Raw genomic sequence first — 54,487 nt, 5'->3', positions numbered from 1 at the left:
GATATGCCCGAAACCGCCTTGGGCAACTGTCCGAGCGGCCGGCCCTCGATGGCCGCGATCATCGCCTCCGTGGTCCACAATTCGCTCATGCCCCGAGCTCCGCCAATGCCTTGCGGACCTCGGCATGATCGGAGAACGGATGGGTCACGTCGCCGACCGTCTGCCCCTCCTCGTGCCCCTTGCCGGCAACCACCAGCGTGTCGCCGGCGCGCAGCAGCGAGACCGCGGTGCGGATCGCCTCGCGCCGGTCGCCGATCTCGACCGCGCCCGGCGCGTCGGCGAGGATTTCGGCACGGATTTCCGCCGGCACCTCGCTACGCGGATTGTCGTCGGTAACGATCGCCACGTCGGCCAGCCGTGTCGCGATCGCGCCCATGATCGGCCGCTTGCCGCGATCGCGGTCGCCGCCGCAGCCGAACACGACCACCACCCGGCCGGTGGTAAACGGCCGCACCGCGGAAAGCGCGTTTTCGAGCGCATCGGGCTTGTGGGCGTAGTCGACATAGACCGGGGCTCCGGCGCTGGTCTGGCCGATCAGTTCGAGCCGACCGGACGCACCGCGCAAATGTTCCAGCGCCCGCAATGCCGCCTCGGTCTCGGTACCCGTCGCGACCGCCAGCCCGGCCGCCACCAGCGCGTTGGCGATCTGAAAATCGCCGGCCAGCGGCAGCACGATCTCGTGGATCCGGCCCCCCGCCTCGATTTCGGCGCGCTGGCGCTGGCGCTCGTGCTCGACGCGCTTCAGGCTGATGAATTTGCCGCGGCGGCCAACGGTCAACACCTCGCAGCCGGCGCGTTCGGCCGCCTCGATAGTGGCCGCCGACCAGGGATCGTCGGCGAACACGACTGCCGGCGCGCCCTTTGGCAACAGCGTGTCGAACAGCCGCATCTTGGCGCGGTGATAGTCTTCGAGGGTTGGATGGTAGTCGAGATGGTCGCGCCCCAGATTGGTGAACGCACCGGCGGCGAGCAGCACACCGTCGAGGCGGCGCTGGTCAAGCCCGTGGCTGGAAGCCTCCATCGAAGCATGGGTGACGCCGGCATCGGCCAGTTCGCGCAACAATTTGTGCAGCGCCACCGGGTCCGGCGTGGTCAGCGATCCGTATTCCTCGCGGCCGGGCGCGCTCAGCCCGGTGGTGCCGATGCTGGCCGCCTTCTGGCCGGTGCGCTCCCAGATCTGGCGCACGAACGAGGCAACCGAGGTCTTGCCGGCCGTGCCGGTCACCGCGACCATGGTTGTGGGCTGCCCGGCGTAAAAGCGCGCCGCCGCCAGCGCCAGCGTGCGGCGCGGATCGGGGACACGAAGAAGCGGGATCGCGAGGTTCGGCGCGGTCGCGTCCAGCCCGGCCAGAACGGCGAGCGCGCCCGCCTGCTCGGCCTGGCGCGCATAGGCCATGCCGTCTGTCTTGACGCCTTTCAGTGCCGCGAACAGGAAGCCCGGCCCGACAGCTCGCGAATCCGAGCTAAGCCCGGCGAGTGCGGCCTCGCCAGACGGCACCATATTGTCGGGAAAGAGATCGGCAAGGTCGCTGAGCTTCATGTAAATCCGTCTGGATGCCGCCGGGTCTGAGCGGCGCAGAATCATTGGTGCGATACCAGCGTCGCTGCGTCTTCTTGGCCGAAATCCGGCTTCACGCCAAGCAAGGGCGCCGCGCGGCGTATGATATTGGCCACAACCGGGGCCGCATTGAGGCCGGCGGTCGCGCCAATTCCGGCCCGCTCGGGCTTGGGTTCGTCGACGATCGACAGCACGATATATTGCGGGTCCTCCATCGGCAGCGCGGCCAGGAAGGCATTGAAGCGCTTGTTGCTGGAATAGCGGCCGTTGACCACTTTTTCGGCCGTGCCGGTCTTGCCGCCGACGCGGTAGCCGGGCACTTCGGCGCGCCGGCCCGAGCCCTTTTCCGCGTTGAGCCGGTAGAGATAGCGCATCGCGGCGCTGGTTTCAGGAGCAACCACCTGCTCGGCGATCGCGTTCGCCTCCGCTTCGGTGCGCGGCAGGAAGGTCGCCGGGATCAGCTTGCCGCCATTCATCAGCGCTGCCGCGCCGACGGCGGTCTGCAACGGCGTCGTCGACATGCCGTGCCCGAATGAGATCGTGATCGAATTGATCCTTTTCCACGTGGCCGGTTCGGTCGGCGTCGCGATCTCGGGCAATTCGGTTTGCATACGGTCGAGCAGGCCGATTCGTTTCAGGAACGCCCTGTGACCCTCGATGCCGACGGCTTCGGCCATGCGCCCCGAGGCGATGTTGGAGGAATAGATGAACACTTCCGGCACGGTCAGCACGCGTCCCTTGCCGTGGAAGTCGCGGATGGTGAAGCCGCCGATCTTCAGCGGACGCGTGGCGTCGAAGCGGCTCTCCAACGTCGCCTTGCCGGAATCCAGCACCATCGCCGTGGTGAAGCTCTTGATCGTCGAGCCCATCTCGAACAGGCCGGCGGTCATCCGGTTCAGCCGGTCCTTCTGGTGCGCGGTGACCGGGTTGTTGGGATCGAAATCCGGCAGCGAAGCCATCGCCACCACTTCCCCGGTCTTTGCGTTGAGCACGACCGCGCCCGCGGCGATCGCCTGGTAGCGTTCCATCGCACCTGCAAGTTCGTCACGCACGATATGCTGCACGCGCAGATCGATCGACAGTTGCACCGGCGCCAGGGCGGCGTCGCTGACCATCCCGGCGGCGCGCAGATCCGCAAAACCCTGGTCGTCGACATATTTCTCGATGCCGGCGATACCCTGGTTGTCGACATTGACCAGGCCGAGAATATGCGAGGCGGTCGGCCCGCCCGGATAGAACCGGCGCTTTTCCGGCCTGAAGCCGATGCCGGGGATGCCGAGCTGCAAAATCTCGTTCTGCTGCTTGGGCGTGATCTCGCGTTTGAGCCAGGCAAAGCCGGCACCGCTCTTGAGCCTGGAATAGGTGCGCTCATAGTCGAGCGACGGCAGCACCGTGGCCAGACGTTCCACCGCCTCGTCCGCATCGACGATGCGGCGCGGCTCGGCATAAAGCGAAGCGGACTTGATGTCGGTCGCCAGCACCTCGCCGTTGCGGTCGACGATGTCGGGACGCGCGGCCAGCAGACGGTCGGCGCCCGGCACATAGGTCAGTTCCACGTCCTGTAGGCCGAGATAGACCAGCCGGCCGGCGATCACGCCGTAAAGGGCGAAGAACACGCCCATCGCCATCACGACGCGCGAACGCGAGCGCCCGCCGGTGGATTTGCGCGCGCCCTCCACGACGATCGAGCCGCCCGAGGCGGCGGCGCCGCGTTTGCCGAAGCGCGCCATAAATTTGCCGAGACCGAGCGCGACCTTCATGGCTTGGTGCTCCCGGTCACGATGCCGTCCGCGCCGGTGCCGGCCGTCGTTGACGGTTCGGGTTCCAATTCGACCGGCCGTTCGGGGAGCTCCGCCGGACCGGCGATCTGGTAGGGCTCGATCGGCTCGAGCGCGAGCTCGTCGCGATAGGTCTCCGCCAGCCTTTGCAGCCGCGACGGCTGCGTGAGCAGGCTCCAGTCGGCCTTCAAGAGATCGATGGTCTCCTGCTCCAGGCGAAGCTGGGCCTCGATCTTGCGCAGGGCGTCCAACTGGTTTTCGGCCTCGTGCTTGGTTTTGTAGGTGAAGGCGGCCGCCGAGATCATGACCGCGATCAAAACCATGTCGGTCGTGCGAAACACGCGCTAGCTCCTTTCCGCGCCGTGGCCAGGCGCAGGCAGTTTCGGCAAGCCGAACAGGGTGAAATCCTCCGCGCCCGCAGGCGCATCGAGCCGGGTGGCGGCGCGCAGCTTGGCCGAGCGCGCGCGCGGATTGGCGGCGGCCTCCTCGCCCGAGGGTGCGACCATGCGGTCCGGCTTGCCGAACGTGGCCGTTCTGGCGACCGGTTCGGGCAAGTGGCGCGAACCGCCGCCACCGCCGGAACGGTCGGCCATGAAACGTTTCACGATGCGGTCTTCCAGCGAATGGAAGGTCACGACCGCGAGCCGCCCGCCCGGACGCAAGGCCCGCTCGGCCGCAAACAAGGCCTTGGCCAGTTCGCCGAGTTCGTCGTTGACGAAGATGCGCAGGCCCTGGAAGCAGCGCGTCGCGGGGTGGATTTTGTCCTTGGCGTGGCGGCCGACCAGCAACTCGATCGCGTCGGCGAGATCGAGCGTGCGCGCGAAGGGTTTTTGGATACGCCGCCGCTCGATCATGCGCGCGATCCGCCCGGCATGGCGTTCTTCGCCGAGGATGCCGAATATCCGCGCCAGGTCGCCGGGCTTGAATGTGTTGACGATGTCGGCGGCGGACGGGCCGGTCTGTTCCATGCGCATGTCGAGCGGGCCGTCGCGGCGGAAGGAAAAACCGCGCCCGGCCTCGTCGAGCTGCATGGAGGAGACCCCGATATCGAGCACGACGCCGTCGACCGGCTCGCCGGCAAGCATGTCGAGTTCGGAAAACCGACCCTGCACGAGCCGCAGGCGCCCGCCGGACGCCGCAACGGTGGCCTGGCCGTCGCGGATCGCGTCGGGATCGCGGTCGACGCCGATCACGCTGGCGCCGGCCTCGATCAGGGCCCGCGTGTAACCGCCAGCGCCGAACGTGCCGTCAACGACAAGCGCGTCGCGTTGCGGACGCAGGGCCGCGACCACCGCGTCGAGCAGGACCGGAACGTGACGGGCCGGTCCGCCACCGGCGTCCTCACGGCCGCCGGGGCCCGCCATCATTCCCGGTCCTCGCTCGACCGCCCCCGAACGGCGGACTGACGAAGCTTGACGAGCCGCGCGCGCACCTCCGCGCCGTAGGCCTTCAGGCGTTCCGGCTGCCAGATCTGGAAAAAATGCCCCCGCCCGACAAAGGCGACATCCGTGTCGATGCCGGTATGTTCGCGCATGAACTCGCTCACCATGATGCGCCCCTCGCGGTCGATCTTCAAAAAGGCCCCGTCGCCGTGACAGAAGAAGGACATGTCGTCCGCCGTCCGCAGGAACGGGTCCTCCTGCTCGATCCGCGCCTCGTAGCGGTCCAGCAGATCGAGCCCGCCCACGTCCAAGGCCGGAATGTCGAGCGCGCGCAGCGCATAGAGCTCCGCAAACCCCTTCTTTTGCAGCACGGCGCGAAAATGCGCCGGCACCGACACCCTGCCCTTGGCGTCGATACGGTTGACTGCACTGGAAAGGAAACGATCCATCACGCGACACGGACGCCGTCGACGCCGCCAGTTCCTTCATTGTTGTTTCCGCGCCCAAACACGGTCCCCGGCGCCCCCCGTCCGATCGACATCCAACGGCAAACGCCCCTGCACCCACCGCCGCGACGGCCGGATGAGAAGACGCTTTACTCGCCACTGGAACGAAATTCGGAATGTGCTTTTGGGATATCATGGGCCAATATGGGCGTCAATGGGATTATGCCGACTTCCCTTCTCGTAGAAGCGATCTGGCGTACGCAATTCGCGGCACTGGACGATTTATGCTCCATTAAGCCTAACGAAGGGTTAGGGACCGGGACCGGCCCGCCATGCGGCCGGCTCTCTCCGCCCTTTGCCCACTCAAGAAGGACAAGACACCATGACCGACAGCGCCAGCGACCGCGCCGCCCGCCTGGCGCACCTGCGCCGCGAAGGCCTGGAAAAAGGCGACCCCGTACCGCTGCCGCTCACGCTGGCGGCGATGTTCCACCTGCCCGGCGATCCGGCAGGTGTCAGCCAGTATGGCCGCTTCGCCAACCCGACCTGGGACGGCGTCGAAAAGCTGCTGGGTCATCTGGAGGACGCGACGGCGGTCGCCTTCCCGTCCGGCATGGCGGCGATCTCGGCGGTGTTGTTTTCGCTGCTCAGGACCGGCGAGCGCGTGCTTTTGCCCTCGGACGGCTATTACACGGTCCGCGTTCTGGCCGAGCGCTTTCTGGTTCCCATGGGGATCGGCTTCGACACCCGCCCGACGGCCGGCTTCCTTGAGGACGGGTTCGACGGCTACCGGCTGGTCTTTCTCGAAACGCCGGCCAATCCGGGCCTAGACCTGTGCGACATCGCCGCCGTCGCCAAGAAGGCGCGTGCGGCCGGCGCGCTCGTCATCGCCGACAACACCACCATGACCCCATACGGCCAGCGTCCGCTCGATCTTGGCGTCGACGCCGTCGTTGCCGCCGACACCAAGGCGCCGAACGGCCATTCCGACACGCTGTTCGGCCATGTCACAAGCCGCAACGAGACGATCGTCGCGGCGGTGCGCGACTGGCGCAAGCTCGCCGGCGGCATACCGGGCCCGTTCGAGGCCTGGTTGGTGCATCGCGGACTGGAGACGCTGGAGGTGCGCTTCGAACGCATGTGCAACTCGGCCGAGTTGATCGCAACGCGGCTGCGGGACCACCCTCGCGTGCGCGCGCTGCGTTATCCCGGCCTGAAGGACGATCCCGGCCATGCGCTCGCCGTCCGCCAGATGCAGCGCTTCGGTTTCCTGATCGGCCTCACCCTTGGCTCGGCGGACGAGGCCGAGGCCTTCATCGACCGTTGCGCGCTCATCCAGCCGGCCACCTCGTTCGGCGGGGTCCACACCTCCGCCGAACGGCGCGCGCGCTGGGGCGACGCCGTCGATGCGGGCTTTGTGAGGCTGTCCATTGGCTGCGAACCGACAGAGGAATTGTGGAACGCAATCGCCTCGGCCCTCGAAGGCTGAAGCAAAGGCGGTTGGCCGCCGCGCGTGATTCGCTGCGCGAGGTCGCTGAACGCGCTCGCAACGACATGAATCACGTTGCGATCGTTTCCGGGCAATCGCCCGGAAACATGAAAAAATGCCAGCCGGCCTGTAAGCCGGGTTCTGTATGGCCCCGACACCCGAGGGCGCCGGAACGTGGCGGCCATTCATCTGGGACGGACGTTGCCGCCCGCCTCTTGCAACCAACCCGGACGGCTGGGCCGGAAACTGCCCGGGAGTTGCCTCCCGCACCGTCCCTATTCGGTTTTGCTCCCGGTGGGGCTTGCCGTGCCACTGCTGTTGCCAGCAGCGCGGTGGGCTCTTACCCCACCCTTTCACCCTTGCCCCGCCAGCAAACCGGTCCGCTCGGCTCGAGCGCGGCGACCGGTTTGCAGGCGGGGCGGTTTGCTTTCTGTGGCGCTTTCCCTGGGGTCGCCCCCGCCGGCCATTAGCCGGCACCGTGTTTCCATGGAGCCCGGACTTTCCTCGCACGCCGCCTTTCGGCGATTGCGCGCGCGGCCGCCCGGCCGACTGGCAGAGCGCATAAAGGCATCGGTGAACGAAAACGCAAGCCCCGCGCCGTATTTCTCAGGGAACGATCGACCTACCCACGCAGAATTGCCCTGGCCGGCAAATCAGCCACCCAGATGCCGCTTGACCTTGCTGCAATAGGCCGCCGAAATCCGGTTCATGCGCTTGGCGCCGTGGCCGGCATTGTATTTCAGGATCGTGCCGCAGGTGGAGCCGCCGCCGAGCTTGTGGGCCTTGGCGAGATATTTCATGCCGTATTTGATGTTGGTTTCGGGATTGAACAGGCCCTTGGTCGAGCCGCGATAACCCATCATCCGCGCCGTCGCCGGCTTGATTTGCATCAGCCCGACCTCACCGGCCTTGCCGCGCGCGTTCGGCCGGAAATTGCTTTCCACCCGCACCACGGCCCGCGCCAGGCCGAGCGGCACGCCATAGCTGGAGGCATAGCGGGCGATAATGGTGTGGTAACCGCCCTTTTTCGCCTTGCCGGCCTTGCCAATCCTGGCGACGCCGACGGTCTTGGCGGTTTTTTGCCGCGCCTCCACCTTGTCGCTGCTGCGCGCGACGTTTTTCGCATCGCCGCGCCCGATCGCGCCGGTCGCCATCCTGTCGACCGCCCGGCCTGCCGCGCGCTCCGCCTCGGCCTTGGCATAGCTGGTCGCATAGCGGATATCGCCATCGCGCGCTGCGGCGGCCGGTTTCGTCGACGCGTCGACGGACTTGGCCTTGCCGGCCTTGCCGGCTTTGGCGTCGGTTGCGGCAAAGACCTTTTCGAGGTCGGCGGGACGGCGGCTCGTCGGCTGCTCCTGGGCATGGGCGACAGACATCGTCAGTCCGGCGACGAGCATCGCCGAAATCAGGCTCAGTTTCTTCATCTTGTCTCGGGTCTCTGGCTTGGCGTCCGCGATCGGGGACGGCGGTTTTCCGATACGCTCCCGGTTCCACACACAAAGGAACCGGAACGAGTGCGAAGCCGCCAAGTGCCGCCGGATTGGGCGGCAAAAATGGCCGTCAAGCTCAACTTTTTTCTCGTTATGTTACAAGAAGATAGCCGAAGCGGTCAGCTTACGCTGCGTCAGGCTGGAGCGAATCCAGAAGCCGGTTCAGCGTAGCAACGGTTGCCGGGTCGGCGCGTCCGTCGACCCGGTCCGGCCGGAAATGCCTCTGGAAAGCCGCAACGACGATCCCGGTCCACTCGTCGAAAAGATCATCGATTTCAATCGAATAGCCGTATAGTGCGAGGTTACGCCGAACTTGCGCAACGGCCGCCCCCCGGTCTCCGGGAACCAGAACCGGGCCGGGAAGATCCGGCACGGGATCGACCAGATGGCCGATTCCGGCCGCGTGCAAACTCGCCCAGGGGAATTTTTCACCGGGATCGATCTTTCGTCCCGGCGCCACGTCCGAATGCGCCAAAACCCGCTCAGCCGCGACCGCATGCCGCACTGCAACATCGCGGCACAGCGCAGCGACCGCCTCGATCTGGGCGTCCGGGAAGGCCGGGTATCCGAGAAAATGGCCCGGATTGACGATCTCGATCCCGACCGAGCGCGAATTGATGTCGGTTTCACCCCGCCAGAAACTCTTGCCGGCGTGCCAGGCGCGCGCGCCTTCCGGCACCATCTGCACCACCTCGCCGTCCTCATGGACGATATAATGCGAAGAGACCCCGCTTTGCGGGTCGCACAGCCAGTCCTCGGCCCCCTGCCCGCTTTCCATCCCGGTATAGTGCAGCACGATCATGTCGGGCCCGGCTACGCCCCGGCGCTCGCCATGATTGGGCGACGGCCTGACCCGCGCGCCGCCATGATCGGCGCGAAACGGGCTCATGCAGAAACGCGACCGCGCTCGATCGCCTCGTAGGCAATGTTGATGGCGGCGGCCCGATCGTTGGCGATCGCCAGAAACTCCTCCGGCACGCCGCGCGCGATCAGCCGGTCGGGATGGTTTTCGGCCACCAACTCGCGATAGCGCCGGCGCACGGTTTCGAACGGGGTGTCGCGCGTCACTCCGAGAACGGCGTAGGGATCGTCGGCCGGCCGCACCGCGTGGCGGGCCAGAATGCCGTCGAAGCGGCGTTCGTCGATCGCGAAGATTTCAGCCACGCGGTGCAGAAACGCCACCTCGCGCTCGTGCAGGTAACCATCCGCCTTGGCGATGTGGAACAACCCGTCGAGAATGTCCTCGAGCATGCGGCAATTGCGTTCGCCCGATCCGCACAGTCCCGCCATGCGTTCGGCATAGGCCTCGAACCCGGCCGTATCGGCGGTGGCGAGATCGTAAAGGCGCGCAACATTGCGTTCCTGCTCGCGCGGCACGGAAAATATCTCGTGAAAGGCGCGTATCTCGTCCTGGGTGACAATGCCGTCGGCTTTCGCCATCTTGGCCGAAAGCGCGATCATGGCGATCGAAAACGCCACCTTGCGGCGCAGTTCGGGATCGCCTTCGAAGGCGGTGCGCACGGCTTCCACGACGTCGGCCACGCCGGAGATCGCGCCCGACGTCACCCGGCTGATGAACTCGCCAAATCGGCCCCAGATCGACATGGGCTCTGTCTAAAATGAATCGGCGGCGAATGCGAGTGCTGTTCGACCACGGCGATGATCGGCCGCAGTATCGATAGGCTCCGACGGCACGCCCTTGTGCAAATTCCTTCCACCGTGCGCCGCTGCGAGGCTGAAAACGGAAAAAGCCGGCCCGGGGCCGGCTTCTTCGACAATTTGCCAAACCTGGGCCTATTCGGCCGGGCGGACTTCGCCGTCGTCGGCCGGCTGCTCTTCGGACGGCGCCGGCGCGGCGTTCGGGTCCGCCGGCTCCATCGGCCGGGTCTCCTGTGCCTCGGGCTCCACGCTCTGGGTGGTCGTGGTATCGGTATTGTCGCTGCAGGCCGCGAGGCCCAGAAGAGCGATGGCCGACGCGGAGGCGACGATCAGTTTTCTCATGACATTCTCCTTCTGAAAATTGGCCGCATCTGGCAGTTGCCGGAACAATGCCGCCCGAAGGGAATCGTTTCGTCACATCAGCTTACGAGAAGACATAATCCGTAAGCAGCCACGCTACCTACATCGTCACCGCGCTGCGGGCGGCCTGATCGTACTGTCCCGACAGTGCCCGCATCAGCGCCGCGATCCGGCTGACCTCGTCCTGGTCCGCGTGCAGCGCCCTCACGCCGGACACCAGCAGCGCCTCGCGCACCTCGCGATAGCGCCGGCAGGCCGCGGCGCCGGTTTCGGTGATTCTCACCGTCTTTTCCTTCGCCCGGCGGCCGGTTTCGATCAGGCCCAGGCTCTCCAGCTTCTTCAGCGCGTAGGATACGACATGGGTGTCTTCGATGTTGAACATCATGCACAACTCGGCCAGCGTCTTGTCGCGGCCGCGATGATGGACCGCGTGCAGGATATGCACATCGATCGGCGCCAGCCCGGTCACCCCGGCCGCGGCCATGCAACGCACCATCCAGCGCTGGAACGCATTGGTGAGCACGGTCAACGCGAACTCCATTTCCGACAGCGCCGGCATGGCGCCGTCGGCCAGGTGCGAGGCCAGCACGACCGGGCCGATTGTTGGCTTGCTTTCGCTCATGACGCACCTTTGATTTCAATTTATCGATAAAATGTTGACGAAAATCGTACAATTTGCTGTATAGCAACCTGACACCGCACTGTCCATCAAAGCGTGGAGACTTAGATGAGCGCGACCTGGGATTTTTGGATCGATCGCGGCGGCACGTTCACCGACATTATCGGCCGCGATCCCGAGGGACGCCTGCACGCACGCAAACTGCTTTCGGAAAATCCGGAGGCCTATCGCGATGCCGCCGTCCAGGGCATCCGCGACCTGCTCGGCGTCGCGCCGGGTGAACCGGTGTCGTCGGAGCGCATCGGCGAGGTCAAGATGGGCACCACGGTCGCCACCAACGCGCTTCTGGAGCGCAAGGGCGACCGCGTGCTTTTGTTGATCACCAAGGGTTTCCGCGACGCGCTTCGGATCGCCTATCAGGCCAGGCCCGACATCTTCGCCAAGGAAATTCTCCTGCCCGAGCAGCTCTACGAGCGCGTCATCGAGGTCAAGGAGCGGGTGCGCGCCGACGGGCTGGTGGAAACCGTGCCTGATTTCGACGCCGTCGAGGACGAGATCGCCCGGGCCCGTCGCGACGGCATCGACGCGGTCGCCATCGTCTTCATGCATTCGTGGAACGCGCCCGGCCACGAGATCATGGCGGCGAGCCTGTGCCACCGCATCGGCTTTTCGCAGATATCCGTCAGCCACCAGATCTCGCCGCTGATCAAGCTGGTCGGCCGCGGCGACACCACGGTCGTGGATGCCTATCTGTCGCCGATCCTGACGCGCTACGTCCGCCAGGTCGCCGATCAGCTCAATATCGAGGCCGGAGGCAACGAGGCGGCGGCGCCCAGGCTGATGTTCATGATGTCGTCGGGCGGCCTGACCGCCGCCGACAGGTTCCAGGGCAAGGACGCGATCCTGTCCGGCCCCGCCGGCGGTGTGGTCGGCATGGTGGAAACCGCGCGCAGCGCCGGTTTCGAAAAAGCCATCGGCTTCGACATGGGCGGCACCTCGACCGACGTCACCCATTACGACGGCGAATACGAGCGCGTCTTCGATTCCGAGGTCGCCGGCGTGCGCATCCGCGCGCCGATGATGCGCATCCATACCGTTGCCGCCGGCGGTGGCTCGGTGCTGCATTTCCAGGACGGGCGTTTCCAGGTTGGGCCGGATTCGGCCGGCGCCAACCCGGGACCTGCCTGCTACCGGCGCGGCGGCCCGCTCGCCGTCACCGACGCCAATGTCATGCTCGGCAAGCTGCAGCCCGGTTTCTTCCCGGCGATCCTTGGACCCGGCCAGGACCAGGCGCTCGACGCCGCGGTGGTGCGCGAGAGCTTCCAGGCCATGGCCGCCGAGATCGGCGACGGCCGCTCGCCCGAGGCGGTCGCCGAAGGCTTCATCACGATTGCGGTCGAAAACATGGCCAATGCGATCAAGAAGATTTCGGTCCAGCGTGGCCACGACGTCACCGGTTACCTGCTCAATTCCTTCGGCGGCGCCGGCGGCCAGCACGCCTGCCTGGTCGCCGACGCACTCGGCATGGAATCGGTCCTGATCCACCCGTTCTCGGGCTTGTTGTCGGCCTATGGCATCGGGCTGGCCGCCGTTTTCGCCTCGCGCCAGCAGGCCCTGTTGAAGCCGCTCGCCGAGACATCGCTGGAAGATATCCGCTTCACGGTGCGCACCTTGAAGAACGCGGTCTTTTCCGAGCTGATCGACCAGGGCATCGCCGAGGACGAAATCGCCTGGCGCCCGGTTCTCCAGGTGCGCTACGACGGCACCGACACCGCCCTCCCCGTCGATTTCGAGAACTTCTCCGTCGCCGACGCCGTCGCCGGCTTCGAGGCCGCGCACAAGGCCCAGTTCGGCTTCGTATACGACAACAAGCCGATGATCGTGGAGGCGATCAGCGTCGAGGGCATCGATATGCGCGACCAGGGCACACGGGAAACCGAAGCCCGGCTCTGCGAGGCCGAAGCGAAGGCGGGCGAGACGACGCGGATTTTCTGCGAAGGCGAATGGCGCGACGCCCGCGTCGTGCGTCGCGGCGATCTGGCAGCCGGGCACAAGGTCGCCGGTCCGGCGCTGATCATCGAGGACCACCAGACCATCGTCGTGGAACCTGGCTGGCGCGCCGAGATCACCGCCCGCAACCATGTGCTTCTGACCCGTATCGAGCGCAAGGCGCGTCAGGCAGCGATCGGCACCGAGGCCGACCCGGTCATGCTGGAAGTGTTCAACAATCTGTTCATGTCGATCGCCGAGCAGATGGGCGTGACGCTGCAGAACACCGCCTACTCGGTCAATATCAAGGAGCGGCTCGATTTCTCCTGCGCGGTGTTCGACCGCGACGGTGCGCTTGTGGCCAACGCCCCGCACATGCCGGTGCATCTCGGCTCGATGGACCGCTCGGTCGAAACCATTATCCGCCTGAACCGGGGCGATATCGCGCCGGGCGACGTCTTTGCCCTGAACGCGCCCTATAATGGCGGCACCCATCTGCCCGACATCACCGTGGTCACGCCGGTCTTCGACGAGGCGGGCGAAGAAATCCTGTTCTGGGCCGCCTCGCGCGGCCATCACGCCGATGTCGGCGGCACCGCGCCCGGCTCGATGACCCCGCTCGCCACCACCGTCGACGAGGAAGGCGTGCTGTTCGACAATTTCCGTCTGGTGGAACGCGGGCGCTTCCGCGAGAAGGAACTGCACGAGCTTTTGACCGACCACGCCTGGCCGGCGCGCAACCCGCACCAGAACATCGCCGATCTCAAGGCCCAGATCGCCGCCAACGAAAAGGGCGTCGCCGAACTCGGCAAAATGGTCGCCCAGTTCGGGCTCGACGTGGTCGAGGCCTATATGGGCCATGTCCAGGACAACGCCGCCGAAAGCGTGCGCCGCGTGCTCGACCGGCTGCCCGACGTGTCCGACTACGAATACCCGACCGACACCGGCCAGGTGATCAGGGTGAAAATTTCCGTCGACCGGAAAGAGCGCGAGGCAACCGTCGACTTCACCGGCACCTCGCCGGTGCAGAACAACAATTTCAACGCCCCCGAACCGGTGGCCCGCGCGGCCGTGCTTTATGCCTTCCGCGTCATGGTCGAGGATCAGATCCCGATGAATGCCGGCTGCCTGCGGCCGGTCAACATCATTATTCCGGACGGATGCATGCTGCGGCCGGCCTATCCGGCGGCCGTGGTCGCCGGCAATGTCGAGACCTCGCAGCACGTCACCAACGCCATGTTCGGCGCCATGGGCGCACTGGCCAACGCGCAAGGCACGATGAACAATCTCACCTTCGGCAACGCCACCTACCAGTATTACGAGACGATCTGCTCGGGCTCGCCGGCCGGGCGCATGAATGACGGCCGCGGCTTTGACGGCACGTCCGGCGTGCATACCCACATGACCAATTCGCGCCTGACCGACCCCGAAGTGCTGGAATTGCGGTTTCCCGTGCTGCTGGAGGATTTCCACATCCGCACCGGCTCGGGCGGCACCGGAAAATGGAACGCCGGCGACGGCACCCGCCGCACCATCCGCTTCCTGGAGGAGATGGAATGCGCGATCCTGTCCTCGCACCGCCAAAGCCCGCCGCGAGGCGCGGCCGGCGGCGGCGACGGCCAGGTCGGCAAGACCGAGGTACGCCGCGCCGACGGCACGCTGGAGACGCTGAAAGCCTGCGACCAGACCGTCATCAAGGCCGGCGAGGCGGTGATCGTGACCACCCCGACGGCGGGCGGGTTCGGCTCATCCACTTGAACGAAACCTAGACGCCGGAGTTGAGACATGGGGAAATACGGGAACGTAGCAATCAATGCGGCAAGTTCACTTGCGTCGAGACAATATGACTCTCCACGCGAGGCTTGGCACGCCGCAGTCAAGATGGAGTACCCAACTCAAACTGCCTCGCAGGAAAAAGGCTGCCCCCGGGGTGCATTCATTGGTTTGTGCGAAGCAGGCCTTGTGCGCGGCATCGAGTACGCAGCAACAGGCAGACAAACGAAGAACGGCGGCTACGCCGTTGCGGCAGTGGAGTCCCTCCGTCTCAATCCTGCATTGGCTTCTGACAAGTCCGCTCTTTGGCGGCAAGCTTGTCCCGACCAGCCAAAGAAAGAGAATGGTCAAATGGATGTCGTCCTTACTCTATTGGATGCCGGTCTCTTGAACGCCAGTTAGCCTTTCGCTTCCCGCCCCTTCGCCGCCCTCCATCCCTATTCCAGGTCGGTCTGGATCCAGCGCGGCGAAAGGTGGATGTCGAGCGTCTGCAGCCGTCCGGGCCCGAGATTGACGAAGCGGTGCGGCACGCCGGCCGGTCCGAGCACGGTGTCGCCGGCCCCGGCGTCGATCACCGCCTCGCCGACGAAGAACCGCGCCCGCCCCTGCTGGACGACGAAGACCTCGTCATAGGGATGGACGTGCAACACCGGACCGGTGCCGGGTTCATCGTTGCCGTAGGCAAGCACGGTGACCTGCGCAGCCAGAGCCTCCCCTTCCACGGAGCCCCGATAGGGCCCTTCGCGCGTGCCGTCGAAGAGCCGGGCCTTCGCCGGCGGACGACCGTCGGGGGTAACGGTCTTCGGATCGAAATCGTGTCGGGACATTGTTGCAAACCTCCGCCGGCACGATGATCGAGGCGCAAGACGTTCGCAAGCCGCCCCGCCTGGTGCGCAATGATCACGTCGTCTGCCCGCCGGAACAGAATCCGTGACCGCGAATCGCTTCCATCGGAAGAAAATCCGTTTTAAACCAGAACCATGATCGTCTTTACGGATCTGGACGGAACGCTTCTCGAGCCCGATACCAGCGACCATCATGCCGCCCTGCCCGCGCTCGCCGCCCTGGCCGCGCGCGCCGTCCCGGTGGTGGTGGCGACCGACAGGACGGCGGCCGAGATCGGGCCGATCCTCGCCGAGCTCAAGCTCGATACGCCGGCCATTGTCGAAAATGGCGGCGGCATCGTATGGCCGGCGGCAGGCGCCGAGCCTGCCGAGGCGTGCACCTGCTACGACGAGATACGTGCCTGCCTCGACGCCCTGCCCGCAAGGCTGAAATGCTGTTTCGCCGGGTTCGGCGACATGGATACCCGCCGCATCGCCGCCCTGACCGGGATGGGACGCGCCCAGGCTGCCCGGGCGGCGCGGCGCGGTTTTTCCGAACCGGGCCTTTTTACCGGCAGCGAAACCCAACTCGCCGCGTTGCGCCGGCAGCTGGCCGCGCACGGCCTGTGCGCGGAACGGAACGGCCGGTTCCTGATTGTCTCGCGCGGCGCATCCAAGGCCGAACGCATGAACGCGGCGCGCGCGCTTTTGGAAAAGCGCGACGGCAGGCGCTATTGGCCGCTGGTCGCCCTGGGCGACGCCGAAGAGGATCGAGAAATGCTGGAAGCCGCCGATTACGGCGTCGTGGTGGCCAATCCCGCCCACCCGCCGCTGGCCGAGCTCGACGGCGAGCGCGAGGGGCGCATCATCCGCACCGAACTGCCGGGCCCGATGGGCTGGAACGCCGCGATGATCGAAATCCTCAGGCGGCTCGCGGGCTCCGCCGAATTCGGCGACTGACCGCTCCACGCCCGACCGCCCCACCCACAATCTGCGTCTTCGCCTGTCACGCCGCTGTCATTGCGCTCGGCTACCCGCATGTCGATGCCCTTGCAAAGCGGGAGCCGCGCCATGACAGACCTTTCGGCCGAGATCGGCCTTTCCGCCTCGCGCCCGATCGGCAACGCCGTCTACCGGCATCGCGCCCTCAGCCGGGCCGGCATGTCGGAGCGGCTGTTCGCGCTGCTGTTTTCCGGCCTGGTCTATCCGCAGATCTGGGAAGACCCTGACGTCGACATCGATGCGATGGAACTGTGCGAACGCCACCGGGTGGTGACGATCGCATCGGGCGGCTGCAACGTGCTCGCCTATCTGACGCGCCGCCCCGCTCATGTCGACGCCGTCGACCTCAACCGCGCCCATGTCGCGCTCAACCGGCTTAAGCTTACGGCCGCCGCCCGCCTGCCCTCGCACGGCGATTTTTATCGTTTCTTCGGCACCCCCGGCAATCGCCACAACCCGATCGCCTACGATCGTTTCGTCGCCCCGCATCTCGACCCCGCCAGCCGCCGCTACTGGGAAGGCCGCGACTGGCGCGGCCGGCGCCGCGTCGCCGTCTTTGCCCGCGATTTCTACCGCACCGGCCTGCTCGGCCTGTTCATCGCCCTCGGCCACGGCGTCGCCAGGCTGCACGGCGTCGACCCGGCCGAGATCATGGCCACGCGCACCACGCGTCAGCAAAAGGCCTTTTTCGACGACCGGCTGCGGCCGCTGTTCGACAAGCCGCTGATCCGCTGGGCGACCTCGAAAAAGGCGTCGCTGTTCGGCCTCGGCATTCCGCCGGCGCAATATGACAGCCTGATCGGCGCCGGCAGCGGCACCATGGCCGAGGTGCTGGCGGCGCGGCTGGAAAAGCTCGCCTGCCACTTTCCGCTCGCCGAGAACTATTTCGCCTGGCAGGCTTTTGCCCGTCGCTACGCACGTCCGGGCGAAGCCGTGCTGCCGACCTATCTCGACAAGGCGCATTTCGACACGATCCGCGCCCATGCCGGGCGCGTCGCCGTGCACCGGGCGAATTTCACCGAATTCCTGGCCGGCAAGCCGGCCGGCTCGCTCGACCGCTACGTGCTGCTCGACGCGCAGGACTGGATGAACGACCGGCAACTGAACGCCTTGTGGGCCGAGATCACCCGCACCGCCGCCCCCGGCGCGCGCGTCATTTTCCGCACCGCCGCCGCGCCGTCGATCCTGCCCGGCCGGGTCGCGGCCGAAACGCTCGGCCACTGGCGTTACGAACAGCAACGCTCGCTGGAACTTGGCGCGCGCGACCGCTCGGCCATCTATGGCGGCTTCCATCTCTACGTGCGCGCGGATCGATGACGGCCGGCGCGCATGGCGGCGATCACGCCGCGCTGATGGACGCCAATTACCGTTTCCAGCGGCATGTCTACGACCTGACCCGCAAATTTTATCTGCTCGGCCGCGACCGGCTGGTCGACGCGCTCCAGGTGCCGGCCGGCGGCAGCGTTCTGGAACTGGGCTGCGGCACCGGCCGCAACCTCGCCCTGGTCGCGAAGCGCTATCCCCATGCCCGCCTGTTCGGCCTCGACATCTCGCCCGCAATGCTGGCGACCGCGCATCGGACCATCGCCCGCCGGGGCCTTGGCGGTCGCACCCGGCTCGCCCGCGCCGACGCCACCGGCTTCGATCCGCAAGCCCTGTTCGGCCGCCAGAAATTCGACCGCGTCTTCGTCTCCTACGCGCTGTCGATGATTCCGGGCTGGGAGCGCACCGTCGCCGCCGGCCTCGACTGCCTGGCGCCGGGCGGATCGCTGCATATCGTCGATTTCGGCCGCCAGGAACGGCTGCCGCGCTGGTTCGCCTCGACGCTGCGCGCCTGGCTGGCGCGCTTCCACGTCGCACCGCGCGACGGCCTGCGCGAAGTGCTGGAATCGGAATCTCAACGTTTTGGCGCAAGCCTCCGCTTCGATTCGCTTTTTCGCGGTTACGCGGTGCTTGCCGTCATGACGCGCGGATCGCCCTCCGAAACCTGACTACGGCAACACCCCGGCCAACGCCTCTACCAGCGCCTGCGGCTTGTAACCGAGCTTCGACGGCGTCAGCCCCATCCGCACCACGACCAGTCCTTGCGAAGGAAGCACCGTGACGGTCTGGCCGTCATGGCCGAGCAGCCAGAAAGCATCCTCGGGCAGATTGAAGCCGTCATCGGCATGCGTGCCTTCCGGCGTGGTGCCGCGCGGCCCATGCAGCCACAACAACCCGCGGCCATAGGCATCGTCGGACGCCGGCGCGGCCTGGCGCATCCATGCGACATAACCGAGCGGCAGCACGTCCGTGCCGTTCCAACGTCCCTCCTGCAGCAGCAACTGGCCGAAGCGGGCCCAGTCTCGCGCCGTGGCGTAGAGATAGGACGAACCGACGAAGGTGCCGGACGCGTCGGCCTCCAGCACCGCGCTCGCCATGCCGATCCGGTCAAACAGCGCTTCGCGCGGCCAGTCGAGCGCGGCCTGCGGCTCGCCGAGCGCGTCCTGCCACAGGCGCGACAGGATCAGCGTCGTACCGCTCGAATAGGAAAAGGTAGTCCCCGGTTCCGCGGCGAGCGGCTTGGCGGCGGCGAAGCCGGCCATATCCGGCTCGAGATAGAGCATGCGGGTGACATCGGTGACGTCGCCGTAATCCTCGTTGAAGGCGAGCCCGCTCGACATCGCCATCAGATCGGCGAGCGTGATGGCGCTGCGTTCGTCGCCGTTCCAGATCTCCAGAAGGTTCTCCTGGCCCTGGGCGAGCTTGCCTTCGGCGATCACCGTGCCGAGGATGGCGGCCGTCACAGTCTTGGTCATCGACCAGCCGAGCAACGGCGTCACGGCGGAAAACCCGTCGCCATAGCGTTCGCCGACGATACGGCCGTTCTTGACCACCACCACCGCGCGCATGCCCGGCCCGGTCAGGCCGTCGTCGGCGAGGATCGCTTCCAGTTCGGGGTTCTGCGATGGGGCGACGATCTCGCCTTCGGGCCACGGCGCCTGTGTTTCGGCCGGGGCCGCTTCTGATGCCGAAAGCCCCTCCTGCAGGCCGCCCTTCGGCACGACCGCGCAACCCAGCCCCTCGCGCATCACCGCCCGTTCGCGTCCGAAAAGACCGAGCAGCGCGGCCGAGACCGCGCGGTGGGCCTCGTCGACCTCGATCGAGATATAGCCCAGAATCGGGTGCCCAGGCGCCTGCACGTCCTCGGCCAGCACTTGCGCTGCGTCGCGGTCGGCGAGGAAGACGTTGGAACACACCATCTTGGCCGAATAGGCCGTGCCGACCCTGATCAGCGCCGGCGGCGCGACATAAAGCCATCCGGCAATGCCGACGACCGCCAGTACCGCCAGCGCGACCACAAAAACCGCGATTTTCGCCAGAACCCGCATCCAAAACTCCGTTCGATCTCGCGGACGGCCCCACCACACCCCCGCCATCTTCCTAATTTACCGCCGCAATCTCGGGCGGGGACACGGCAAAAGCAACCGCCAAACCGCCACGTCAAACGGGAATGGGTCGCTGGCCCGTCCACAATTGGCCATGCTGCATCGGTCTTACATGTGATTCGGCAATCGGAGGAGAGCGATATGCGGCGCTGGGCGGGGCTGTTTTTGGTCGTACTGGCGGCGGGCTGCACGTCCGTCAATTACGACTTCGCCGACGTCGCGCCGTCCTCGGCGGTCGCCGTCGCCAATCCGCGCTTCGGCGATCGCGATCCGCACGACTGGTCGCGGCGCGCGCCCTGGACCTATCCGGTCCACGGCACCGACGTTGCCAAATACCAAAAGGACATCGACTGGAAAAAGGCCAAGGCAAGCGGCATTTCCTTCGCTTTCATCAAGGCCACGGAAGGCGGCGACCGCGTTGACGACTATTTCCATCGCAACTGGAATGCCGCCAAGGTCGCCGGCGTGCCCCGCAGCGCCTATCATTTCTTCTATTTCTGCCGTCCCGCGATCGAGCAGGCGCGCTGGTATATCCGCAACGTGCCGCGCGACGCCTCCGCCCTGCCGCCGGTGCTCGACATGGAATGGAACCATCTGTCGCCGACCTGCAAGCTGCGCCCGCCGGCCGCGACCGTGCAGAAGGAGATGCGCATTTTCCTCAAAACCATCGAGAACCACTACGGCAAGAAGCCGATCATCTACACCTCGATCGACTTTTTCGACGACAACCGGCTGGTGAGCTTCAAGGGCTACCCGTTCTGGCTGCGTTCGGTTGCCGGCCATCCCGACGAGAAATACGGCCGCCATCCCTTCCTGTTCTGGCAATATACCGGCACCGGCATCGTGCCGGGCATAAACGGCGACACCGACATCAACGTCTTCAACGGCGACCAGAAAGCCTGGCGCAAATGGCTTGCCGCCAACACCAAATGACGGGCCGGGCACCGGCGCCTTGCCGGCTCGCTTGTCAAACGCCTGTCGCCGCAGCATGCTGAAAACGGGGTCGGCGTTGGCGAGACATGGCGTGATACGAAAAGGCGCGTTGATGAAGGTTTGGCTTGCGGCCCTGTGTGCGGCCATGGCGGTCGTTGGTCCCCGTCCCGCGGCGGCTGAGCAATGCGGCGGCGATTTCGAGACCTGGCGCGCCGCGGTGGCCAGCCAGGCCAGCGCCGAAGGCGTCGGCACGGCCGGCCTCGACGCGCTCTCCCGCGCGCGTTTCGACACGCGCGTTCTCGCCCGCGACCGGGCTCAGGGTGTGTTCACCCAGGATTTCATTCAATTCTCGAGCCGCATGGTCAACGACTACCGCCTGCAGCACGGCGCCGCGCGCATGAAAAAATATGCCGGCGTCTTTGCCCAGGCACAGCAGACCTATGGGGTTCCCGCCCCCGTCATCACCGCATTCTGGGCGCTGGAAACCGATTTCGGCGCCGTGCAGGGAGATTTCTCGACCCTCGACGCGCTCGCCACGCTCGCCCATGACTGCCGCCGTCCGGAGCTGTTTCGTCCGCATCTGGTCGCGCTTTTGAAGCTGATCGACCAGGGCGTGCTGCCCGCCGACGTCGAAGGCGCCTGGGCCGGCGAGGTCGGCCAGATCCAGATGTTGCCGGGCGACTATCTCGAAAAAGGTGTCGACGGCGACGGCGACGGCCGCGTCGATCTGCGCGGCAGCGTGCCCGACGTCATCATGACCGCCGCGCGCCTGATCGCCGCGCTCGGCTGGCGCGCCAACGAACCCTGGATGCAGGAAGTCCGCGTTCCGGAAACCATGCCCTGGGAAGAGACCGGACGGACCAACCGGCTACCGCTGGCGCAATGGGCGTCCTGGGGCGTGGCAACCCGCGACGGCGGCACGCTGGGCGAAGGGCCCGATGCCGGCCTCGTGCTGCCGATGGGGCGCAAGGGGCCGGCCTTCCTCGTCTACGCCAATTACGACGTCTATCTGGAATGGAACAAATCCTTCGTCTACACGCTGACGGCGGCCCATCTCGCCCGGCGGCTCGCCGGCGATCCGCCCTACCGCAAGGGCTATCCCGAGCCCGGACTCAATCCCGAAGAGATGCGCGCGCTTCAGGAAAAGCTCGTCGCCCGCGGCCACGATGTCGGCGGCATTGACGGCGTGCTCGGCGTCAAGACGCGCGAGGCGGTGCGCAAGGAACAGATGCGGCTCGGCCTGGCCGTCGACGGCTGGCCGACCCAGGCGCTCCTGGCCGCGTTGTAAGGTCAGGCCATCGTCTCCAGGCTGGCAAAGCTTTCGGGCGCCCCGCCTTGTTCGAACGGCGTCGTCACCTCCACGAACGTGTCGGGATAAAACCCGTTGAACCGTGTCCTGAGCGACATCGAATAGGCGCCGATATGGCCGATCTCGATCCAGTCGCCGGTGTCGACGGTTTCGGGCAACCAGAACGGCCGCGACAGGATGTCGACCGAATCGCAGGTCGCCCCGCACACCTTGAACGGCACGATCTTGCTCTTGTCGCCGTTGCGGCTGCGGATCGCCGGGTCGGGGATGAAGCGGGCCGGCAAAGTGATCTTGCCGGTCCAGCTATCCGACAACGACGACCAGATGCCGTCATTGATGTAAAGCCGCCTGCCCTTGCGCAGCATCACCCTGACGATCAGGGAAAAGGCATGCGCGCAAATCACCCGGCCGGGCTCGGCCACCAGCGGCATGTCCATGAACGCCCATTCGTCGAGGTCGGCCCGCAACCTGGCCATCAGCTCTTCCAGCGAGGGCAGCTCCGGCGCCTTGCGGTTGGGATCGTGGCCGTATTCGGCCGGAAAGCCGCCGCCGACATCGAGGCCGGCGAGCGGCACGGCGGCGCGGTTGCGCACCCAGTCGGCCGAGCGCAGCGCGCGCTCATAGGTTTCCGGGTCGGCGATCTGGCTGCCGACATGAAAGCAGAGGCCGACCTTGTAGCCGTTGCGGTCGAGCCGCCGCAACAGTTCGACGGCATGCGCAGGCCCGGCGCCGAACTTCTTCGACAATTCATAGGCGGCGCTTCCCTTGGTCTGGATGCGCACGAACACGATGATGGTGCCCGGATCGATGTCGAGCGCCTGGACCACCCGCGACAGCTTGGTGATCTCGTCCTCGTGGTCGACGGCGATGACGCGAATGCCATAGGTCTCCAGCGCCAGCCGGATGTCGGACTGGGCCTTGACCGGGTGCATGTAGAGCATTTCCGCCCGTGGCGAGGCCGCCCGTACCGCCTCGAACTCGGCCGGCGAGGCCACGTCGAAGGCCTCGATCCCGGCCTCGGCCAGGGCCTTTAGCACCATCGGCTCGCCATTGGTCTTGACCGCATAGGCCGTCTTGCCCGGAAAGAGCCCCATGAAACGGCGCGCATCCGCCTTCAGCACCTCCGGACGGAAGCAGTAGACCGGATCGTCCGGCCTCAGTGTCAGGGCCGCGTCGCGGGCATTGTCGAATCGTTGCATGGCTGCTCCTGAATGCCGGCATAGGCTAGACCATGCGGCATTTTCATGAAAACCGGATTTCGCGGCCGTATGCCGTTCCGCACGAGCCGTGGCCGGATTCGTGGCATGGCGTCCGGCGCAAATGTGGCGCTGGGCGCGAATCGGGTGGCCGGGTAAGAATGGCCACGCTACCTCGACGCAACGCGTGAGGGGATTGCCATGACGGATGCCAGACAGGTAACACAGCCGCCGATGACCTTGGCTGCATGGGCGCAACTGATCGTGCTCGGCACGATCTGGGGCGGATCGTTCTTTTTCGCCCGCATCGCCGTGCTGGAAATCGCGCCGCTGACGCTGGTTCTGTTGCGGGTCGCCATCGCGGCCGCGGCGCTGCAGCTTTATCTCGCCGCGCGCGGCATCGCGTTTACCCCGGTTCTGAAGAAATGGCCGGTCTTCCTGCTGCTGGCGCTGGTCAACAACGTGATCCCGTTCTCGCTGATGTTTTTCGGCCAGACCGCACTCGGCGCCGGCACCGCCTCCGTGCTCAACGCCACCACGCCGTTTTGGACCATCATTGTGGCAAGCCTGTTCATCGCCGACGAAAAGGCAAGCCCCGCCAAGGTCTTCGGCATCGCTCTCGGCATTGCCGGCACGGCGGTGATGGTCGGTCCCGGCCTCGCCGCCGGGCTGGGCGGGCCGGCCTGGGCCAAGATGGCCCTGCTCGGCATGGCGTTTTCCTACGCTTTCGCCTTCGTCGTGGCGCGCCGCATCACCGGGCTCGCGCCGGCGCTGGTCGCGACCGGCCAGCTTTCGGCCTCCACGCTGATCATGCTGCCGGTTGTCCTCCTGACCCAGGAAACGGCCGAACTGGCGACGGTCGGCGCGGGCGCCTGGGCGGCCGTGCTCGGGCTCGCCCTGTTGTCCACCGCCTTCGCCTACATCCTCTATTTCCGCATCGTCGCGGCGGCCGGCGCGACCAACGCCTCGCTGGTGACGCTGATCGTACCGGTAAGCGCCATCGTGCTCGGCGCCCTGTTTTTGGGCGAGCGGCTCGAACCGTTCGAACTGGCTGGCATGGGGCTGATCGCCTGCGGGCTGCTGGTCATCGACGGGCGCGTCCTGCCCGGCCGGACCGTCGGTGCTGCAGCGCCGAAATCAGCGCCTGGAACTGCAGTGCCGGAAAAAAAATCCACAGGCTCCTGACAGACCGGGGAGCCCGGAATTTCAACGACTAAGACTTTGGTCGCAGGCTGGTTCTGCACAAGCTTGCCGCAGCGCAGCACAAAATCCGCTTGTCAGTGGCCCAAACTCACTTACACTTTTGGCATAGTCTAAAGAGGAGGCTATGAGATGGGACTGACGAAGCCAATCAACGCTTTGATGGTTTGTGCTGCGTTCGCCTTCATCGGCGCCCTCATTCTGGGGGCTCTTCCCTAAAGCTTTCGCGGGGGGAAGCCTCGGCAAGACAGCCACGAAAATCGAGACGGCCGGGACCCACGCCCGGCCGTTTCCTTTTATGTGCGATCCCGGAAACCGGATGCCGGTTTTCGGAACCATGGTGGAACAGGAAAATGGATCATCCGGCGGGGATCATGCCGCCGCCGGCTTCGCGTCCTCCCGCGCCCCGTTGGCGCGTATGCCGATCATGTGGCAGATGGCAAAGGCCAGATCGGCGCGGTTCATCGTGTAGAAGTGGAAATCCGACACGCCGCGCTCTACGAGGTCGAGCACCTGTTCTGCCGCCACCGCGGCCGCCACCAGCGCATGCGTCTGTGGATCGTTTTCCAGCCCCTCGAAGCGTTCGGCCAGCCATGCCGGCACATGCGCCCCGCAGCGGCCGGCGAAATTGGCGACCTGGCCGAAATTGTGCACCGGCAGGATGCCCGGAACGATCGGCACGTAGATGCCGGCCCGGCGGGCACGCTCGACGTAACGCTCGTAGAGATCGTTGTCGAAAAAGAACTGGGTGATGGCGCGCTTGGCGCCATTGTCGACCTTGCGTTTGAGCATGTCGATATCGGTTGCGAAATCCGGGCTTTCGGGATGTTTTTCCGGGTAGGCAGCCACCGAAATGTCCTTGGCGCCGTGTCGGGCCAGCGCCTCGACGAGTTCGGCGGCGTTGGCGTAGCCGCCCGGATGCGGGGCGTAGCGCGTGCCCACCCCGTCGGCCGGATCGCCGCGCAACGCCACGAAGCGCGATACGCCGATGTCGAGGAACTGCCGGATCACCTGGTCGGCATCCTCGCGGGTCGCATCGACACAGGTCAGGTGCGCGGCCGGCGTCAGCGCGGTTTCCCGGATGATGCGCTCGACGGTGCGCGCGGTGCGTTCGCGCGTGGAGCCGCCGGCGCCGTAGGTCACCGACACGAAGGAGGGCGACAGCGGCTGCAGGCGCTCGGTTGTTTCCCAAAGGCGTGCTTCCATGGCATCGCTCTTCGGCGGAAAGAACTCGAACGATACGTCGATCTGATCGCCTATGTCGGGTCGCCGCGAAAGTCGGAACTGGTTCACGAAGTCGTCTCCGTTGGTTGGCCCTCGGCATTGTTGTCGGCCGCGATGAGGAGCCTGCGGTCACGGCCGAGCCAGAGTTTCACGGTAAGCTTGTCGCCGGCGACGCCGGTGGGCGCAAAATCCATCGCCCTTTCCAGGTCGAGACCGGCTTCGTCGAGCCATTCCGTGATCTGACGATCGGAAAAGCCGAGCCGCGCATGGGCGTGCTCGGCGCGCAGGAATTCAAGATCGTGGGGCGCGAAGTCCACGATCAGCATGCGCCCCGACGGGCGCATCAGGCGCGCCGCTTCGCGGATCGCCGCCTGGGGGTCGTCGAGATAATGCAGCACCTGGTGGATGGTGACGAGATCGAAGGCGTCGCGCTCGACCGGCGGCGCGAAAATGTCGCCCTGCCGCACCTGGGCGTTTTCCACCGCCGCCTTGTCGAGATTGGAACGCGCCACCGTCAGCATCTCGCGCGACATGTCCACCCCGACGCCACGCTGGTAAAGCGGCGACAGGATTTCCAGCATGCGCCCCGTGCCGGTGCCCAGATCGAGCATGGTGCGGAACGGCAGCTCGCCGACCAGCTTCAGGATCGCGTCTTCCACCGCCTTTTCCGGCACGTGCAGAGAACGGATGCGATCCCAGGCATCGGCGTTTTCGCTGAAATAGGCGGCCGCCTTTTCCTCGCGCTTGCGCTTGACGTCGGTCAGGCGCTCCAGGTCGCGGTCGACCGGAGATTGCGCGGCATCGATGCGCGCGATCAGGCTGGTGACCAGTTCGCGCTCGAATCCGCTGTCGGCAAGCTGGAAATAGGCCCAGGAGCCTTCCTGGTAACGCTCTATCAGCCCCTCATCGAGCAACAGCTTGAGATGCCGCGACACGCGCGGTTGCGATTGGCCGAGCACCTCGGTGACGTCCGACACGGTCAGATCGCCGCGCGACAGCAAAAACAGAATCCGCATGCGGCTGGATTCGGCCGCCGCCTTCAAGCTATCTACCAGCAAATTGAGGTCGATCTGGCTGCGTGACAGCATCCAAGCCTCCAAATGATATAAAGATATCTTTATATGGATTTTGCGGCAAGCGCAAGACAGGTGTCGCGGACGGGCCAGAAAATGGCGCAGGAACCGTTTCCCGGCAAAACCGATACGCGGACCGGCAGGACAGACGAGGAAAAAATCATGCAGCGCGACGGCGAGACCGCCCTGGATTTCGACCCGAAGGACCTGGCGGCCAGCGCCGGCGTGGTCTTCATCGGCCGGATCGTCTCGCCTTGGAAGGAGCGCGGCGAATGCCCGCGCAACATGGCGAGCGCGCGCGACACCGGGCGCGGCGCGCATATCGAGATCGACGCGCCTTACCGGCCCGGCCTGTCGGGTCTGGAGGAGTTCAGCCATGTCGCGGTCTTGACCTGGCTCGACCGCGCGCCGCGCAACCTGATCAGGCAGATGCCGCGCCATGTCGAGGCGCCACGCGGCGTGTTTTCGCTGCGCTCGCCGGCGCGGCCCAATCCCGTCGGCCTGCACGTGGTGCGCATCACCCATCTCGATCAGGCCGCGGGTCTGATCGACATCGACGCGATCGACGTGCTCGACGGCACGCCGGTGATCGACCTAAAACCCTATTTCGCCAGCATCGACGCCTTCACCGAGGCGCGCAGCCGGCGCGACGGCGACAAAAGATGATCGCCCGCACCGGCCGCCGGCGCGCCATCGCCAAGGCGCTGACCCTGCTCCTGCCGGCCGCGCCCTATGCCGACATCGAAAAAATCCGTGCCGAATCGCTGGCGCCGCATCTGAAGACCCTGCCGGCCTCGCTTGCGGTGTGGCTTGCCGCCGTCGCGCATGTCCGCCACGAACATTCCGCCTATGAGACGCTTCTGGACGAGGGTTACGACCGTGATTCGGCCCACTTCTTCGTTGTCGACGAGATCAACCGGACCCTGACGGCGTGGCGCGCCACGCGCCTGCTCGATCCCGACGACAACGACGCGTAGCTGGCCGGCGGCCACCGACATTTGGCGCAAGATAGCCCGCCTCCTGCCGTGCTAGCCTTAGCGAAAATCGGATGCCGCCATGAACCTGACCAGACGACCCCTTCCCGCCCTATCGCAACGCCACCGGGATCCGCGCCGCTCCCCGGAGGGCGTTGCCTTCATGGATGGCCAGTTCCTGCCGATGTCGGAAGCGAAGATATCGGTCCTCGATTGGGGCTTCCTGCATTCAGACGCGACCTACGACACCGTCCACGTCCGCGACGGCTGTTTCTTCCGCCTAGACCTCCATCTGGAGCGTTTTTTCGCCGGCATGGAGCGGCTGCGCCTCGCCATCCCGCACGACAGCCAGACCGTCGCGCAAATCCTGCACGACTGCGTGGCGCTGTCCGGCCACCGTGACTCTTATGTCGAGATGCTGGCGACGCGCGGCGTCTCGCCGACTTTCAGCCGCGACCCGCGTCAGGCCGAAAACCGCTTCGTCGCCTTTGCCATCCCCTACGGCTCGGTGGCGAACGCCGAACAGATGCGGCGCGGCCTTCATGTCGCCGTGAGCGAACGCGTGCGCATTCCGCCGGCTTCGGTCGACCCGGCGATCAAGAACTATCACTGGCTCGACCTGGTCGGCGGCCTGTTCGACGCCTATGACAACGGTGCGGAGACGGCACTCTTGCGCGACGCCGACCGCAATATCGCCGAGGGTCCGGGCTTCAACGTCTTTGTCGTTTCCAACGACCTGCTTTCCACGCCGGCGCATGGCGTGCTCTCAGGCATCACGCGCCGCACCGTCTTCGACCTGTGCGCCGAACTGGAGCTCACCTGCCGGGCCGAACCGGTGAGCGAGGATGCGCTCAAGGCCGCCGACGAGGTCTTCATCACCTCGACCGCCGGCGGCATCATGCCGGTGACAAAGATTGACGGCGTGGCGATCGGCGACGGCACGCCGGGGCCGCTTACGCGGCGGCTGAGCGACCTTTACTGGCAAAAGCATACCGACCCGGCATGGTCGACGGCCGTCCGCTATCCCTGAAGGTCGCTTCCGGCCTTCGTTACGGCCGGTAGATCCATTGTTCGGAAACCCGCACCGACACCGCCTCGCCGGCGGCAATCCGGCCGGGCTTTTCCACCCAGGCCACCAGCCCGCGCAGGCGCTTGCCGGCTTTCGGAAACGCCAGCGCCCCGGCCTCGCGGTCGGCCATGCCCGCATGGTCGGCGATCGAGCGCCCGGCGACCCGGCACGGCCCGTTCTGACTGTCGACCTTCAGCGTCACGCCGTGCTTGAAGAAAAGCAGCGTGCCGGCCGGCAGCATCGACAGCCGCGGCACGCCCGACAAAACGAGATTGGCGCCGATCCATTCCGGCCGGATTTCGCCTATCCCCATGCCGCGCGCGATCGCGGCCAGCTCGTCGGCCGCCACGATCGAAATCTGGCGTTCGTTGCGCATTGGCGTGCCGCGCGGATACCACGGCTCGCGCCCGCCCGAGCGGCGTGTCGCGCCGGCGTGAAAGTCGCCCCGGATACCGTCGAAATCGAGATCGAGCGCGGCCACGGCCTGGGTGACGAACCCGTCCGACAGCGCCGCGAACACGCCGTCGGCACATGCCGAGAGTTTTTTCGCCGGCATGATTTCCGGCTCCGCGTCAAGCCGTGTCAGCGGCAGGTCCATCGCGCTTTCCTCCCCGTGAAAGGCGCGCACCTTGGCGCGCGGAGCGGGCGAAATCCAGTCAAATGGGATGATCGACCGGTCAGGCGGATTGATCGGTCAGCCGAGCCCCGTGCGCGGCCTCACATCATGCGCAACAGCGCCCCGCCGAGCGAATAACCCGCGCCATAGGTGCACAACAGGCCGAAATCGCCGGCCGTCATGTCGCGATGGTTTTCCGACAGCGCCACCACGGCGCCGGCGGCCGCCGTGTTGCCGAGCCGGTCGAGCACCATCGGCGCGCGGTCGTGGCCGACCTCCTCGCCGAAGGCGAGCTTCAGGATCATGCCGTTCATGCGCGCATTGGCCTGGTGCAGCCAGAAGCGGCGCACGGTCTGCGGCGTATGGCCGTGCTCGGCCAGAAAATCGACGATGAAGCGGTGGCTGGCGATGGTGACTTCCTTGAACACCTTGTTGCCTTGCTGCTTGATCAGCTTGCCTTCCATGCCGATGACGCCGACATCGTCCTGTGCGGCCCGGTTCAGATAGGAGAAATTGGAGCGGATATTGTTGGAAAACTGCGTCCAGCTCCTTGTGTCCATCACTTCGAACCGGCCCGGCCGCTCCTCGTCTGGCCCGACCGCCTCGACCAGCATCGCCGTTGCCGCGTCGCCGAAGATGAAATGGGTCTGCCGGTCGCGGAAATTCAGATGCGGGGTGATCAGCTCCGGCGTGACGACCAGCGCCCGGCGATGCGCGCCCGAGCGCAGAAGGTTGAAGGCGACATGCAGCCCACCGCTCGCCGACGAGCAGCCGAGGCTGAGGTCGAACGCAGCCCCTCTGGCGCCGATCTCCTTCTGGATCTCGATGCCGATCGCCGGGTAAAGCCGCTCCAGATGCGAGGCCGCGCAGATCACCAGATCGACCTCGGACGCGTCGACCCCGGCATCGTCGAGCGCCGTGCGCGCGGCACGCGCGCCGAACTCGGCCAGCACCGACAGATCGTCGTCGGCCCGCGCGGCGATGCGCGGCGCCATGCGCTCCGGATCGAGAATGCCGTCCGGCGTGTGGACGTGGCGTTGCCGGATGCCCGAGGCGTGTTCGATGAAGGCCGCGCTCGACTTTTGCAGCGGCTCAAGCCCGTCGGCCGCCCGGCGCCGGTTGTCGCGCTCGACCCACAAATTGAAGCAATCGACCAGCGCCTCGTTGCCGATCGAGGCTTCGGGAATGCTGACGCCGATGCCCGACAGCGCGACCCGGGCCAGACCCGGTCGGCCGCCGCCCTTGTCCGGCGAGGGCGCGGGCGCGAGGCGCTCGGTGGTGGCGAATGCGCGTGAGGCTTCCATGTCTGCTCTTTATGCCTGTTTTCTACCGCAGTGCAACGCAATTGCCATGGCGCGATCGCGCCACGGGCCTAGCCGGCGCCGCGACGCGCCCGCCTCACCAGGCGCAGATCTTGGTGTTCGTCTCCGGATTGTTCCAGCACGCCGCATCATCGCGGCTGCGCACATATTCGCCCGGCAGCGAAATGTTGCGGTCGCCGAAATTGACGAAACCGAAGGCGAAACCCGGCCGGTCGATGACCAGCGAATAGGTCGGATAGCCGTTCGCTGCGATGACGAACGAGCCGGCCCCGTCGACACCGCGAAAATCGCAATTGTAATAACCGTCATCGGTGGTGAAGCAGCGCGCCGGCTTGGCGAATGCGGCCGCGCTGCCGAGGCCGAGAGCCGCGACGGCGAGCAGCGGCGCGGCTAAGAAAAGACGTTTCATCGGCGGATTTCCCTCCACAACACGCGGTCCCCGGCCGCGCATTTATCGAGCCACGCACCGCGCGGCGGGTCAAGCGATACGGGTCGCGCATTCACCATCGCCGACGCAACTTCTTTACCGGTGTTGCAGCTCGGCATAGGATCGGCTTGCGGGGAACAACGTGACCGAAGGAGGTCCGCCGTGCATAGACGCGCCCTCACCGCACTTGCCGCCATCGCCGTTGCCGCGTCGTCGGGCACCGCTCCGGCGGCCGACTACACCTGCAACACCCTCGTTCCGTTCGGCCAGAAGATGATCTGTCCCGGCTTCGAGCCCAACTGGGCGGTCGAACTCCTCTGCGAGGGACCGGAGATGACGTCGACCTTCATCGACGCCTTTTCGGGCGGCGACATCACGACCACGCCCGGCACGGTCACTTTCTCGTCGGAAGACCCGTGGGCCTTCGAGACCAGCCATCCCGTGACCGGCTCGATCGCCTACACGCCGGCCGCCTGCACCGACGAGGGCGACACCGTCCACGACTTCACCTTCACGCCGACCGGCGCGCCGGGACTTTCGGGACCGTTCTTCCCGTTCTGCTGCCGGCTGGAATGAAGACGCGCGCCGGCAACGATCGTCCGGTTTGCGGCGATCGCAGCGATGTCCGATGAAAAGGCGTGCGCGACGGGGTTTTACCGACAAGGGGCGAGCGCCGGCCGTGCCGAGCGTCGTCATGACGTGTCGTTTGGCAATACCGTCCAGCCGCGGCTGAACGCAAACCCATGCTGGCCCGGGCCGGGAAGCCGGAGCGCGCCGCCAGTGCGACCGCTCGGGCATCGAGAACGCCCGCTCAGGCGCAACAGCGCGGCGAGCGCGGCCGCCAGCGCCCTGAAATAGGCGGCGAGACGTAGCGCGCCGGCCGCGTCATTCCCGATACGAGGCTTTGCCTCAGGGGCCGATGGCGGCAGGCCCGTCGCGTCGGCGACAAACCCGGTCGCCACGGCCTCGGCCCGCCGCAAGATACACAGAACCAAACAGCGGACGGGCCAGGAGCGGGCGCCGGCGCGCTCGGCCAGGGCGGCGAGCGCGACGAGCAGCGCCATGATGCGCCGCAGCGTCCGTCGGTCCCCTTTCGCCACATGCACGTCCATCTTCGATGGTCCTTCGTTCGCCGGCCGCCATTGTCCATCCGCTCACCAGCGGTGTTGACGGACGCAAGGCGGATTTCGCGCAAGACGTTGATTTTGTGAGGGGCGGCGCCGGCATGTGTCCACGCGTTGGCGGCGATCTCGGGCCGGCGGGCGGCTCGTGCCGGTGCAGCGCTTATTAAGGTCAATCCACGACAGGCAAGGCGCGTCGCCGAAGCCACCGGCAGGCTCGCCAAGACCAACCGGCTGGACGTCGCCATGCTTAGCCGCATGGCGCTCTCCTAGAGCTTGAGGCCTGCCCGGTACGCCGGGGCTGTCCGGACCGTCCCTCCCGTTCTGCCGCCGGCTGGAATGAGGGCAAGGGCAAGCGCTGTTTTTGGCCAAGCCAGACATTGCCTGTCCGATCGATTAGCATCTCCAGTTCCATTTTCGCCCGGACTATTTCGACGCTTATTCCCAAGCCGGCAAATCCCTCGTAAGGCAAATCTTCCTCCGTTTATTCGAGGCATGCCGCAATCAGCCGCAAAACGCCGATTATCCAAAGAAAGCTACGTGGTGCGTTAGCGACTTCCGAACCCGAATCGCGCAACATTGACATTCAACAAAAGTTCTGCTTTTGTTCCAAATTAATCAGAGGTTAACACATGAACGCCGAACCTACGGACATCGGTCTTGATCTGTTGCGTAGGACAGAGGGGCAGGCCTATCAGACAGTGCTCGCGGACCCGCCTTGGCGTTTCACCAACCGCACGGGCAAGGTTGCGCCGGAACATCGCCGACTGTCCCGATACGAAACCATGACAACCGACGAGATTTGCGCCCTGCCGGTTCAGGCGCTTACGGTCGAACCGACCCACCTCTATCTTTGGGTTCCGAACGCTCTGCTCCCGGACGGATTGCGGGTCCTTGCTGCCTGGGGCTTCGAGTACAAGGCCAATCTCGTTTGGCATAAGATCAGGAAGGATGGCGGCTCAGATGGCCGGGGGGTCGGATTCTATTTCCGCAACGTTACGGAACTGATCCTTTTCGGGGTGCGGGGCAAGAACGCACGCACGCTTCCACCGGCGCGCAGCCAGGTCAATATGATCCAGTCGCGCAAGCGCGAACATTCACGCAAACCCGACGAACAGTACGAGCTAATCGAGCGGTGTTCGCCCGGTCCCTATCTGGAGCTCTTTGCGCGCGGAACGCGTCCGGGATGGACGTTCTGGGGCAATCAGGCTGATGAGAACTATCGTCCAACCTGGAAGACGTATGCTTACAATTCAGCAGCCGAAGCGGCGGAATAGGTCTATTGGTAATCGAAGCTTATGGAATTTGCTGGAATCCCGATCAGAACGAGCGGGCATGGGTTTCCAACCCCGCGTAGGACCCTGTCCTGAAGCTTGCGCCAATGCGTCGTTGCTTCACCGAATTTGTCACTGGCAAAAGCATCAACCCAAGCTTGGCGAAAATCCCCGGTGCGCTCCGCCCGTTCCGCAACAATTTTCCTTTGGCGCCTTGTCGGTGAATACCCGAATTTATCAAGATCATCAATGTTGTTGATTTTGTTATCATCGGCGAAGCGCCGTAAGAGCGCACGTATTTCACGCTGAAGACTCTCTCCACGTGTTATAATAGCACCAACAGAGACCGCCCCCTCGGCATGAAGTCGCTTAAAACTCTCGAGATCTCGATCAAAAAATGGATCTTTGTTATTCCATTCGATCTCTAATGCAAAAACCCACGAATTATCGCCAAAGCTCTTTACATGGTCTATCTCATGCGAGAGTGCAGCAACTTCACGCTCTTCGAAATCATCCCCCCAACTCACCAACTTACGAACACGGATATTCCTCTTGGTCCAATGGCGCTCGGCCAAACCACGACGCAGCCGTTGCGTCAGGCCAGCTTCTCCTCCGCCACCAGCGACGATTTCAACTATGGGAATATCAAGGGATAAGAGTGCCTCTTCAATTTCCGCTTCCGCCTGGGGCATATCTTGCGAAATGATCGCCTCAGAATGATGAAGTGCGAGCACGTCAAATCCGCGCAACTTCAATTGTTCAAACAAATATCCCCTCCCAACTCTCTGCTCTTCTCCCCTACCGCGTCAGCCTTTTATACGTCACCCGTTTCGGGTTGACGCTGTCGGGGCCGAGCCGGCGGATCTTGTCGGCTTCGTAATCCTCGAAATTGCCCTCGAACCATTCCACGTGGCTGTCGCCCTCGAAGGCCAGGATATGGGTGGCGAGCCGGTCCAAAAACATGCGGTCATGCGAGATGATGACCGCGCAGCCGGGAAAATTCTCCAGCGCGTCCTCGAGCGCGGCCAGCGTCTCGGTGTCGAGGTCGTTGGTCGGTTCGTCGAGCAGGATGACGTTGCCGCCATCCTTCAACAGCTTGGCCAAATGCACGCGGTTGCGCTGGCCGCCCGACAGCGTGCCGACCTTCTGCTGCTGGTCGGCGCCCTTGAAGTTGAACGACGAGCAATAGGCGCGGCTGTTGATCTCGTGCTTGCCGAGCTTGATGATGTCGTTGCCGCCGGAAATCTCCTCCCACACCGTCTTGTCCGGGTTGAGCGTGTCTCGGCTCTGGTCGACATAACCGAGCTTGACCGTGTCGCCGACGCGGATCGTGCCCGAATCGGGCTCGTCCTGGCCGGTGATCATGCGAAACAGCGTCGTCTTGCCGGCGCCGTTCGGCCCGATCACGCCGACAATGCCGCCGGGCGGCAGCTTGAATTCGAGATCGTCGATCAACAGCCGGTCGCCGAAACCCTTGGTAAGCCCATCGGCCTCGATCACCACCTGGCCGAGCCGCTCGCCGGCCGGAATGACGATCTGGGCGTCGCCCGGGCGGCGGTCGTCGGCCTGCTTGACCAGCTCGTCATAGGCCTTGAAGCGCGCCTTGGATTTCGCCTGCCGGGCCTTGGGCGAGGCCGCGATCCACTCGCGCTCGCGCGCCAGCGCCTTTTCGCGCGCCGCCTCCTCGCGGCCCTCCTGCTTCATGCGCTTGGCCTTGGCCTCCAGATAGGCGGTGTAGTTGCCCTCGTAGGGGATGCCGCGGCCGCGATCGAGCTCGAGGATCCAGCCGGTGACATTGTCGAGGAAGTAGCGGTCATGGGTGATGATCAGCACGGCGCCGGGATAGTCGCGCAGGTGCTTTTCCAGCCACGCCGTGGTTTCGGCGTCGAGATGGTTGGTCGGCTCGTCGAGCAAAAGCAGGTCGGGCTTGCGCAACAGGAGCTGGCACAGCGCCACGCGGCGCTTCTCGCCGCCCGACAATTTGTCGACCGAGGCCTCGCCGGGCGGGCAGCCGAGCGCTTCCATGGCCATCTCGACCTGGCTGTCGAGATCCCACAGATTCTGGCTGTCGATCTCGTCCTGGAGCTTGGCCGCCTCGTCGGCCGTCTCGTCGGAATAGTTCATCATCAAGTCGTTGTAGCGGTCGAGGATCGCCTTCTTGGCCGCCACGCCCTCCATGACGTTGCCCATCACGTCGAGCGCGGGGTCGAGCTCCGGCTCCTGCGGCAGATATCCGCAGGTCGCCCCGTCGGCCAGCCACGCCTCGCCGGTGAACTCCTTGTCGAGCCCGGCCATGATTTTCAGCACCGTCGACTTGCCGGCGCCGTTCGGCCCCAGAATGCCGATCTTGGCGTCGGGGTAGAAGGACAGATGGATGTTTTCGAGGATCTTCTTGGTGCCGTAGGCCTTGTTGAGGCCCGACATGTGATAGATGAACTGGCGTGCCATGGCGCGCGTCGCACTCCGTAAACTGGGCTGCGGGGAAAGGGTCGCGGCGTATGTAGGCGAAAGCACCGCCCGGAGCAATGGGCCAGGCCGCCACCCGTGAATGCCGGCTGAACGGCCGGTTCAGCCCGCGTTTCAAATCGGCATGCGAGAGTGGCCTCGTTCCTAGCGAACCCAACCCTTTGCCACTCTGGAGCCCTCAATGATCACAAAACTCATCCTCGCCGGCACGCTCGTCGCCGTCGCCGGCTTTGTCGCCGTCCCGGCCAAGGCCAACAGCCTGTGGATCGAACAGCACGGCTGGTCGCATTCGCTCGGCGCCTCGCAGGACGGCAGCCGCAACCGCATCGGCATCTACCAGAACGGCTATCGCAGCTCCGCCATCGCCGAACAGCGCGGCCGTCGCAATGTCGGCGCGATCGGCCAGGACGGCGCGTATCACCGCGCCCGCACCGATCAATGGGGCAACCGCAACGCCGCCGGCATCGGACAATTCGGCACCGGACACGACGCCATGCTGATCCAGGACGGCAACGGCAATGTCGCCGCCAGCGTCCAGGTGGGGCGCGGCTGTTTAGCCGATGCCGTCCAGGCCGGAAACGGCAATGTCGCGGCGATCGTTCAAACCTGTCGCTAAACGGCGCCGACTGATGCCGGCCGACGCCACCACGCGTCGGCCGGCCGTCGCGCGCCTTCGGAAAAGGTCCAGCATCATGAAAAACCGCGTCCTCGTCGCACTTCTTCCCCTGCTTTCCGTCATCGGCGCGGCGGCCGCCTCCGCGCCGGACGGCAAGGACGGTCCGCTGGGCTGCGAACTCCGCGCCGCGACCCAGAACGGCCGGACCGTGATCGAAGCCGTCGTCCGTGCCGACAGAGCGCTTCGCGGCACCTACCGGCTCGATGTCGAGGGCGGCGCATCCGCCGACAGCGCCCGGATTCGCCAGGGCGGAGAGTTCGACGCCCGCCCCGGCGCGGCAGAAACGCTCGGCCGGGTCGTGCTCGCTTCCGGCGGGCGCTACGAGGCAAGGCTGCGGTTGGACGCCGGCAGGCTGGCCGCGTCCTGCGCGGCCTTCGTCGGCGGTCCCGTCTGAGAGCAGCGCCACCGCTCCCGATGCCGCCGCACGCGCCCGCAAGCGCCGGCGTCCGGTTGCTAAACCGAAGCTGAACGGGCGGTTCCGGCGCGGTTCACCACGCCGGCGTCATGATCACCGCATCAACCGCGCAAGGCCTGCGCGCCCGCACCCCTTGGAGACGACCATGTTTTTTACCGCCACTTCCAGATATTCCGCCCTGTTGCTGGCCGCCGCGATCGGCGTGGCGGCGCCGTCCGTGCCGGCCTCGGCCGGCGGATCGATCGGCATCAGCATCGCCCCCGGCACCGCCGAGGCCGATCGGGCCTTGCGCACCGGCCTGCAGATCTATTCGCTGTTCAATGCCGCGCGCGGCAACGCGCTCGTCCGGCAAAACGGCCAGCGCAACCAGGCGGGCATCGCCCAGGCCGGGCGCGGCAATTACGGGCTTGTCCACCAGGACGGCACCGGACACAGCGGGACCCTGGCGCAGAACGGCGACCGAAACGCCTATGGCCTGTTCCAGTTCGGCCGCGATACCCGGGCGAACGTGACCCAGACCGGACATGGGCGCAGCGGCGCGACGTTCTTGTTCGGGTGGTAGCGCGGCCCGCCGGGCAGCGCCGCCTATTGCAGGCCGGCGGCGTCGATAATGCCCTTCGGGCAGCCGCTCTTGCCGGTCGGCCGCGCGGCGTGAATGAGGTCGGCCAGATCCGCCGCCGGTCCCAACGCGCCGGAAAGCGCAACGGTGATCTCGCCGATCAGCCGGCGGCCGTTCGACGGATCGTCGACGCAGGCAACCCGCACCCTTTTCCCCGCGCCTTTGCCGAACGCCGTGTCGAAAACGCGCCGGATCTCGCCGGCGGTGACCGTCTTGCCGATCCGCGCGGCAAAGAAGGCGCGCACTTTGGAAGCGTTGAGCGCCCGCATCAGCGCCAGCGAGCGGCGATAATAGGTCTCGGCGTCGCCGCCGTAGCACGCGCCGTGCTTGATCCATTCGTGCCGGTGCAGATAGGAGGCCGCGCCCGGCATGACGGTGACGAGTTCGCGCAGCGTCTTCGTCTCCAGGCCGAGTTCGGGAAGGCTTTTCCAGGCCCCCGCCTTGTCGCGCTCGACAAGGGCGGCCGGCACGTCGCAATAGACCGTGCCCGGCGGCTGCGGCCACAGGCCGTGCAGGGAAAAATGCACCGCGTCGAAACGCTCGGCCGTCTGCGTGCGGCATTCGCGCACCGAAGGCCGCGTTTCGCAAAAACCGGGCTGCCAATTGACCGCCAGCACATGGCGGGTCCGGCGGGGCGCTTGTGCGCGTGTCCGCGCGGTCGCCGTCGTGCCGTCGCCGCGGCGGCCGGCCTCGCCCTGCACGAGGCGTCCGCAGCCGGCCCGCACCCAGCGCCGTTCCGGCGCCGCCCCCGGCACCAGCACCAGATAGTGGGTCGGGTCGGCCCGGTTGGCGGCGAGCGCCGCATAGGCCTGGCCGGCCCGCGTCCTGACGTTGCCGGGATTGCCCCTCTTGCGGATCGACGGCGTCGCCGGACAGGCCCTGTCGGCAACGAACCGGCCGTCGAGCGCTACCTCCGCCCTAGCCGGCGCCGGCAGGACCAGGCCGAAGGCCAAGGCCAGAAACAGGGTCGTCAACCGCAGGGCAGGCATCGCGGACTCCGGAAACGGATTGGGCTTCGGACGAAACGGGCATGTTCCTGGCCCGGCAAGGGGCCTGCCTTCCCATATCCGGCAGCCCGGTTTCAAGTCGCATCGTCGCGCGGACGGCTCAGCAGCTTCAGCACCGCCTCGCCCCCGGAGGCGGAAAATCCGTTGCCGTCGGCCGGCGCGACGTACCGGACGACACGCAGCCGCGATCCGGGGATCGTCGCGGCGCGCACGATATCGTCGGGAACGATGGCAAAACGGCCCTGGGTGTAACGCACCGGCAGCTCGAATTCGGGAAAGACGCCGGCCACGAGTTCGGCGCAGGTCAGCCGGGCCTTGTCCGTCCAGTCGAAATTATAGTCGAACGGCCGCCCGATGGCCGCGAACAGGCCGGCATATTTTGCGCGCGCCCAGTCCCGTCCGCCCGGACGCGGGCGCAAAATGACGATTTCGTCGACATCGGTGATCTCGCGCATCGGCGACAGTTGCACGGCGTCGCGCGCGGCTTCGATCACCGGCCGCCCCGCGCGCAGCCGCTCGCGGTGAGGCCTGACCGCGCTCAGCGACCACACGCCGAGCGCCTTCATCTCGGCCGGCGTCCCCAGCCACACCGTGGCGTGGGTGAAATGGCCGGGAATGAGAAGACGGGTCGCGGCCGGGCGCGAACGGATGACGACGATGTCGAGCGGCCGCAACGCGTCGCGCAGAAACCGCTCCAGCCCCGCGCGCCCGTGCAACCGGCCGTGCGGCGCCCTGAGATTGCGCACGATCGGCGCCAGCGGCGCGCCGATTATTCGGGTGAGCGCCAGCCGCGCGTCGAGGTAGCCGGCCCGGGCATAGGGCGGCGCATCGTCGGCCGCGACATAGGACTTGCCGGCCGCGCATGCCGCCAGCAGCACGGTCAGCATCAGCGCGGCCAGCCGCGCCGGCGTCGAGCACCCCGAACCCATGCCGGAAAACCTAGCATGAAACCGCGCCGGCGCCACATCGACGCCGCACGCGGTAGTGGGTCAGTTTGAAATTTATCTTGGGATCGCTCCGATTTCTCGCATCGCGGATTCCAACTGCGATCTCTTTCCGGGTGGGCATGGATGCATGCGACGCCTGGCGTCGATCCGATTGTATGCCTGCCTTGTGGTGAGGCCATAATCTGCGAGGACGTGCGCAATCCAGCATGGCTTTGCCACAAATGACCGGGTGGCCCGGACATGTTCTTGAATGTCTCGATAGGTCGCCATTGGGAAGCCTCCTTTGCCATGAGGCCTTCCAATAAGAGCATAGTTTTGGAGAATACTAGTTCAGGCGAGAGTTTTTTTGTCGTTTTGTATGGACCGTGTTTAGTCGGCGCTTTCGCCAATTCCTTTTCCTCCAAACTGACCCACGACGCCGCACGCGCGCTTTCCGATTGCCCGCGCGGCGATATCGCGCCACTCTTGGACACGAAATCGGGAACCGTCATGCCCTTCGATCAGGAACTGCACCTCGACACGCCGACCGGCGCGCGGCTGAAACTCTACACACGCCGACCCCCCGAGGCGCCGCGCGCCGTCGTGCAGATCAATCACGGCCTGGCCGAGCATGCCGCGCGCTATGCCCGCTTCGCCGATTTTCTGGCCGGGCACGGCATCGCCACCTACGCCCATGACCATCGCGGCCACGGCCACACGCGCGCCCCCGGCGCGCCGCCGCGTGTCTTTTCCACCGACGGCGACGGCGGCGCCAAGGTGATCGCCGACGTCGCCGCCGTCCACGACCATATCGCCGCGACCCATCCCGGCGCGCCGGTGATCGTCTTCGGCCATTCGATGGGCGGGCTGATCGCGCTGAACTTCGTATTGCGGCATTCCCGGCGCGTCGCGGCGGCCGCGATCTGGAACGCCAATTTTTCCGCCGGGCTCACCGGCCGCGCGGCACAGGCGTTGCTTGCCTGGGAGCGGTTGCGGCTCGGTTCCGACGTGCCCTCGCGCCTCTTGCCGAAGCTCACCTTCCAGGCCTGGGCCAAACAGGTGCCCGGCCATCGCACCGCGTTCGACTGGCTGTCGCGCGATCCCGACGAGGTCGACGCCTATATCGCCGATCCGCTGTGCGGCTGGGACGCGTCGGTGTCGATGTGGCGCGACCTGTTTTCCTGGGTGTTCGCCGGCGCCGCCGACGGCAACTTCGCCGGTCTGCGCCGCGAGCTTGCCGTGCAACTCGTCGGCGGCGAGCACGACCCGGCGACCGATGGCGGCAAGGCGGTCCACGCGCTTGCGGCGCGCATGCGGGCAATGGGTTTTCCGAATCTGGTTTCAACGGTTTACGCCGAAACCCGCCACGAAAGCCTGAACGAGGTCAATCGCGATGCGATCATGGCCGATTTCGCCGCCTGGGCAGACCGTGTCCTGGCAGCCGGTTGATGCACCAAACGCATAAGGCGATGCGGCGAATCCGGGCTGACGCTGGGGCGCCGATTTGGTATTCCGGGGCAACCGAAACAACTGGCGCATAATCCCCATGGCAAACCCTCCCCTCGCCGGCATCCGCGTCATCGAGCTCGCCCGCATCCTCGCCGGCCCCTGGGCGGGGCAGTTGCTCGCCGATCTCGGCGCCGACGTCATCAAGGTGGAAAATCCGAACGGCGGCGACGACACCCGTCGCTGGGGGCCGCCCTTCGTGAAAAGCCATGACGGCGAAAATCTTTCGGCCGCCTATTATCATTCGACCAATCGCGGCAAGCGCTCGGTGGCGATCGACTTTTCCACGCCCGAGGGCGCGGAGACCGTCAAGAGGCTGATCGCCACCGCGGACGTGGTGATCGAGAACTTCAAGGTCGGCGGGCTGAAGAAATACGGCCTCGACTACGAAAGCCTGCGGGCGGACAACCCGCGCCTGGTCTATTGCTCGATCACCGGTTTCGGCCAGACCGGGCCCTATGCCCGCCGCCCGGGTTACGATTTCATCATCCAGGGCATGGCCGGCATGATGTCGATCACCGGCGAACCCGGCCGCGAGCCGCAAAAAGCCGGCGTCGCGATTTCCGACGTCTTCACCGGGCTTTATTCCGTCATCGCCATCCAGGCGGCGCTGCGCCACGCCGAACGCACCGGCGAAGGCCAATATGTCGACATGGCGCTGTTCGACACTCAGATTTCGGTGCTCGGCAACCAGAACCTCAACTATCTGGTCTCCGGCACGCCGCCGGTGCAGATGGGCAATGCCCATATGAACATCGCACCCTACGAGGTCTTGCCGGTCGCCGACGGGCACATCATCCTGGCGGTCGGCAATGACGGCCAGTTCCGCCATCTGTGCCAGGTGCTGGGGCTGGATGACCTTGCCGACGATCCCGACTTCGCCACCAACCCGGCACGCGTCGAACATCGCAAGCGCCTGCGCGAAAAGCTGGTCGCCACGCTTGCCGGCTGGCAAAAGCAAGCCTTGCTCGACAGGCTGGAAGCCGCCAACGTGCCCGCAAGCCCGATCAACGATATCGGCGAGGCGTTCGCCGACCCGCAGGCGATCGCGCGCGGCATGCGCATGGATCTCGACGACGGCCAGGGCAATGCGCTGCCGTCGGTACGCGCGCCGATGCTGATGTCGAAGACCCCGCCCGTCTATGACCGGCCCTCGCCGCGGCTTGGCGAGCATACCGGCGAGGTCTTGGCCGAACTGGAGGTAAAAGACGCATGAAAACCGGCGGACAACTGGTCGTCGACTGCCTGGAGGCCAACGGCGTCGAACGCCTCTACAGCGTGCCCGGCGAGAGTTATCTCGCCGTCCTCGACGCATTGCACGATTCCAAGATCGAAAACGTCGTTTGCCGCCAGGAAGGCGGCGCGGCGATGATGGCCGACTGCGAGGGAAGGCTGACGGGAAAACCCGGCGTCTGCTTCGTGACGCGCGGCCCGGGCGCGACCAACGCCTCCGCCGGCATCCATATCGCCCGGCAGGATTCGAACCCCGTGATCCTGTTCGTCGGCCAGGTGGCGCGCGGCAATCTGGAGCGCGAGGCGTTCCAGGAGGTCGACTACAGGGCCTTTTTCGGCACGATGGCGAAATGGGTGGTGCAGATCGACGACGCGGCGCGCGTTCCCGAACTCGTCACCCGCGCCTTCGCGGTCGCCACCTCCGGGCGCCCCGGCCCGGTCGTGGTCGTCCTGCCCGAGGATATGCTCACCGACGCGGTCGAGGCGCCGACGCCCCTGCCCTTCATTGCCGTCGAGACAAGGCCCGGCCGCCCGGAAATGGACCGGTTGGTCGAACTGCTCGAGGCGGCCGAGCGGCCGTTCCTGGTGCTCGGCGGCACGCGCTGGACCGAGGAGGCCGTGAGCCAGGTCTGCGCCGGCATCAGCCGCTGGCGACTGCCGGTAGGCTGCTCCTTCCGCCGGCAGACGCTCTGCGACCAGCTGCACGACTGTTATGCCGGCGACATCGGCATCGGCGCAAACCCGAAGCTCGCGGCCTACATCAAGCAGAGCGACCTCGTCATCCTCGTCGGCTGCCGCTTCGGCGAGATGCCGTCGGCCGACTACACGCTCGTAAAAAGCCCCTACCCCGACCAGAAACTGGTCCACATTTTCCCCGACCCGGAAGAGCTGGGCCGCGTCTACCGGCCCACTTTGGCGATCAACGCCTCCAACACGGCTTTCGCCGCGGCGTTTGCCGAAACGACGCCGGAAGCGCCCCCGCGCTGGGCGAACCGCACCGAGGAATTGCACCAGTCCTATCTCGACTGGTCGACGCCGCCGACGGACGGGCCGGGCGCGGTCAAGATGGGCCCGGTGATGGCGTGGCTGGAGGACAATCTGCCCGAGGACGTCATCATCGCCAACGGCGCCGGCAATTTCGCCACCTGGATGCATCGTTTCCACCGCTATCGCCGCTTCAACGGGCAGGCGGCCCCGACCTCGGGATCGATGGGCTACGGCGTGCCGGCCGGCGTGGCGGCAAAGGGCATCTTTCCCGACCGCGAGGTCGTGGTCTGGGCCGGCGACGGCGATTTTTTGATGAACGGGCAGGAATTCGCGACGGCGGTGCAATATGGCCGGCCGATCATTGTCGTGATCCTCAACAACGGCATCTACGGCACGATCCGCATGCACCAGGAGCGCGACTATCCAGGCCGCGTATCGGGAACGACGCTGACGAATCCGGATTTCGCCGCGCTGGCCCGCGCCTATGGCGGCCATGGCGAAACCGTGGCGACGACGGACGAGTTCGCGCCCGCCTTCGAGCGCGCGCGCGCCAGCGGCAGGCCGGCGATCGTCGAGGTAAAGCTCGACCCCGAGGCAATCACCCCAACCAGGACGCTGACTGAGATCCGCGAAAAGCGATAGGGTCGATCACAAGCCTCATTCCGATTCCCGGCGCCGCGTGTTAGAGCCGCCTCATCTGGGACGCGTGAACTGGAAAGAGGCCCATGCACGAGGGAACCGGACCCGCGATTTCGATCGTCATTCCCTGCAAGAACGAATCCGCCAACCTGGCCGTGCTGCTCGACGAGATCGATGCCGCGCTCGCCGACCGCGACCATGAGGTGCTGGTGGTCGACGACGGCTCGAACGACGACACCCCGGCCATGCTGGCAGGCCGCATCGACGCCGGCGCGCGCCATCTGCGCCATATCCGCCACGACCGCTCGGCCGGCCAGAGCGCGGCGGTGCGCTCGGGCGTGTTTGCCGCGCGCGGCGCGGTGGTGGTGACGATCGACGGCGACGGCCAGAACGATCCGCGCTATCTGCCGGTGCTCGCCGACCGGCTTTTGTCGGCCGACGCCACTGTCGGCATCGTCGCCGGCCAGCGGCTGAAGCGCACCGACACGCTGGTCAAGCGCTGGTCGTCGCGCTTCGCCAATTCCCTGCGTGAGGCGATCCTGCGCGACGGCACGCGCGATTCCGGCTGCGGGCTCAAGGCGCTGCGCGCGGAATTGTTCCGCCAACTGCCCTATTTCGACGGCTGGCACCGCTATCTGCCGGCGCTGGTGCTGCGCGAGGGGTTCGGCGTGCTGCATGTCGACGTCGTCGACCGCGAACGCCGGCACGGCACCTCCAATTACGGCATTCTCGACCGCGGCCTGCGCGGCATTCTCGACCTGTTCGGCGTGTGGTGGCTGCGCCGACGACGCAAGATCGTCCCCCGCATCACGGAGCCGTCCCGATGACCGACACTTTCCAGTCGCTCTACAACTGGGCCTATCAGGTCTTCGTCGACCAGTTCAGCGCCTGGATCCTGCTGGGTTTCGTCGCCCAGGCGATGTTCACCATGCGCTTCCTGGTGCAATGGATCGCCTCGGAACGCGCCAAGCGCTCGGTGGTGCCGGTCGCGTTCTGGTTCTTCTCGCTCGGCGGCGGCACGCTGCTTTTGCTTTACGCCATTCACCGCAAGGATCCCGTCTTCATCGCCGGCCAGGCGCTCGGGCTGGTCATCTACATCCGCAATCTGTGGCTGATCGCCAACGAGCATCGCGGCGCGATGTCCGGCACGGACTGACCGGCCGCCATGAGCGCCGCCCGCGAACACCCGCCCGTGGCCGTCAGGCCCGTCGCCGGCGCGCTCGGCCCGGCGCATTATCTCGGGCTGGCGCTGTTGTGCCTTTTGCTGTTCGTGCCCGGCATCACCACCCTGCCGCCGACCGACCGCGACGAGGCGCGTTTCGTCCAGGCCACCAAGCAGATGGTCGAGAGCGGCGACTATGTCGACATCCGCTTCCAGGACGAGCCGCGCTACAAGAAGCCGGCCGGCATTTATTGGCTGCAATCGGCGGCGGTCGCCATCAGCGGCCAGGGCGCCGACGCGCCGGTCGCCGTCTACCGCACCGTCTCGATCCTCGGCGCGACGCTCGCCGTTCTGGCCACCGCCTGGCTGGGCGCGTGGATGTTCGGCACGGCCGCCGGGCTGATCGCGTCCGTTTCGCTCGCCGGCCTGCTGATCCTCGGCTTCGAGGCCCGCATCGCCAAGACCGACGCGACGCTGCTGGCGACCGGCCTCGTGGCGCAGGCCATGCTGGCGCGGATCTATCTCGGCCACCGCGCCGGCACGCCAATTCCCGGCTGGGCGCCGTGGCTGTTCTGGGCCGCGCAGGGCGCGGCGATCCTGATCAAGGGGCCGGTTATTCCCTTCCTCAGCCTGCTGACAGCCGGCTTCCTGGTGGTCTTCGACCGCGACCGGGCCTGGCTGACAAAAATGCGCGCGCTGCCCGGCGCAGCCTTGATGCTGCTGGTCGCGGCGCCCTGGCTTGCCCTGATCACCTATAAGAGCGGGGCGGCGTTCTGGCAGGAGGCGGTCGGCCGCGACCTGCTCGGCAAGATCGGGTCGGGCCAGGAATCGCACGGCTTTCCGCCCGGCTATTACGTGCTGGTCTATTCGCTCACCATGTGGCCGTTCGGCCTCGCCGCGATCGACGCCGGCCTGCGCGTGCTCAACGGCATGCGCGCCGATCCACGGCTCTTGTTTCTGGCCGCCTGGTACCTGCCCTATTGGCTGATCATCGAACTGGTGCCGACCAAGCTGCCGCACTATATGCTGCCGGCCTTTCCGGCCCTGGTGCTGGCGCTCGGCTGGGCGCTGAGCGACACGGCGGCACGCGACGCGCCGCTGCGGCGCTGGCAGACCTGGCTGCGCTGGGCCACGACGTTCGGCCTCGTCGTCGTCACCGTGGCGCTGGCCGCCATCGCGATCGCCATCACCCCTTACGTGCTGGGCGGCTTTTCCTGGTGGGGCGCGCTCGCGGCCATCGTCGTCGTCGTCACCGGCTGGCTCGGCAGCGGCATCCGCCCGCCGCTCGCTCCCCTGCCGCGCACGCTCGCCGCCGCGCTCGGCGCCGGCGCGACATTGGCGCTCGCCGCGATATTCGTATTGCCGCCGCTGAAACCGATCTGGCTCAGCCCGGAAATCGCGCGCCTGTTTGCCGAGCACAGGTCCTGTCCGCAGGGCCGGCTGGTGTCGACCGGCTATTACGAGCCGAGCCTGATCTTTCTTGTCGGCACCAACACGCTGCTGACCGATCCCGCCACCGCCGCCGAGACCCTGGCCGAAGATCCCGCCTGCACGATGGCGCTGGTGCGCGGCGACCTCACGCAAGCGTTTTTCGCCGCCCTGCCCCAGGGAGCCGACAGCGTGGCGGCGCGCGGCGCGGTGCGCGGCATCAACTATTCCAAGGGGACGCCGCTGGTGCTGACGCTTTACGGCATGGCCGAGTGAGGCGAGCGCGGCGCGAAATTCTCAGGCGGCGTCGAAATCCAGCACCAGCTTCCGCGACAGCGGCCTGGACTGACAGGCGAGCGTGAAACCGGCCTCGATCTCCCACGCTTCCAGCGAGAAATTGACCGCCATTTCCGTTTCGCCCTCGACCACCCGGCAGCGGCAGGTGCAGCACATGCCGCCCGCGCAGGAATAGGGCAGCTCGATGCCGGCCTTGTGCGCGGCGTCGAGCACCGTTCCCGCCGTCTCGTCCATGGCGAATTCGCGCCGCGTGCCGTCGAGCACCACTTCGACCGCGACACCGTCGGTCACAGCCTTCCTGGCCTGCGCGGAAGGCGCACGCGGCCTCGGCGCCTCACCCGTCGGCGTGAAACGCTCGAAACGGATGCGGTCCTCCTCCACGCCATAGGCCTTGAGCATGGCCGCGACGTCGTCGATCATCTCGCCCGGACCGCACAGAAAGACGCCGTCAGAACCGCGCGGATCGATCAGCCCGCGTTCGGCGAGTTCCTTCACCCGTTCGCCGTCGATGCGGCCGTTCAACAGGTCGACATCCTGCTTTTCGCGCGACAGCAGATGCACCAGCGAAAAGCGGCGCAGATGCCGGTCCTTCAAATCCTCCAGCTCCTCGCGAAACATGATCGTCTCGGTCGAGCGGTTGCCGTAAACCAACGCCACCGTGGAGTCCGGTTCGTGCTCGAGCACCGTCTTGGCAATCGACAGCATCGGCGTGATGCCCGAACCGGATGCGATCAGCAGATAATCGTGGCGCGGTCCGAAGAGCGAGGTGAACCGGCCCTCCGGCGGCATGACGCGGATCGTGTCGCCAACCGACAGCGTCTCGTTGACGAACCGCGAGAAACGGCCGTCGGCGACCTTCTTGACCCCGACCTTGAGCTGCGGCTCGCCCGGCGCGGAACAGATCGAATAGGACCGGCGCACATCCTGCCCGTCCAGGCTGGTGGCCAGTGTGAGATATTGGCCCGGCTTGAAGTGGAAGGCGTCGCGAAGCGCATCGGGCACGTCGAAGGCGATCGCGACGGCATCGGGCGTCTGGCGCTCGATGGCGGAAACGGTGAGATCGTGAAAACGGGGTGCCATGGTCAAAACCTCAAGCCTCGGGAGACGGCGCGCCTTGATTGCAACCAAGGGCGCTGCTGCTCAGATGCATTTGAAATAGTCGAACGGTTCCCCGCAGGCCGTGCAGCGGTAATGCGCCTTGCACGGCGTGGAACCGAATTCCGAAACCCGTTCGGTTTCCTCCGATCCGCATTTCGGGCAGGCGACGACGGTCTCGCCGAACAGCGCCCGGATCGAATTGGAGCCCTTCACCGGCGGCGCAATGCCGTAGGCCGTCAGCTTCGCCCGGCCCGCCTCGGTGATCCAGTCGGTCGTCCAGGCCGGCGCAATGACACGCTCCACCCGGGCCTCGAAGCCGGCCTCGCGCAGGGCGGCCTCGACAGAAAGCTCGATGGCGAGCGTGGCCGGGCAGCCGGAATAGGTCGGCGTCACCCTGGCGACCGCGACCTCGCCCTCGATCTCGACCGACCGCAGGATGCCGAGATCGGCAACCGTCACGCACGGCACTTCCGGGTCGGGTACCGCGGCCGCGGCCGCCCAGGCGCGATCGCGATCCGGAGCGGAACTGTCATACTCTTTCGTATCCGGTTTCGGCCCGCCGCCTATCTCTCCCATACCGGCGGAGTTAGGACCGTCATCGCGGCCCGCGCCTGCCTCAAACGTTGCTTGGACGGAGGCCGGCGACGGTGACGGCCGGTCTCTCCTTTCGCGGGGAAGGTGGCCGATGGCCCACAGGGGCGTGCGAAGGGGTGCCTTGTCGGGCGCGTTCTTCACCATGTCGCCCCCGGGTAGGTGCGCTGCATGTGCTGCAGATCGGCCAGGATGAACCCCATCGCCTCGCCATGGCGGCCCTGGCGGCCGCCGGTCTGGGCATAGGCCGCCGGCGCGAAGGTCAGCCGCGCCTCGGCGAAGATCGCGCCGACGGTGCGGTCGAATTCAGCGCGCAACGACGCCGGCTCGGGCGCGATGCCGGCCTTGGTCATCTCCGCGCTGACGGCGTCGCCCTCGAAGAGTTCGTCGACATAAGGTGCGAGCGCGTCGATCGCCGCCTCCATGCGCCGCCGGCTTTCCTCGGTGCCGTCGCCGAGCCGTACCACCCACTCGCCGGCATGGCGGATATGGTAGGCGGTCTCCTTGACGGCCTTGGCGGCAATACCGGCCAGGGTTTCGTCGCGCGACGTCGACGCCATCGTCCAGAACGGCTCCATGAAGGCGGCGAAATAGAGCTGGCGCAGCATGGTGTGGCCGAAATCGCCGTTGGGTCGCTCGACCATCAGGCAGTTCACGTAGTCACGCTCGCGGCGCAAATAGGCGAGATCGTCCTCGCTGCGCCCCTTGCCCTCGATTTCGGCCGCATATTGGTAGAGTGCGCGCGCCTGGCCGATCAGGTCGAGCGCCATGTTCGGCATGGCGAGATCTTCCTCCAGCATCGGCGCGTGGCCGCACCATTCCGACAGCCGATGGCCGAGGATGAGATGATCGTCGGCGAGACGGAGAAGAAATGTCAGCAGGGCATCAGACACGGGCGAACGCCTTTCTCAAAAACATCGCCAGCGCGGCGAGCGACACGACGATCAGAATGGGTGCGATCACCAGCAGGTCGACCCTGATATTGGCCTCGGGCGTCATGATCTGCACGGCGGTCTCCCACAGCGCGTAAGCCAGCCACAACGCCGCCGCGACCTTGACCACGGTCCCTCCCCACGGCGTTGCCCAGCCCATCAGGCCCAACACCACCACCGGCACGTAAACCGCCCAGGGATGCGCAGTCATCGCCACAAACGGACTGAACAGGATTTCGAGCGGGTCCATCGGTATCCTCCGTCGATTGGCGGCCGGCCTACATGTGGCCGACATCGTCGGGAATGTCGTAAAAGGTCGGGTGGCGGTAGATTTTGGTCAGCGCCGGTTCGAAATTCTCGTCCTTGTGTTCGGGATCCGAGGCGACAATCGCCGCCGACGGCACCACCCAGATCGACACGCCCTCGCCGCGCCTTGTGTAGACGTCGCGCGCGGCCTGGATCGCCATCACCTCGTCGGCAGCGTGCACGGAGCCGCAATGCTTGTGCGCGAGCCCGTTGCGGGGCCGGATAAAAACTTCCCAAAGCGGGATTTCGGTCTTGCTCATGATCGTTGTCCTCGGGCGCGTCGCGTATACGTTTCCCGCCCCGGCCCAGCGCGACCGAAGCGGCATGTCGGACTACTCCGCCGCCAGCTTCGTCGCCTCGCGCCTGGCCCGGCGTTTTTCGGCATGGGCAAGCGCTGCCTCGCGCACCCATTTGCCGTCGTCCCAGGCCTTGCGGCGCGCGGCGATGCGCTCGCGGTTCATCGTTCCGCCGCCCTTGACCACACGCCAGAACTCGTCCCAGTCGATGGGGCCGAAATCGTAATGGCCGCGCTCCTCGTTCCATTTCAGCTCGGGATCGGGAAAGGTCAGGCCGAGGAACTCGCCCTGCGGCACGGTGGCGTCGACGAATTTCTGCCTGAGCTCGTCATTGGTGAAGCGCTTGATCTTCCATTTCATCGACCGGTCGCCGTGCTGGCTGTCGGAATCGTGCGGACCGAACATCATCAGCGACGGCCACCACCAGCGGTCGAGCGCGTCCTGCGCCATGTCCTTCTGCTCGGCCGTGCCGTTGGCCAGCGTCATCATGATCTCGTAACCCTGGCGCTGGTGGAAGCTTTCCTCCTTGCACACCCGGATCATGGCGCGCGCATAGGGCCCGTAAGAACAGCGGCACAGCGGGATCTGGTTCATGATCGCCGCGCCGTCGACCAGCCAGCCGATCGCCCCGATATCGGCCCAGGTCAGCGTCGGATAGTTGAAGATCGAGGAATATTTCGCCTTGCCCGACAAAAGCTCCTCGGTCATCTGCTCGCGGCTGACGCCGAGCGTCTCGGCGGCCGAATAGAGATAAAGCCCGTGGCCGCCCTCGTCCTGTACCTTGGCCAGCAGCGCCGCCTTGCGCCTGAGCGACGGCGCGCGCGTGATCCAGTTGCCCTCCGGCAGCATGCCGACGATCTCGGAATGCGCGTGCTGGCCGATCTGGCGCACCAGCGTCTTGCGATAGCCTTCCGGCATCGGATCGTTGGGCTCGATCTTGTCCTCCGCGTCGATGCGCGCCTGGAAAGCGGCGAGGAAAGCTTCGTCCTCGTCGGTGTCGGTCTTCGCCCCGATCAGGCCCTGGCTGTACATGGCATCTCCTCCGTGGTCGGATGGCGGGTGATCCGTCCATCCTGACATGTAACAAAAAATCTAACATTCCGCAATATTTCGTAACATAAAAAGCGAGGATCGATGACAGAGTTCGGGCTGAAGCAGGCGGAAGAGACGATCGCGCGCGTATTCGCGCCCTGGATCGTGGATATGGGGCTGAAACCGGTCGGATTCGACGCGGCCGGCGGCGATTTCCTGCTGCCGGAAAACCGGGCGCTGGTGCATGTCGGCGGCGTGATCTGCGGCCAGGCGACGGCGGCGGCGGCCGACACCTGCTCGGTGGTGGCGCTGGCCGCACTCAACGGCCGGTTCCGCGTCTGCACGACGGTCGACCTGACCACGCATTTTCTGCGGCCGCTGAAGCCCGGCGACGTCGACATCCGTGTCGAGGTGCTCTCCAACGGCAAACGCATGGCCTATACGCGCGTCGAGATGAGGGCGAAGGGCGCAAAAAAGGTCGCCGTCACCGCCACCAGCGCGTTCGCCTATCTGGAGGAGTGAGCCGCAATCTTCGATTGCCTGCGGAGCCCCGGTCGGCAATCCTTCCGGCTGGGGCTTACGCGCGCGATCGGAGCAGTCACCGACATGAACAAACAGAGGAAAGTGAGAAATAGGCCACATTGGATCATCGAACATGCCGTTAAAGTTGCAATCGGGGCAATTGTTCTCGGAATGATTGGATGGGGAGTGGCAAACTATGAACGGTTCCGCTGCAATTTCTGGCATATGGTCCAACCCGAAAACACACTTGCTCGCGGCTGCTAGCATCGGCGCGGCGATCCTGATGGGCGCGAACGAAGCGCGGGCACAGGACTGCGACATTCGCAATCTCGAAGGAACGGGTAATTCCACGCAGGTCGCCCAGGCCAATTTTACCTGCATGACGGCACGGCTCACGGCAACGCTCGCGAGGATCGAAGCACTGGAGTCGGAACTTGAGCCTTTCAGGCGAGCATCCGGCATTGTCGCAGCGTTCGACAGGTCGGAAGAAGATGCCTGTCCGCGCGGATGGGAACGCTTTGCTCCGGCTGGCGGCCGCATGATCGTCGGCGCCGGCGTCAACAACAATGTCGACGAAAACGGACAGAGCCTAAGCAGGTACCCGGCCTTGATGGATGATCCCGACGGGGCGCAGGGCGGCGCCGAATGGCATGCCCTCAAAGCAGAAGAAATGCCCACCCATTCGCACGAATTCAATGGCACGAGCGTCTTGCGGGGCCAGTGGACCGGGCACCCGGCGGTCGCGTTGTCGGTGGGCGGCGAGGGCGCCGGGGTGCATCAGCCGTTTGTTCCCGAAGGCACCATCAGCGAATCGGGCGGAAGCCAGCCCCACAACAATATGCCGCCCTACCTCGCTCTCTACTACTGTATTCGCAGGTAGCTTGCCCGGCCTCAAATCCCGCCGAACCGGGCCTTGAACCTTTTCGCGTCCACCTGCGCAGGCAGGCCGGATGCGTCGAGCCAGGCCTCGCTCGGGCCGGCGAGCGCGGCATAGACCGCCTTGACCCGCGCCCGCGCCGCCTCGCCCGGCCAGTCGGCCGGCAAAAGCGCGGCAGGCAGGCCGGGATCGCGCAAAACGATGCGCCGCCACGAATGGTCGACAAGCACACGCGCGGCCATGGCGTCGAGCGGCGAAAACCCGGCACCGCGCGCCAGCGCAGCGGCGAGCGGCGCCAGTTCGTCGCCGAGCGCGCGATAGGCCGCGGCCAGTTCGTCTAGATCCCACAGCGCGGCAAGGTCCGGCGGCTCGCGCAACGCCGCCCCGCGCACGACAAGCAAACCCGCCGGCACATCGTCGACCAGTTCGGGAATATTGGCGAAAGGGCGCACGAAACTGCCGGCACCGGCCGGCGCGAAACCGAGTTCCGCCATCGCCTGTTCGCGCCCCACACGCGCGCCGTTGCCGGCGCCAGCCGGCGCCAGCGCAACCAGCCAGGTGCCGTCCCATCCCGGCGGGCCGGCGGCGTAGATGCGCCTGGTCGCGAAGTCAAACGCGTGGCGCCCCTCCTCCGCCAGCCTGTAATAGGAATTGCGCCCGTCGCGCTCGCGTTCGAGCCAGCAATCGGCCGCAAGCCGCGACATCGCCGTGCGCACCGCCCCCGTCTCGATTCTGAGCCGTGCCATCAGTTCCTGTAGCACCGACAGCGCGACGCGGCCGCCGCGCGGCACGACGGCGTCGCCGAACATCGTGACGATCAGGGACCATACTCTGAGCCGCCCGCGCGCATGCAGGGCGTCGATCAGTCCTTCAAGCGCCTCGCCAGCGGAGTTTTCCCTCGCATCCATGGCAGGCAGATGCCATGCCCGCCTTGGATTTGGCAAGCAGCTTGGCCACGGGGCTCGCAAGGCCGGCCGCGAGCCGGGGCGCGATCCGGCTCGATCGCAACCCGTGACCGGCCCGGTGATTTCACAGGTTGCAAACAGCGATGGTCGCTGCTACTAAAAGATACAAATAGAATGAATGTTTTTGATGACCAATTCCGCCCCACGCGCCCTCGCCAGACCGTTCATGCCGCGGCCGCGCCCGGCCGCGCCCGGCCGCGATTCGACGCCCGAACACGCATTGACGAGGCAACGATGCTGACGTTTTTCAAGGCAATCGCGCAGGTAATCCTGCTTCCCGGCACCCTGGTTCTGCGCTGGATCGGCATCGATATCGAGCAAGATGGCGGGATTTTGCGTTCTTTCGTGAACATGTGCTTCTGGACGGCGATCGGCATGTGGATCGCCATCGAATATTTCATCTGATCAAGGCCAAGGAGATCCCGCATGAGCTGGCTGCCATCGCTGAAAACCGCAACCCCCGAGGAAGGCTTCGATCTCGCGATCAAGCTCAGCCGCATGGCGGTGAAGAAAACCCAGCCCGACGACGAGGTGCGCGACCGCCTGCGGCCGGACTACGCCAACGACGCCGACAGCCTGACCATGGCCTCGCAGGTCGTGGCGACCAATTTCCAGACCGTCGCCCGCGCCAACAAGTACTGGACCGACGACTGACCGGCGACGTAACGCACCGCCCCGACGGCGGCCGGCGACGCCTCACAGGCCCTCGACGCCGCTGACCAGCAGCACCGTTGCGAGTTTGGCGTAGTCGCCGCGGCTGATCGACCCGCCCTCGCGGTGCCACATATAGAACCAGTTGAGCATGCCGAACAGGCTCATCGTCACCGGCTTGAGAAGCGGCGTGCCGGTGAAGAGTTCCGGCCGCAGCGCGCGGATCGCCTCGGCAAAGCGTTCGACAAGCTGGCGCTCCAGCGCCTTCAACTGCCCCTGCTCGTCGTCCGGCAGGAGCTGCAGCGCGTTGATCTGCACCTT

At 66.0% G+C, this 54,487-nt stretch carries 59 protein-coding genes, 1 other RNA gene and 1 pseudogene (2 of these 61 cut by a window edge); 28 read left to right on the top strand and 33 right to left on the bottom strand.

The window, feature by feature from the left end:
* The 6 genes in view from GN330_RS07745 to mraZ are tightly spaced (at most 41 nt apart) and all read right to left on the bottom strand, a layout consistent with a single transcriptional unit that may run on beyond the window.
* A protein-coding gene (locus GN330_RS07745) for a UDP-N-acetylmuramoylalanyl-D-glutamyl-2,6-diaminopimelate--D-alanyl-D-alanine ligase (RefSeq protein WP_156712127.1) crosses the window boundary here: on the bottom strand, positions 1-89 show its start. The gene continues 1,351 nt to the left of window position 1, outside the view; the window shows 89 of its 1,440 coding nt (coding positions 1-89); its start codon is at positions 87-89; the stop codon falls past the left edge of the window.
* Positions 86-1,540, bottom strand: coding sequence for a UDP-N-acetylmuramoyl-L-alanyl-D-glutamate--2,6-diaminopimelate ligase (locus GN330_RS07740; RefSeq protein ID WP_156712126.1), 1,455 nt, complete (start codon positions 1,538-1,540; stop codon positions 86-88). The genes GN330_RS07745 and GN330_RS07740 overlap by 4 nt, the downstream gene beginning before the upstream one ends.
* 41 nt (positions 1,541-1,581) lie before the next feature.
* The gene (locus tag GN330_RS07735) at positions 1,582-3,288 is read right to left on the bottom strand and encodes a peptidoglycan D,D-transpeptidase FtsI family protein (protein ID WP_156712872.1); all 1,707 of its coding nucleotides are present in this window, start codon (positions 3,286-3,288) and stop codon (positions 1,582-1,584) included.
* Positions 3,289-3,314: 26 nt separating this feature from the next.
* Positions 3,315-3,677, bottom strand: a complete 363-nt coding sequence (ftsL, locus tag GN330_RS07730; protein ID WP_197435091.1) for a cell division protein FtsL — start codon at positions 3,675-3,677, stop codon at positions 3,315-3,317.
* A gap of 3 nt (positions 3,678-3,680) precedes the next feature.
* Entirely contained in the window at positions 3,681-4,703 is a 1,023-nt protein-coding gene (gene rsmH, locus GN330_RS07725; RefSeq protein WP_156712125.1) for a 16S rRNA (cytosine(1402)-N(4))-methyltransferase RsmH, read from the bottom strand.
* Entirely contained in the window at positions 4,700-5,167 is a 468-nt protein-coding gene (mraZ, locus tag GN330_RS07720; RefSeq protein ID WP_156712124.1) for a division/cell wall cluster transcriptional repressor MraZ, read from the bottom strand. The genes rsmH and mraZ overlap by 4 nt, the downstream gene beginning before the upstream one ends.
* A gap of 379 nt (positions 5,168-5,546) precedes the next feature.
* Between mraZ and GN330_RS07715 the strand changes: the two genes are divergently transcribed.
* Positions 5,547-6,653, top strand: coding sequence for a cystathionine gamma-lyase (locus GN330_RS07715; RefSeq protein WP_156712123.1), 1,107 nt, complete (start codon positions 5,547-5,549; stop codon positions 6,651-6,653).
* A gap of 114 nt (positions 6,654-6,767) precedes the next feature.
* On the opposite strand, the gene rnpB is transcribed toward GN330_RS07715, so the two are convergent.
* From rnpB to GN330_RS07685, 6 genes are all read right to left on the bottom strand, one after another.
* Positions 6,768-7,206, bottom strand: an RNA gene (gene rnpB / locus GN330_RS07710) — RNase P RNA component class A.
* Between the two features lie 100 nt (positions 7,207-7,306).
* The gene (locus GN330_RS07705) at positions 7,307-8,077 is read right to left on the bottom strand and encodes a lytic transglycosylase domain-containing protein (protein ID WP_156712122.1); all 771 of its coding nucleotides are present in this window, start codon (positions 8,075-8,077) and stop codon (positions 7,307-7,309) included.
* Between the two features lie 190 nt (positions 8,078-8,267).
* A complete protein-coding gene (locus tag GN330_RS07700; RefSeq protein WP_156712121.1) occupies positions 8,268-9,032 on the bottom strand; it encodes an N-acetylmuramoyl-L-alanine amidase in 765 nt (254 codons plus the stop codon).
* Positions 9,029-9,748 carry a J domain-containing protein gene (locus GN330_RS07695; protein WP_156712120.1) on the bottom strand — a complete coding sequence of 240 codons (720 nt, stop codon included), beginning with the start codon at positions 9,746-9,748 and terminating at the stop codon, positions 9,029-9,031. The genes GN330_RS07700 and GN330_RS07695 overlap by 4 nt, the downstream gene beginning before the upstream one ends.
* Positions 9,749-9,937: 189 nt before the next feature.
* Positions 9,938-10,144 (bottom strand): hypothetical protein, encoded by a 207-nt coding sequence (locus GN330_RS07690; RefSeq protein ID WP_156712119.1) that lies wholly within the window; start codon positions 10,142-10,144, stop codon positions 9,938-9,940.
* Positions 10,145-10,262: 118 nt separating this feature from the next.
* Positions 10,263-10,784, bottom strand: coding sequence for a winged helix DNA-binding protein (locus tag GN330_RS07685; RefSeq protein WP_156712118.1), 522 nt, complete (start codon positions 10,782-10,784; stop codon positions 10,263-10,265).
* Between the two features lie 105 nt (positions 10,785-10,889).
* On the opposite strand from GN330_RS07685, the gene GN330_RS07680 reads away from it, so the two are divergent.
* A complete protein-coding gene (locus GN330_RS07680; RefSeq protein WP_156712117.1) occupies positions 10,890-14,528 on the top strand; it encodes a hydantoinase B/oxoprolinase family protein in 3,639 nt (1,212 codons plus the stop codon).
* A 27-nt stretch (positions 14,529-14,555) separates the two neighbouring features.
* Entirely contained in the window at positions 14,556-14,945 is a 390-nt protein-coding gene (locus GN330_RS07675; protein ID WP_156712116.1) for a DUF6979 family protein, read from the top strand.
* Between the two features lie 35 nt (positions 14,946-14,980).
* On the opposite strand, the gene GN330_RS07670 is transcribed toward GN330_RS07675, so the two are convergent.
* Complete coding sequence (locus GN330_RS07670; protein ID WP_156712115.1) at positions 14,981-15,370, bottom strand: cupin domain-containing protein; 390 nt, start codon at positions 15,368-15,370, stop codon at positions 14,981-14,983.
* A 153-nt stretch (positions 15,371-15,523) separates the two neighbouring features.
* On the opposite strand from GN330_RS07670, the gene GN330_RS07665 reads away from it, so the two are divergent.
* From GN330_RS07665 to GN330_RS07655, 3 genes are all read left to right on the top strand, one after another.
* A complete protein-coding gene (locus tag GN330_RS07665; RefSeq protein WP_156712114.1) occupies positions 15,524-16,327 on the top strand; it encodes an HAD-IIB family hydrolase in 804 nt (267 codons plus the stop codon).
* A gap of 111 nt (positions 16,328-16,438) precedes the next feature.
* Positions 16,439-17,686 (top strand): BtaA family protein, encoded by a 1,248-nt coding sequence (locus tag GN330_RS07660; RefSeq protein ID WP_156712113.1) that lies wholly within the window; start codon positions 16,439-16,441, stop codon positions 17,684-17,686.
* Positions 17,683-18,360, top strand: coding sequence for a class I SAM-dependent methyltransferase (locus tag GN330_RS07655; protein WP_156712112.1), 678 nt, complete (start codon positions 17,683-17,685; stop codon positions 18,358-18,360). Before GN330_RS07660 ends, GN330_RS07655 begins: the two co-directional genes overlap by 4 nt.
* Here the strand turns inward: GN330_RS07655 and GN330_RS07650 are convergent, their stop codons facing one another.
* The gene (locus GN330_RS07650) at positions 18,361-19,740 is read right to left on the bottom strand and encodes a serine hydrolase domain-containing protein (protein WP_156712111.1); all 1,380 of its coding nucleotides are present in this window, start codon (positions 19,738-19,740) and stop codon (positions 18,361-18,363) included. It abuts the gene before it with no gap.
* A gap of 198 nt (positions 19,741-19,938) precedes the next feature.
* On the opposite strand from GN330_RS07650, the gene GN330_RS07645 reads away from it, so the two are divergent.
* Together GN330_RS07645 and GN330_RS07640 are read left to right on the top strand one after the other, a co-directional pair.
* Positions 19,939-20,730, top strand: a complete 792-nt coding sequence (locus GN330_RS07645; RefSeq protein WP_156712110.1) for a glycoside hydrolase family 25 protein — start codon at positions 19,939-19,941, stop codon at positions 20,728-20,730.
* A gap of 112 nt (positions 20,731-20,842) precedes the next feature.
* Complete coding sequence (locus GN330_RS07640; protein ID WP_156712109.1) at positions 20,843-22,018, top strand: lytic murein transglycosylase; 1,176 nt, start codon at positions 20,843-20,845, stop codon at positions 22,016-22,018.
* A 2-nt stretch (positions 22,019-22,020) separates the two neighbouring features.
* Here the strand turns inward: GN330_RS07640 and GN330_RS07635 are convergent, their stop codons facing one another.
* Entirely contained in the window at positions 22,021-23,238 is a 1,218-nt protein-coding gene (locus GN330_RS07635; protein ID WP_156712108.1) for an alanine racemase, read from the bottom strand.
* 198 nt (positions 23,239-23,436) lie between these two features.
* Between GN330_RS07635 and GN330_RS07630 the strand changes: the two genes are divergently transcribed.
* Positions 23,437-24,420: a DMT family transporter gene (locus GN330_RS07630; RefSeq protein ID WP_246188591.1), complete on the top strand. Its 984-nt coding sequence runs from the start codon at positions 23,437-23,439 to the stop codon at positions 24,418-24,420.
* Positions 24,421-24,807: 387 nt separating this feature from the next.
* Here GN330_RS07630 and metF read toward each other — a convergent pair whose 3' ends face one another.
* Complete coding sequence (gene metF / locus GN330_RS07625; RefSeq protein WP_343040415.1) at positions 24,808-25,728, bottom strand: methylenetetrahydrofolate reductase [NAD(P)H]; 921 nt, start codon at positions 25,726-25,728, stop codon at positions 24,808-24,810.
* Positions 25,725-26,747: an ArsR/SmtB family transcription factor gene (locus GN330_RS07620; protein ID WP_156712107.1), complete on the bottom strand. Its 1,023-nt coding sequence runs from the start codon at positions 26,745-26,747 to the stop codon at positions 25,725-25,727. Before GN330_RS07620 ends, metF begins: the two co-directional genes overlap by 4 nt.
* Positions 26,748-26,828: 81 nt before the next feature.
* On the opposite strand from GN330_RS07620, the gene tsaA reads away from it, so the two are divergent.
* The 3 genes from tsaA (at position 26,829) to GN330_RS07605 (ending at position 28,736) form a co-directional block, all read left to right on the top strand.
* A complete protein-coding gene (tsaA, locus tag GN330_RS07615; protein WP_425487156.1) occupies positions 26,829-27,398 on the top strand; it encodes a tRNA (N6-threonylcarbamoyladenosine(37)-N6)-methyltransferase TrmO in 570 nt (189 codons plus the stop codon).
* A complete protein-coding gene (locus tag GN330_RS07610) occupies positions 27,395-27,709 on the top strand; it encodes a DUF2293 domain-containing protein (RefSeq protein ID WP_156712106.1) in 315 nt (104 codons plus the stop codon). The genes tsaA and GN330_RS07610 overlap by 4 nt, the downstream gene beginning before the upstream one ends.
* Before the next feature lie 79 nt (positions 27,710-27,788).
* Positions 27,789-28,736, top strand: a complete 948-nt coding sequence (locus GN330_RS07605; protein ID WP_246188590.1) for an aminotransferase class IV — start codon at positions 27,789-27,791, stop codon at positions 28,734-28,736.
* A 19-nt stretch (positions 28,737-28,755) separates the two neighbouring features.
* Here the strand turns inward: GN330_RS07605 and GN330_RS07600 are convergent, their stop codons facing one another.
* The 3 genes from GN330_RS07600 to GN330_RS07590 form a co-directional block, all read right to left on the bottom strand.
* Positions 28,756-29,373 (bottom strand): MOSC domain-containing protein, encoded by a 618-nt coding sequence (locus GN330_RS07600; protein ID WP_156712104.1) that lies wholly within the window; start codon positions 29,371-29,373, stop codon positions 28,756-28,758.
* 119 nt (positions 29,374-29,492) lie between these two features.
* Positions 29,493-30,614 (bottom strand): beta-ketoacyl-ACP synthase III, encoded by a 1,122-nt coding sequence (locus tag GN330_RS07595; protein WP_156712869.1) that lies wholly within the window; start codon positions 30,612-30,614, stop codon positions 29,493-29,495.
* 175 nt (positions 30,615-30,789) lie between these two features.
* Entirely contained in the window at positions 30,790-31,122 is a 333-nt protein-coding gene (locus GN330_RS07590) for a hypothetical protein (protein WP_156712103.1), read from the bottom strand.
* Between the two features lie 180 nt (positions 31,123-31,302).
* Between GN330_RS07590 and GN330_RS07585 the strand changes: the two genes are divergently transcribed.
* On the top strand, positions 31,303-31,716 hold the full coding sequence (locus GN330_RS07585) for a hypothetical protein (RefSeq protein WP_197435090.1): 414 nt from the start codon (positions 31,303-31,305) through the stop codon (positions 31,714-31,716).
* 116 nt (positions 31,717-31,832) lie between these two features.
* Here the strand turns inward: GN330_RS07585 and GN330_RS07580 are convergent, their stop codons facing one another.
* Entirely contained in the window at positions 31,833-32,252 is a 420-nt protein-coding gene (locus GN330_RS07580) for a hypothetical protein (RefSeq protein WP_156712102.1), read from the bottom strand.
* 159 nt (positions 32,253-32,411) lie between these two features.
* Here GN330_RS07580 and GN330_RS23745 point away from each other — a divergent pair.
* Together GN330_RS23745 and GN330_RS07570 are read left to right on the top strand one after the other, a co-directional pair.
* A pseudogene (locus GN330_RS23745) lies at positions 32,412-32,522 on the top strand (IS110 family transposase); the annotation flags it as partial.
* A 371-nt stretch (positions 32,523-32,893) separates the two neighbouring features.
* A complete protein-coding gene (locus GN330_RS07570; protein WP_156712101.1) occupies positions 32,894-33,538 on the top strand; it encodes an MT-A70 family methyltransferase in 645 nt (214 codons plus the stop codon).
* A gap of 2 nt (positions 33,539-33,540) precedes the next feature.
* Here the strand turns inward: GN330_RS07570 and GN330_RS07565 are convergent, their stop codons facing one another.
* Entirely contained in the window at positions 33,541-34,302 is a 762-nt protein-coding gene (locus GN330_RS07565) for a BglII/BstYI family type II restriction endonuclease (RefSeq protein ID WP_156712100.1), read from the bottom strand.
* A 31-nt stretch (positions 34,303-34,333) separates the two neighbouring features.
* Positions 34,334-35,983, bottom strand: coding sequence for an energy-dependent translational throttle protein EttA (ettA, locus tag GN330_RS07560; RefSeq protein ID WP_156712099.1), 1,650 nt, complete (start codon positions 35,981-35,983; stop codon positions 34,334-34,336).
* 199 nt (positions 35,984-36,182) lie between these two features.
* Between ettA and GN330_RS07555 the strand changes: the two genes are divergently transcribed.
* The 3 genes from GN330_RS07555 to GN330_RS07545 all read left to right on the top strand — a co-directional run bounded on the left by GN330_RS07555 (position 36,183) and on the right by GN330_RS07545 (position 37,654).
* Positions 36,183-36,617 (top strand): curlin, encoded by a 435-nt coding sequence (locus GN330_RS07555; RefSeq protein WP_156712098.1) that lies wholly within the window; start codon positions 36,183-36,185, stop codon positions 36,615-36,617.
* A gap of 76 nt (positions 36,618-36,693) precedes the next feature.
* Positions 36,694-37,071 carry a curli-like amyloid fiber formation chaperone CsgH gene (gene csgH / locus GN330_RS07550; protein ID WP_156712097.1) on the top strand — a complete coding sequence of 126 codons (378 nt, stop codon included), beginning with the start codon at positions 36,694-36,696 and terminating at the stop codon, positions 37,069-37,071.
* A gap of 166 nt (positions 37,072-37,237) precedes the next feature.
* Positions 37,238-37,654, top strand: a complete 417-nt coding sequence (locus tag GN330_RS07545) for a curlin (protein ID WP_156712096.1) — start codon at positions 37,238-37,240, stop codon at positions 37,652-37,654.
* A gap of 23 nt (positions 37,655-37,677) precedes the next feature.
* On the opposite strand, the gene GN330_RS07540 is transcribed toward GN330_RS07545, so the two are convergent.
* A complete protein-coding gene (locus GN330_RS07540) occupies positions 37,678-38,700 on the bottom strand; it encodes a ribonuclease T2 family protein (RefSeq protein WP_156712095.1) in 1,023 nt (340 codons plus the stop codon).
* Positions 38,701-38,792: 92 nt separating this feature from the next.
* Complete coding sequence (locus GN330_RS07535; RefSeq protein WP_156712094.1) at positions 38,793-39,647, bottom strand: YiiX/YebB-like N1pC/P60 family cysteine hydrolase; 855 nt, start codon at positions 39,645-39,647, stop codon at positions 38,793-38,795.
* Between the two features lie 507 nt (positions 39,648-40,154).
* On the opposite strand from GN330_RS07535, the gene GN330_RS07530 reads away from it, so the two are divergent.
* The 6 genes from GN330_RS07530 (at position 40,155) to GN330_RS07505 (ending at position 46,875) form a co-directional block, all read left to right on the top strand.
* On the top strand, positions 40,155-41,093 hold the full coding sequence (locus GN330_RS07530; protein ID WP_156712093.1) for an alpha/beta fold hydrolase: 939 nt from the start codon (positions 40,155-40,157) through the stop codon (positions 41,091-41,093).
* A 97-nt stretch (positions 41,094-41,190) separates the two neighbouring features.
* The gene (locus GN330_RS07525) at positions 41,191-42,366 is read left to right on the top strand and encodes a CaiB/BaiF CoA transferase family protein (RefSeq protein ID WP_156712092.1); all 1,176 of its coding nucleotides are present in this window, start codon (positions 41,191-41,193) and stop codon (positions 42,364-42,366) included.
* On the top strand, positions 42,363-44,012 hold the full coding sequence (locus GN330_RS07520; RefSeq protein WP_156712091.1) for a thiamine pyrophosphate-binding protein: 1,650 nt from the start codon (positions 42,363-42,365) through the stop codon (positions 44,010-44,012). Before GN330_RS07525 ends, GN330_RS07520 begins: the two co-directional genes overlap by 4 nt.
* 83 nt (positions 44,013-44,095) lie before the next feature.
* Entirely contained in the window at positions 44,096-44,836 is a 741-nt protein-coding gene (locus GN330_RS07515) for a glycosyltransferase family 2 protein (protein WP_156712090.1), read from the top strand.
* Positions 44,833-45,165: a lipid-A-disaccharide synthase N-terminal domain-containing protein gene (locus tag GN330_RS07510; RefSeq protein WP_156712089.1), complete on the top strand. Its 333-nt coding sequence runs from the start codon at positions 44,833-44,835 to the stop codon at positions 45,163-45,165. The genes GN330_RS07515 and GN330_RS07510 overlap by 4 nt, the downstream gene beginning before the upstream one ends.
* Positions 45,166-45,174: 9 nt before the next feature.
* A complete protein-coding gene (locus GN330_RS07505) occupies positions 45,175-46,875 on the top strand; it encodes an ArnT family glycosyltransferase (RefSeq protein ID WP_246188589.1) in 1,701 nt (566 codons plus the stop codon).
* A 21-nt stretch (positions 46,876-46,896) separates the two neighbouring features.
* Here the strand turns inward: GN330_RS07505 and paaE are convergent, their stop codons facing one another.
* From paaE to paaA, 6 genes are all read right to left on the bottom strand, one after another.
* Positions 46,897-47,976 (bottom strand): 1,2-phenylacetyl-CoA epoxidase subunit PaaE, encoded by a 1,080-nt coding sequence (gene paaE / locus GN330_RS07500; protein WP_156712088.1) that lies wholly within the window; start codon positions 47,974-47,976, stop codon positions 46,897-46,899.
* A gap of 60 nt (positions 47,977-48,036) precedes the next feature.
* Complete coding sequence (paaD, locus tag GN330_RS07495; protein WP_197435089.1) at positions 48,037-48,570, bottom strand: 1,2-phenylacetyl-CoA epoxidase subunit PaaD; 534 nt, start codon at positions 48,568-48,570, stop codon at positions 48,037-48,039.
* Positions 48,571-48,725: 155 nt separating this feature from the next.
* Positions 48,726-49,478, bottom strand: a complete 753-nt coding sequence (paaC, locus tag GN330_RS07490) for a 1,2-phenylacetyl-CoA epoxidase subunit PaaC (RefSeq protein WP_343040404.1) — start codon at positions 49,476-49,478, stop codon at positions 48,726-48,728.
* Positions 49,471-49,767, bottom strand: coding sequence for a hypothetical protein (locus tag GN330_RS07485; RefSeq protein WP_156712086.1), 297 nt, complete (start codon positions 49,765-49,767; stop codon positions 49,471-49,473). The genes paaC and GN330_RS07485 overlap by 8 nt, the downstream gene beginning before the upstream one ends.
* A 28-nt stretch (positions 49,768-49,795) precedes the next feature.
* Complete coding sequence (gene paaB / locus GN330_RS07480; RefSeq protein ID WP_156712085.1) at positions 49,796-50,083, bottom strand: 1,2-phenylacetyl-CoA epoxidase subunit PaaB; 288 nt, start codon at positions 50,081-50,083, stop codon at positions 49,796-49,798.
* A 72-nt stretch (positions 50,084-50,155) separates the two neighbouring features.
* On the bottom strand, positions 50,156-51,151 hold the full coding sequence (gene paaA, locus GN330_RS07475) for a 1,2-phenylacetyl-CoA epoxidase subunit PaaA (RefSeq protein ID WP_156712084.1): 996 nt from the start codon (positions 51,149-51,151) through the stop codon (positions 50,156-50,158).
* Between the two features lie 102 nt (positions 51,152-51,253).
* Here paaA and GN330_RS07470 point away from each other — a divergent pair, with 102 nt between their 5' ends.
* Together GN330_RS07470 and GN330_RS07465 are read left to right on the top strand one after the other, a co-directional pair.
* A complete protein-coding gene (locus tag GN330_RS07470; protein WP_156712083.1) occupies positions 51,254-51,673 on the top strand; it encodes a PaaI family thioesterase in 420 nt (139 codons plus the stop codon).
* 196 nt (positions 51,674-51,869) lie between these two features.
* Positions 51,870-52,553, top strand: a complete 684-nt coding sequence (locus GN330_RS07465) for a phage tail protein (RefSeq protein WP_156712082.1) — start codon at positions 51,870-51,872, stop codon at positions 52,551-52,553.
* Between the two features lie 11 nt (positions 52,554-52,564).
* Here the strand turns inward: GN330_RS07465 and GN330_RS07460 are convergent, their stop codons facing one another.
* Positions 52,565-53,458, bottom strand: a complete 894-nt coding sequence (locus GN330_RS07460) for a PaaX family transcriptional regulator (protein WP_156712081.1) — start codon at positions 53,456-53,458, stop codon at positions 52,565-52,567.
* 291 nt (positions 53,459-53,749) lie between these two features.
* Here GN330_RS07460 and GN330_RS23435 point away from each other — a divergent pair, with 291 nt between their 5' ends.
* Complete coding sequence (locus tag GN330_RS23435) at positions 53,750-53,920, top strand: hypothetical protein (RefSeq protein ID WP_197435088.1); 171 nt, start codon at positions 53,750-53,752, stop codon at positions 53,918-53,920.
* Positions 53,921-53,941: 21 nt separating this feature from the next.
* Positions 53,942-54,169, top strand: coding sequence for a hexameric tyrosine-coordinated heme protein (locus GN330_RS07455; protein WP_156712080.1), 228 nt, complete (start codon positions 53,942-53,944; stop codon positions 54,167-54,169).
* A 42-nt stretch (positions 54,170-54,211) separates the two neighbouring features.
* Here GN330_RS07455 and GN330_RS07450 read toward each other — a convergent pair whose 3' ends face one another.
* On the bottom strand, positions 54,212-54,487 hold the final stretch of the coding sequence (locus GN330_RS07450; RefSeq protein WP_156712079.1) for a TetR/AcrR family transcriptional regulator. It continues 318 nt past the right edge of the window; 276 of the gene's 594 nt are visible here — the last part of the coding sequence; its start codon lies beyond the right edge, outside the window; it ends in the stop codon at positions 54,212-54,214.

Source organism: Nitratireductor arenosus (assembly GCF_009742725.1).
GTDB classification, from domain to species: Bacteria; Pseudomonadota; Alphaproteobacteria; order Rhizobiales; family Rhizobiaceae; genus Mangrovimarina; species Mangrovimarina arenosa.
This window is presented reverse-complemented; position numbering and strand designations above follow the sequence as displayed.

Bases quoted from the DNA above. Each gene is read 5' to 3' on its own strand.
- GN330_RS07530 (WP_156712093.1), top strand. From the start codon at position 40,155: ATGCCCTTCGATCAGGAACTGCACCTCGACACGCCGACCGGCGCGCGG.
- GN330_RS07525 (WP_156712092.1), top strand. From the start codon at position 41,191: ATGGCAAACCCTCCCCTCGCCGGCATCCGCGTCATCGAGCTCGCCCGC.
- paaA (WP_156712084.1), bottom strand. From the start codon at position 51,151: ATGTACAGCCAGGGCCTGATCGGGGCGAAGACCGACACCGACGAGGAC.
- csgH (WP_156712097.1), top strand. From the start codon at position 36,694: ATGAAAAACCGCGTCCTCGTCGCACTTCTTCCCCTGCTTTCCGTCATC.
- tsaA (WP_425487156.1), top strand. From the start codon at position 26,829: ATGGCGCAGGAACCGTTTCCCGGCAAAACCGATACGCGGACCGGCAGG.
- GN330_RS07470 (WP_156712083.1), top strand. From the start codon at position 51,254: ATGACAGAGTTCGGGCTGAAGCAGGCGGAAGAGACGATCGCGCGCGTA.
- paaE (WP_156712088.1), bottom strand. From the start codon at position 47,976: ATGGCACCCCGTTTTCACGATCTCACCGTTTCCGCCATCGAGCGCCAG.
- GN330_RS07505 (WP_246188589.1), top strand. From the start codon at position 45,175: ATGAGCGCCGCCCGCGAACACCCGCCCGTGGCCGTCAGGCCCGTCGCC.
- ettA (WP_156712099.1), bottom strand. From the start codon at position 35,983: ATGGCACGCCAGTTCATCTATCACATGTCGGGCCTCAACAAGGCCTAC.
- GN330_RS07520 (WP_156712091.1), top strand. From the start codon at position 42,363: ATGAAAACCGGCGGACAACTGGTCGTCGACTGCCTGGAGGCCAACGGC.
- GN330_RS07515 (WP_156712090.1), top strand. From the start codon at position 44,096: ATGCACGAGGGAACCGGACCCGCGATTTCGATCGTCATTCCCTGCAAG.
- GN330_RS07600 (WP_156712104.1), bottom strand. From the start codon at position 29,373: ATGGACCTGCCGCTGACACGGCTTGACGCGGAGCCGGAAATCATGCCG.
- GN330_RS07640 (WP_156712109.1), top strand. From the start codon at position 20,843: ATGAAGGTTTGGCTTGCGGCCCTGTGTGCGGCCATGGCGGTCGTTGGT.
- GN330_RS07465 (WP_156712082.1), top strand. From the start codon at position 51,870: ATGAACGGTTCCGCTGCAATTTCTGGCATATGGTCCAACCCGAAAACA.
- GN330_RS07485 (WP_156712086.1), bottom strand. From the start codon at position 49,767: ATGGACCCGCTCGAAATCCTGTTCAGTCCGTTTGTGGCGATGACTGCG.
- GN330_RS07555 (WP_156712098.1), top strand. From the start codon at position 36,183: ATGATCACAAAACTCATCCTCGCCGGCACGCTCGTCGCCGTCGCCGGC.
- GN330_RS07605 (WP_246188590.1), top strand. From the start codon at position 27,789: ATGAACCTGACCAGACGACCCCTTCCCGCCCTATCGCAACGCCACCGG.
- GN330_RS07685 (WP_156712118.1), bottom strand. From the start codon at position 10,784: ATGAGCGAAAGCAAGCCAACAATCGGCCCGGTCGTGCTGGCCTCGCAC.
- GN330_RS07705 (WP_156712122.1), bottom strand. From the start codon at position 8,077: ATGAAGAAACTGAGCCTGATTTCGGCGATGCTCGTCGCCGGACTGACG.
- GN330_RS07660 (WP_156712113.1), top strand. From the start codon at position 16,439: ATGACAGACCTTTCGGCCGAGATCGGCCTTTCCGCCTCGCGCCCGATC.
- GN330_RS07650 (WP_156712111.1), bottom strand. From the start codon at position 19,740: ATGCGGGTTCTGGCGAAAATCGCGGTTTTTGTGGTCGCGCTGGCGGTA.
- GN330_RS07460 (WP_156712081.1), bottom strand. From the start codon at position 53,458: ATGGATGCGAGGGAAAACTCCGCTGGCGAGGCGCTTGAAGGACTGATC.
- GN330_RS07700 (WP_156712121.1), bottom strand. From the start codon at position 9,032: ATGAGCCCGTTTCGCGCCGATCATGGCGGCGCGCGGGTCAGGCCGTCG.
- mraZ (WP_156712124.1), bottom strand. From the start codon at position 5,167: ATGGATCGTTTCCTTTCCAGTGCAGTCAACCGTATCGACGCCAAGGGC.
- GN330_RS07645 (WP_156712110.1), top strand. From the start codon at position 19,939: ATGCGGCGCTGGGCGGGGCTGTTTTTGGTCGTACTGGCGGCGGGCTGC.
- GN330_RS07665 (WP_156712114.1), top strand. From the start codon at position 15,524: ATGATCGTCTTTACGGATCTGGACGGAACGCTTCTCGAGCCCGATACC.
- GN330_RS07655 (WP_156712112.1), top strand. From the start codon at position 17,683: ATGACGGCCGGCGCGCATGGCGGCGATCACGCCGCGCTGATGGACGCC.
- GN330_RS07680 (WP_156712117.1), top strand. From the start codon at position 10,890: ATGAGCGCGACCTGGGATTTTTGGATCGATCGCGGCGGCACGTTCACC.
- GN330_RS07455 (WP_156712080.1), top strand. From the start codon at position 53,942: ATGAGCTGGCTGCCATCGCTGAAAACCGCAACCCCCGAGGAAGGCTTC.
- GN330_RS07715 (WP_156712123.1), top strand. From the start codon at position 5,547: ATGACCGACAGCGCCAGCGACCGCGCCGCCCGCCTGGCGCACCTGCGC.
- GN330_RS07510 (WP_156712089.1), top strand. From the start codon at position 44,833: ATGACCGACACTTTCCAGTCGCTCTACAACTGGGCCTATCAGGTCTTC.
- rsmH (WP_156712125.1), bottom strand. From the start codon at position 4,703: ATGATGGCGGGCCCCGGCGGCCGTGAGGACGCCGGTGGCGGACCGGCC.
- GN330_RS07740 (WP_156712126.1), bottom strand. From the start codon at position 1,540: ATGAAGCTCAGCGACCTTGCCGATCTCTTTCCCGACAATATGGTGCCG.
- paaD (WP_197435089.1), bottom strand. From the start codon at position 48,570: ATGGGAGAGATAGGCGGCGGGCCGAAACCGGATACGAAAGAGTATGAC.
- GN330_RS07735 (WP_156712872.1), bottom strand. From the start codon at position 3,288: ATGGCGCGCTTCGGCAAACGCGGCGCCGCCGCCTCGGGCGGCTCGATC.
- GN330_RS07635 (WP_156712108.1), bottom strand. From the start codon at position 23,238: ATGCAACGATTCGACAATGCCCGCGACGCGGCCCTGACACTGAGGCCG.
- paaB (WP_156712085.1), bottom strand. From the start codon at position 50,083: ATGAGCAAGACCGAAATCCCGCTTTGGGAAGTTTTTATCCGGCCCCGC.
- GN330_RS07580 (WP_156712102.1), bottom strand. From the start codon at position 32,252: ATGGACGTGCATGTGGCGAAAGGGGACCGACGGACGCTGCGGCGCATC.
- GN330_RS07675 (WP_156712116.1), top strand. From the start codon at position 14,556: ATGGGGAAATACGGGAACGTAGCAATCAATGCGGCAAGTTCACTTGCG.
- GN330_RS07620 (WP_156712107.1), bottom strand. From the start codon at position 26,747: ATGCTGTCACGCAGCCAGATCGACCTCAATTTGCTGGTAGATAGCTTG.
- GN330_RS07610 (WP_156712106.1), top strand. From the start codon at position 27,395: ATGATCGCCCGCACCGGCCGCCGGCGCGCCATCGCCAAGGCGCTGACC.
- GN330_RS07540 (WP_156712095.1), bottom strand. From the start codon at position 38,700: ATGCCTGCCCTGCGGTTGACGACCCTGTTTCTGGCCTTGGCCTTCGGC.
- GN330_RS07690 (WP_156712119.1), bottom strand. From the start codon at position 10,144: ATGAGAAAACTGATCGTCGCCTCCGCGTCGGCCATCGCTCTTCTGGGC.
- GN330_RS07545 (WP_156712096.1), top strand. From the start codon at position 37,238: ATGTTTTTTACCGCCACTTCCAGATATTCCGCCCTGTTGCTGGCCGCC.
- GN330_RS07570 (WP_156712101.1), top strand. From the start codon at position 32,894: ATGAACGCCGAACCTACGGACATCGGTCTTGATCTGTTGCGTAGGACA.
- GN330_RS07670 (WP_156712115.1), bottom strand. From the start codon at position 15,370: ATGTCCCGACACGATTTCGATCCGAAGACCGTTACCCCCGACGGTCGT.
- GN330_RS07630 (WP_246188591.1), top strand. From the start codon at position 23,437: ATGACGGATGCCAGACAGGTAACACAGCCGCCGATGACCTTGGCTGCA.
- GN330_RS23435 (WP_197435088.1), top strand. From the start codon at position 53,750: ATGCTGACGTTTTTCAAGGCAATCGCGCAGGTAATCCTGCTTCCCGGC.
- GN330_RS07590 (WP_156712103.1), bottom strand. From the start codon at position 31,122: ATGAAACGTCTTTTCTTAGCCGCGCCGCTGCTCGCCGTCGCGGCTCTC.
- GN330_RS07695 (WP_156712120.1), bottom strand. From the start codon at position 9,748: ATGTCGATCTGGGGCCGATTTGGCGAGTTCATCAGCCGGGTGACGTCG.
- GN330_RS07535 (WP_156712094.1), bottom strand. From the start codon at position 39,647: ATGGGTTCGGGGTGCTCGACGCCGGCGCGGCTGGCCGCGCTGATGCTG.